Source organism: Thalassorhabdomicrobium marinisediminis (assembly GCF_003072065.1).
Classification (GTDB): domain Bacteria; phylum Pseudomonadota; class Alphaproteobacteria; order Rhodobacterales; family Rhodobacteraceae; genus Octadecabacter; species Octadecabacter marinisediminis.
This window is the reverse complement of record NZ_QCYG01000003.1, coordinates 337,748-395,418: the sequence shown is the minus strand read 5'-3', so window position 1 is coordinate 395,418 and position 57,671 is coordinate 337,748. Positions and strand designations below refer to the sequence as shown.

Genomic DNA, 57,671 nt, shown 5'->3' with positions numbered 1-57,671 from the left:
TTCGGTGTCAAGCGGCTTGTCGGTGAATGTGCCGGTAATGACGCCGTCGCGCATCGCGACGATCCGGTCGGCGATCCGTCGAATATCAGACATACGGTGCGAAATATAGAGGACCGCCACGCCCCGGTTGCGTACCCGGTCGATCAGGGCGAAAAGACGCTCTGCCTCGCGAGCAGAGAGGGAAGAGGTCGGCTCGTCGAGGATCAGCACCTTGGGATCGCGTGTCATAGCCCGAGCGATGGCGATGAGCTGTCGCTCGGCCAAGGTCAGGTCGCGCACCGGGCGCGAGACGTCAAGGTCGAGTTGCATGGTGTGAGCGATGCGGCGGGCATCAGCTCGCATCCGCCTCCCGCGCAGCCAAAGTGCCGCACCCGGCGCGGCCATGCGGTCGAGCATCAGGTTCGACGCAACGTCCAGATCCGGTATTACGCCGTCGTCGATGGACTGGTGAACTGTCGCGATCCCGGCGCGCATCGCTGCAGCGGGGCTATGCGGCGCAAAGGGCGCGCCGTCGAGCGTGACGGCTCCTCGGTCCGCCGCGTGAATGCCGCTGAGTATCTTGACGAGCGTTGACTTGCCCGCCCCGTTTGCGCCCATCAGAACCGTGACCTCGCCTGCGACAAGATCAAGGTCTACACCTCGCAGCACGCGGTTCGGCCCGAATTCTTTGGTCAGTTGTCGTATTTTGCAGACGACCATAGGTGTGTGGCTCCCCCTCTGCCAGAGACCCTGCAGCGCGGTATCGCCTGTTGTCAACTGTCTTGACTTATGACGAATGAGCCGCAACCCTTCGTTCAAAACAGCCGCGTTCGGGGAGGAACAAGCCAATGCATGACGACCGCTATGAGGCTCTGACGCCGGAATTGCTGCCCGAACGGCTGGGAGCGTTGGATGCCCTGACGTCGCGGGTGGGGTCGGCGGAGGGCTGGCAGGTTGAAGAGGTCGGCGATGGCAACCTCAACCTTGTCTTCATCGTGCGTGGCCAGGGCGCGGCGGTCGTCGTCAAGCAGGCGTTGCCCTACGTGCGACTTGTGGGCGACTCATGGCCGCTGCCGCTGACCCGGGCCTTTTTCGAGCACGAGGCTCTCGTGCGTCAGGCTGCGCGCGATCCGGGTCGGGTGCCCGAGGTGCTGCATTTCGACCGGACACAGGCATTGATCGTGATGGAGTTCCTGTCGCCCCATGTCATCTTGCGCGGCAAGCTGATCGCGGGCGAACGTGTTGAAGGGGTTGCAGAAGCGTTGGGCCGGTTCTGCGCGCGCACCGCCTTCTACGGCTCCGACCTGTCGATGAATGCGGAGAACAAGAAGGCCGACGCGACGCTGTTCCTTGACAACGTCGCCCTGTGTGACATCACCGAGCAGCTTGTTTTCACTGATCCCTATTGCAAAGCCGAGCGTAACCACCACACGCCCGAGCTTGCCCCCATTGTCGCCAGCCTGCGCGCTGACGAGGCTGTGAGAGATGCCGCGCAGTTCATGCTGATACGCTTTACCGCCGGTCCCGAGACGCTGTGCCACGGGGACCTGCACACCGGGTCAATCATGTGCACCGACACCGAGACCCGCGTAATCGACCCTGAGTTCGGGTTCTACGGGCCGATGGGGTTCGATTTGGGCATGCTACTTGCCAACTTTTTGATGGCTTATTTCAGCCAGCCTGCCCATCGCGACTCGCCGGATGAGATGCAGGACTGGCTTCTTTCGGTTGTGATGGAGACCTGCGCGACCTTCGAGAATGAGTTCGCGCGGCTTTGGACCGAAGAGCGAACAGGCATCCTATTCCCCGCACGGCTGGGCCACGGTGAGGCGGCGCTGCGCAGGCTGATGGCGCATATCTGGAACGACGCGATGGGTTTTTGTGGCTGCGAGATGCATCGCCGCTGCTTGTCTCTTGCTCATAACGCAGACTTTGAAACGATCTCCGACACGGGTCTGCGCGCCCGGCTGGAGGCACGCAACCTTGAGATGGGACGGCAACTACTCGTCGCGCGGGGACAGGTGCCTGACGCGTCAGCGCTGGTGGCGCTCGCCCATGAATATAACGGAAAGGAACTCCTGTGAGGGTTAATGGAACCGACTATCGCTCAATTTGGGATCAGGATGGACAAGTAAAAATCATCGACCAGCGCTGGCTACCACATGAATTCCGAACCGTGGGCATCGACAGCCGGGACGAGTTCGCGACTGCGATCCGTGACATGTGGGTGCGTGGCGCGCCGCTGATCGGCGTGACAGCCGCCTATGGCATTGCCCGCGAAATGGGGCGCGATTCCTCCGACGCGGCATTGCAGGCAGCCTACGAGACGTTCGACGCGACCCGGCCCACGGCGATCAACCTGCGGTGGGCGCTTGATCGGGCGCGGGCAGAATTGATGCCTCTCGCCCCCGTCGACCGGGCCGAAGCGGCACTTGCACTTGCGCGGCGGATGGCCGACGAGGATGTCGAGTGCAACCGTATGATCGGCGTGCACGGACTGGAACTGATACGCGAGATCGCAGCGAAGAAGCCCGAAGGAGAGCCTGTGCGCCTGCTGACCCACTGCAACGCGGGCTGGCTGGCCACCGTCGACTGGGGCACGGCGACGAGTCCAATGTTCCACGCTAAAAACGCCGGCATCGCGGTCCACGTCTGGGTCGATGAGACGCGCCCGCGCAATCAAGGTGGCCTGACAGCGTGGGAACTGGGCGCCCATGGCGTGCCGCACACTTATATCACCGACAATGCGGGCGGGCACCTGATGCAAGAAGGGATGGTCGATCTTGTGATCACCGGCACCGACCGCACGACCGCCCAAGGCGACGTCTGCAACAAAATTGGCACCTATCTCAAGGCGCTGGCCGCCAAAGACAACGGCGTGCCTTTTTATGTTGGTCTGCCATCGTCGACCATCGACTGGACGGTGCGCGACGGACTGAAAGAGATCCCGATTGAAGATCGCAGCGGGCGCGAGGTCACACATATCCAAGGTACGCTTGAAGACGGATCCATCGGCTGTGTGCGGGTAACGCCCGAGGGGACCGAGGGCGGCAACCCGGCCTTCGATGTGACGCCCGCGCGGCTGATAACCGGCCTCATTACCGAACATGGCGTCTGCGACGCAAGCACGGAAGGGCTGGCGTCTCTGTTCCCGGAGCGGTCCGCATGAACGTGCGGCGAGGCATGATCGCGAACCGCTGGTCCGACGCCGAATGCGCGGCCTGGGTGGCCAAGGCGGGGGACGATCCCGCCGATCGCGCACTGGCTGAGCGGGTCTATTCCAGCCGCATCATAGGTGCTGATCCTGATCTGGTCATGCACGGGGGCGGCAACACCTCGATCAAGGTGACGCGACGCGACCTTTTCGGCGACGAGTTTCGCGTGCTGCACGTCAAGGGGTCGGGCTGGGATCTTGATGCGCTGCGTGCGCCGGGTCTGCCAGGCGTCCGGCTGACGCCGCTCGATCGACTGCGCGACCTTGATGCGCTGTCCGACGAAGCGATGGTGAATGTGCAGCGCAGCAACTTGCTCGACAGCACGGCCCCCAACCCCTCGGTCGAGACGCTTCTGCACGCGTGGCTGCCGCAGACATTTGTCGATCACACCCATGCCACGCCTTTTCTTGTCCTGGCCAATCTGCCCGACGCAGAGAAGATCGCACGCGAAATCTTCGGTGACCGTTTGGCCGTCGTGCCCTACATCATGCCCGGCTTCGCGCTGGCCAAAGCTGCGGCAGAAGCTTACGCCGCCAATCCTCATGTTGAGGGGCTACTGTTGCTGAACCACGGCCATTTTACATGGGGCGAGACCGCACGAGAGAGCTACGACAAGGTGGTGCAACATACCAACGAGGTCGCGCGGCACCTAAGCCTGTATGAACCTACGTCACTGGGCGAACAGCGTCCAACTGATGCTGTACTCCTCGCCGACCTGCGAGGCGCGCTGGGGAAGGCAGCGGGTGATGACGCCCCGATGCCAGTGCTTGCGTTGCGCAATGGGCCCGAAGTCATGGCCTTCCTCGACCGGCCGGATGTAACTGACCTTGCCACCCGCGGCGTTGCCTCGCCTGATCATGTTATCCGCATCAAGGGATGGCCGCTGGTGCTGTCGCAGGAAGACCTTGCCGCCGGACGTGTAGGCATCGACGCCGCAATCGCGCGCTATCGCGACGCTTATGTCGCCTATTTCGACAGGCAGTCGCGACGCATTGCGGGCAAAACCATGTTGGCCCCGTTGCCGCAGCTCGCATGGGTCCTTGGAGTCGGCCTTGTCGGCATCGGCGCAACGGCGGCCGCTGCCTCCGTCGCCGCCGATCTGGGCGAACAGAACATGCGCGTGCGCGCGGTGGGCGAGGATGCAGGAGGCTTCTGTCCAATCGGAGAGGATGACCTCTTCGACATGGAATACTGGTCGCTAGAGCAGGCGAAGTTGGGCAGGGACAAAGCGCCGGAACTCGCCGGGCACATCGTCGCGGTCACCGGGGCCGCTGGCGCCATCGGCGCGGCCACCGCGCGTGCCTTTGCTGCAAAAGGCGCGAGCGTCCTGCTGCTTGATCGGGACTTGGATGGGCTCGAGCGGCTGCATGCCGAACTGGGCGGGCGCCACGCCAGCGTCCTACTTGATGTAACAAACGAAAACGCGGGCAAGACACTAGTGGCCGAGGCACTCGCGGCTTTCGGCGGGCTCGACATCCTCGTCTCCAACGCCGGCGCCGCGACTTCCGGGGCTTTGCTGGACCTGGAGGATGAGACGCTTCGCGATGCATTCGAGCTGAACTTCTTTGCTCATCACCGCCTTGCGGTTGAGGCTGCACGCTTAATGATACGTCAGGGGCAAGGCGGGCAGATCCTGTTCAACTTGTCGAAGCAGGCTATTAATCCGGGCCGCGATTTCGGTGCTTACGGGCTGCCCAAGGCCACGACGATGTTCTTGATGCGCCAGCTCGCGTTGGAACTGGGCGGCGAAGGCATCCGCGTGAACGGAATCAACGCCGATCGCATCCGCTCGGGCTTACTGACTGACGACTTCATTGCCAGCCGCGCAAAGTCGCGCGGGTTGGATGAAATTAGCTACATGGCGGGCAACCTACTCCAACGCGAAGTTGAGGCGCGCCACGTGGCGGAAGGCTTCGTCGCCTTGGCTTTGTCGAAGCGAACGACGGCCCATGTCCTGACTGTGGACGGTGGCAATATAGAGGCAGCGCTGCGTTGACGGGCCAGCAGCATCCTTCTGGCGTCCTAAGCCATACGCCCCAACGCAAAGTGTGATTGCGCGCCACGTAGGTCTCTCAGCGTAAACGAACCTGTCAACACTGCGCGCGCGATGTCCGGGATCGCCTGGGCGCTGTCGCAGAGCAGCAGCGCGCTGTCTCCGTCGGCGATTGCTTGACTGACCTCTGTCTCAAAGCTCCGCTTCTGCTCGGCGGCAGATCTGGCGCGACCTCTGGGCGGAGAGGAACTGATCACCCGCAGGTCGTCGATGCCCGCCTCGGCGAGCGCGGGGAGGGCGTGCAGCGCCTCGGTCAGATCGATGAACGTCTCCGAGATCCGCTCCAACCGCTGCGGCTCCGGGATGATCAGTGCATGGACTGCCCCGGGTGCGGCCAGTGCCGCGATCGCCTCCGGTGATGGGAAGGCCTGCATCACCTCGATCGCTGTCAGCAATGAGGGGAGGGGCAGCTCGGCAGGATCAGGACCAAAGGGTGTCCGACCCTGCCGGTCGAGGCTGCTCAGATCCGTGCCCTTGGACGCCCCAGTGGTGGCGGCAGGCATGCCACCCATCCCAGTGGCGGGCGCAGGCATTCCTGCCGTTGGAGAGGTGCCCGTGTCGGATGGTGGGTGGGGCTGTGGTTCCAACTCCTTCGGTGCCGGGCAGACCCCGCCCGGGATGGCCCGGGCGATCACGCGCCGCAGGACGTCTGCGAGGAAAGGATCGGACCCGGTGGACGAGGCCGGTTGGTTTGAAGACGTCATGAGCATTCCATTCAGAGCAAGGGATCGGTGTGGGGCACGGGGGCCGATGCGATCATTCTGGCTCGGGGTCCGGTTCTTCAGGGTCCGGTTCAACAGGATCGGACGCCGATGCCTTATCATCTCTCGCTTCAGCTTCGATCTCGTCCATGAGAGACAGAAGGAACTCCAAGGCCCCGATCTCGTAGATTTCCGACTTGGTGTTGATCTGACCCGCGAACTCCTCGCGCGGCACGACCCACTCCGGGTGCTCTGTGCGCATCGTGCGGTGCGCGCGCTTCTCCGCAACCAAGGCGGCATGCCCGGTTTCCATATCGATGGCCCGCAGGACCTCGCCGGTGTCGCGCGCGGCGGGCCCCAACTGCTGGAACAGCCGCCGCTCGGGATCGGAGCTGTGGCCGAGCTTGAGCACGGGCCGATCCACCAGTTCGATCCGGAAGAGATAGATCTGTGAGGGTTTCGAAACCCAGCTTTCGCCGCACCCGGCACAATCGAGCTGGTTCTTGTCGACGTTGACGATGGCCACATCCTGCTGGTGGCCGCAGGAATGCGCGTAGCGGCGGTAGCCCCCCGTCTTGTCCGTCGCAAGTCCGACCAGGGTCCAGCCGATGGCCCTGGCTTGCGCGCGGTAGGTCTCTTCGCGGCACTCCTCACAGCCAAGGCGGTGACCGCCGCGCGCGGCCGTCGTCAGCCGGCTGTATTGGCGGCAGGTGAAATGACCACAAGGCAGCTGCAGGTGCACAAGTTTGTGGTTGTCCGGGTCCGGCGCCAGAATGGTTGCATCGGTCGCCATGGCGTCTGCGAAGCGACGCTGCCAGAGACAATGTTTGCATTCGGGGGCATTGTTGACGAGGACCGAACTGCGGACCTGGAAGGTCTGCGTACACCGAGGGCAGTGCAGGGCCACGTCCGATTTGCGTGCGCCTCGACCCAGCAGCTTGTAACCCTTCTGCTTTGCAAGAGCGGTCCACGTCGCTGGCATCTTCGACCGGGGCGATTGCTGGAGGCGCCGATCCGCGGCACGACGACTGCGGCGTTTAAGGCAGCGGGCGGTCCTGCGGCGTGGGTTGCGCAAAGGCGAGGGGCGGGCAGGACTCTTGGGCCCGCGGCTGCGAGGGGATGAAGACATGATATGTTCCTTTGGAAGATTGGAAAGAAAGAGGTGACCGACGCTGCCGGTCACAAGGTCAGTTCAGTGAAGCGGTTTGGCGGGCGGCACCCCGAAGCGATGGGCCTGGATCTCGAGCAAAGTGTCGAGCAGGGTGAGGGCCTCCATCATCTGGCTGCGGCACAGCGTGCCGTCGGGCACAGCGTAAGCCGTGCGGCAGGCGGCGCCAAACACCTCAAGCATGGTGTCGACCGTGCAAGTGTCCCAATCGAGCACCGTGAAGATCAGGTGCGCCATCTGGGCGCGGGGATCTGTAAACTCATCTGCAGACTGCCCGACGTGAGATTGGGCAAAACGGGACGCCTGCTGCTCCGCGAGCATCCAGATGAGCAGGCTTTCGTCCGACAAGACGGGCGGCGCATCAGGCGGTGTCAGGTAGAACAAAGGCGCTTGCGCCTGAAGGGCAAAATCCAGCGCGGTGAGGACGTGGGCAAAGGCGGTGGCGCGCGCAGGCGCGGGGGCATGGGTCATGAAGACCTCCAAAGACAATGGGATGCGTCAGACGTCACGGGGCGGCGAGATAAAGCAACCCCGCGACAGAGAACCAGAAGAGCAGGCTTGATCGCGCGGTCAGTGCGCCCGTGCGTCTGCCACGTTCGAGCATCCGTCGGGGCTGAACCGCGCGGTATCGCCGAGGAGCAGATACATCAGCTCAGACGTCCGGCCGAACTGCTCGGCGCGTGTCTCCCATTCCAAAAACTCTGGAAACCGAGGCTCGCTCCAACTCGCCATGTCCAGAATGGTGTCTGCGACGGACTGATGATGGTCCCGTCGCGCGTCACCCGTCTTGAGCAATTGAAGCAGGGCATAAGCCAGCTCACCGGAAAAGTGATCCTGCGCCGAGGCGGTCTGGTGGAATTCGTCAAGCGTTTCCCGAAGCTGAGACCAGGCACAAAACGAAGGATCGGCGATGGCGGCTTCGATCGTGCGCAGAATGGCGTTGAGCTGGCCGGGGAGGGATTTGGCGTATCGGGCCGAACGCGTTTGAGCCGTCGGCAACACCGTGATATTGGAACCGGTAGTCATAGGGATCTCCTTTGCAGATCGCTGTGGTTAGGGCAGGGCGAGGGGTGCAACCCTTGCTCTGTCCGTTCTATAATGATTATATGATATCAAGTAGTCAAGGGGCGATCGTGAAAAAGATTGGCAGACCCAAAGTGGACTCTGAGGCCGTAATGGTGCGCATGCCCCGTGAGATGATCGATATGTTGGATGACGCCCGCCGCAATGAAGCAGATTTGCCCACACGGCCTGAGATGATCCGCAGAATACTGGCCGCCTGGGCTGACCAGACAAAATCGTCGTGATCCGGAAGGCAGAGGCGGGGTTCTGAGGGGCAGGGCGACCAAGCCAGTCATCCAAGATTTTACAGGCTGTTGCGCCTTCTACATCATTGATATTAAATAAGAAAAAAATTCATATTTGCCTTTAGGGTCGAACTTGACGTGTTCTGACGGGGGGCGAAGTTATGATGGTTTGAACTTCGCATTGCGGCGATCGCCTTGCCCAGCACGGCCGAAATAGTCCGCCGCTTGCCGGTCCCCGAAACCGACGCCCTGACCCCGGCCGAGATTGAGGCAAAGGTAGCAACCAATTTTGGCCTGTCGGAGGTCTGCGAAGGGCGCTTCACGCTTGATCCGGCGTGTCGCACATCGGACACCCCCGCCGTGCTCATCTGGGGTGACAGTTTCGCCATGCATCTCGTTCCCGCACTGATGCACGAGGTCGACGGCGGATTGATCCAGATGACAAAATCGGTCTGCATCCCTGCAATCGGTGTCTCGGTCGTAACGTCGGAGTATCCGGCCACCTGGGCAGAGCGCTGCGTTGCGTTCAATGATCAGGTTCTGGACTGGTTGGCAACCCAGCCGTCGATCCAGACTGTCGTGGTCTCATCGCCTTTGGGATTGATCTTCAATGACGTCTATCTGCGGGACGGAACAGTGGCGCAAGCACCGCGCCCCGACCTCGTGGCCGACGCCATGCGCAATACGGCCGAAAGGGTGCGTGCCATGGGCAAGCAGTTCGTCGTGGTCTCGCCCCCGCCGGTCACCGGAGAGGATATTGGCCAATGTCTGGTTCAGGCGGCATTGCGTGACCAGTCCCCCGGGGCATGCGATTTCCCGGTGACCGAGATTCATCGGCTCAGCCGCATGGTTCTTGACTTTCTTGAGGACCTGAGCGCTGAGGTGCCTGTCGTCTCTTTGGAGCCTTTGATTTGCAACGACACGGTATGCGACACCCGCATCGGTGAGACCTTTCTCTTTCGAGATACAGGGCATTTGTCCGTCGAAGGTGCGCGCCTGCTGGGACGGCATCATAATCTTTATGGACTGATCCGCCACGCCGCGCGTCAATAGGTCCGGCGTCGATTGTCGGCTGAGCTCAGGTTTGCCACGCAGCAATTTCCGCGGTTGCCATGGCAGAAGGGTGTCAATGGCTCTGTCTCTGATACAACCGATCAACTTCGCAATGAAACAAACCTGTTCCGGCGGCTCTATCGACATCATAGGAGCAATTCCTCATTGCCCAAACCCGAAGCTCGGCACTCAGTAGGCGTCGGCCCATCGGTAGTCCCGTCACTCAATTTTGTGTTTACAATGCCATTCGGAAATAATTGGCTTCGAAATTGTTTTCCATACCAGACCCGCAGAAGGCCATGTTCATTCTGGACGTGCCATCGATCGTTCCACGAGCAATCATGGAAGCGCCCTGAATTCCGTTTGCATTCGCAGCAAAGTTTATATCGCCGAGTGCAATGAGCTGCCCGCCGTACATGTTTAAATTGGCAGGGAAATCCATACCGCCATAGGTAATCACTTGTGCGCCACCGCCTACGGCGCAATTGTCGTTGCGCCCGACCTGCAGCCCGGATGACGACGTAATGGATTTGGCGTCAGTGGAGGTGGTAAGTATCGTGACATCTTCGAGAATAACACCGGACCCGAAAGAGACTTTGCACGTCGCCACGATAACAATCTCGCGGTAAGTTCCTGATTGAAGAGTGATCTTGTTATTGCAACCAAGGTAGTTGATCGTGCCCGGAGCAAAGTCTGATGGCGAGAACTTCTTTCCGCTTGGTCGATAAATTCGGCTGTCATCGATATATGCCGGCATATGTCTTGATCCATAGGTGAGAAGTCCGTCGTAGATTTCGTCAACCTGGTTCAGAACCCGAATGTGCATCCGGCCTTCACGCAGCGCTGTTTCCAAGCCTTCGTTCTTCTCAAATCCGTTGTTTGGCATATCCAGATCATCGAGGTCTGGCATCGAGACCACGGTCCCAGCTTCGAACGTGTTATTGTTGTTCAGGGACACGTGGGTGTTTGAATGGATGCAGAATCCGTTCGAAAACCCGTTGTTGGACTGCATGTCGACGACACCCTCGGCCACGAAGCCTTCACGGAGGCACGCAGGGCGGAAGGTGGTAAATACAGCCTGAGCGGTGACGTCCCAAGTGTCAATTCCAATAAACTGGAGCAGGAAGCTCGGAATCGAATTACCGTTGACAGCATGGCGTTTCAGGGTCACCAAAACGCCACTGCGGCTGGAATTGTCCACTTTGAACATTTCCGTGTCGCGGTCATAGAAACCGAAGAGAATATCAGCATCGGCAAGCACGTCGCCGTATTCCGAAGCAGGCATGCTGTTGGCGACGACTTGCAGGGCTGCATCCCTTGCGGCGCCCTCGCTTTCGGAATCCCGAACATAGAGCGCGGCGTGGGCAGCCAGATCAGCAGTGACCTGCAATTTGGTGCGTTGGGAAATCAGGTGTGTGACATCGACGGCCAAACCGCCCAAAATCGCTGAAACCATGAAAATGAACAAACCGAGCACAGTCATGGCGCCATCTTCTTGCTGGCGAAAACCCAGGACCCGGGCGGCGATTCCGGTGCGACGTTCATGCGACATATCCGGACCCTTCAATACTCAATGAATTGTTGACTGCCGACATTGATGTTGTAGTTGGCCAGAAAATCAAACATTCCGACCGCAACAAGGTCATGAACGGGCACTTGAACCTGGGTGGTCACAACCCCGCTTGATATGACACTGTCAATCGCGGTGTTGTCGCTCAGGTAGGAAATACGCTCTCGCACGAAGTCTTTAAGCTCATCCACCGAGGCGAGGCGGCCGACAGAGAGGGCGCGGTTGCCATCCTGAAGGACAGTCAAGATATGGGTCTGCCGGTGGAAAACGAACGAGACGTCTGCAATCAGCACGAAAAACATCACAAAAAGCGGAAGCCAGAGCACCGACTCAATTGTCGCACTGCCTGCATCGTCTTTCCTGAAGGCGCGCCAGGCTCGTGTCACCTTGTAAATCCCCCCATTCCGTCGCATAGTTTCTCTCTCGTGCCGAGCCAAGTCCATCGCACCTACGCTTATCATCTTTCATTGTGGTGGTATTTTGTGTCGACTGGGGCCATTTTGAGGCAACTTGTTTCGCTTTGTAAAAGATCCATTATTCCAGATTGAGAAGCCCTGATTTGCCCCCGTGCTGTTCAGATCGTCGAGCCTCGTGAGCCCGTCAAACATGTCCTGCGCCGTACCTTGCAGCGCGATGGATTAGCCGTGGTTCACATCCGCTATTTCTCGAACGCCCTGAAGCCGTGGATAGTCTCGCGCGACGCCCGAACAGGGGAGGGGTTTTTGATCCTGCGTCGCGATCCACGCGATCTCTCGCGCCTTTACGTTCTCGACCCTTTCGATGGCTCTTGGCTCAGAGTGCCGTATCGCACGCTCTCGCGACCGTCGACGACGCTCCGGGAACATTGGGCGGCGCGGAAGCGGGCGCAGGAATGCAATGCAGTGCGTGATGATGAGGGCGCCAATTTCGTCTCCGAGGAAATGCAGAAAATCGAGCACACCGCCGCTCAGCGATCGCAAAGCGCCCACCGCGGGCGTTCGCGACCGGCGCCGAATCGACAGACTTCACCGGCGGCCAAATCGCCGGGGACGGACCCGGCCGCCCTCGCGCGAGTCAACTCCAAGGGTCCGCCGCGACCATTCGCGGACATCGAAGAGTGGTAGCGACCATGGGGCATCTTCGACCCGAAGCCCAACGTATCGCGGAAACGTCAGTTGCCAAGCGGCTCAAATACCTCGTGACCGACCGCTGGATCGGCTATTCTCTGGCACAGGATGCTCTCAAACGCGCGACATAGCCCGGCCGTGCTCAGCAGCAGAACATTCTGATCGTCGGGTCGAGCAACAATAGTAGATCGACTTTCGCCGAGAGATTCCAGCGCCAGCACCCCCGGCGTTGTTCGGAAGAAATGGACCGGTACATTCTCCCGGTCCTCTCGGTCCAGATGATGCCGGAAGTGACAGCGATCCGATTCTACGCACAGTTGCTCGACGCATTGGGATCGTCTCTGGAGAATATCCAGAAGACCGATCAGCGGAACGCCGTGACATTCAACATCATAGGGACATGCGGTGTGCGGCTGTTGACCCTCAACGAGTTGCACAACCTGCTCCGCGGCCCGCCAGCACGGCAGCGCGAGAGTCTGGGGCTTACCCGGCATTTGGGCAATGGGCTGCGTATCCCGATCCTCGGGGCCGACATGAATGCGCTGGAAAATTGTATCTATGACGTGCTGACCATCGCCGCTGTCGCCGACGATCCCGAATTGGTGTCGCTGGCGATGGAACTCGGCAATCGGCCTGACCTGATCACCAGCGTCTATGACGGCACAGCACTGATCGCCGCCGCGCATCTGGGCCACCACGAGGTCGTTCGCCGCCTGATCGCCGGAGGCGCACCGCTCGATCATGTCAACAATCTGGGCTGGACTGCCCTGATGGAAGCCGTGGTCCTCGGCAATGGCGAGACGGATTATCAAGCTACCGTGAGTGCTCTGGCCGACGCCGGAGCCGACTTAACAATCCCCGACCGCGATGGCGTCACGCCCCTGCAACACGCCAAGGCGCGGGGCTATAGCGAGATCGTGAGGATCATTCGGGCGGCAGAGGGGTGATCGAATTGAACAGCCTCCCGTGCAATGCCGATAGCGCTGGCCAGCTCTAAAAAACGAATCCGGTTTTTCATTTTTACCAAAGAGTTGAACAATATGAGTCCATTGCCGATAATGTGACTTGGCATCATTCAGTACTGGCTGATTTCCGACCGGACTTCAGCCCAGCACCAGTACGGAGTCTTCATTGGATCAAGTCGCACGACGACGCCTCAACAAGAGGGCGGGGATGGCCTCGGTCGGTGTGGCAGGTATTCTTGTTCTTGCCAAACTGTGGGCTTTCGCAGCAACCGGATCACTCGCCATCGCCGCTTCTGCTGCAGACAGTGCACTGGATCTTCTCGTTTCCGCCACGGCATTCATGGCCATTCTTTACGCTGCACGCCCCCCTGATGCCGATCATGCATTTGGGCATAGCTCGGCCGAGGACCTCGCAGCATTGGCACAGGCCGTGGCGATCGCAGTGGCAGGCGCGGGCATCGGATTTGCCGCTGTCGATCGGATTGCGGGTAGCGCTCCTCCAACGCTTCATGCAGAAGGCGCGGGGCTTGTCGTCATGGGTCTTTCCATTGTCTTGACACTCGGTCTTGTGCTCTTCCAGCGGCGGGTCGCTCGGCTCACAGACAATCGGATCGTGGCCGCCGACAGTCTTCACTATCTTGGCGACCTGATTCCAAATCTCGGCGCCATCGTCTCCCTTGTTGCAGCGCAGCAATTCGGCTTGGTCAGCGTCGACACGCTTGTCGCGTTTCTTGCGGCAGGGTTCATGATCGTAGGTGCCTCGGATCTTATCACGGATACGAAAAATATCGCTTTGCGTTTGGGCGTCAGTGCCGCCCATAAGGCAGCTTTTTCTTTTCTGGACCGTGAGAAGCCGGTTGGGATGGGGGAATTCCTATCGGATCGAAAAGTTCGAAACCTTCAGAATAGGTGGGCACGGCATCCCGAGGGTATCCGTGTTTTAGCAAGGGGGGCCCTATCACGGCTCTCTCTGCCCGCCGGAACAATTGAGAAAATTCTCTTACACCGGAACAATCACGGTCTTCCACACGACGTGGGCGAAATTATCGAGAACCCTTATATCCTGTCAGAAGCCTTCATTGGCGATGATCCAGCGGATCGCATCCCTTGGTCCGCAGTGGACCGTGCTATGCTGCCATCTCCTGACCTTGGACCTCGGGGTGCAGAAGAGCTCGAGATTGATGACGAACGGCGGCTGCGTGCCCTTATGGTGGATTGCCTGCTTCGTGAAGGTGTTCATAGCTTTCTTCCGGTAAGCGAATTGGTTAAGCGAGCAAATTTTCGGCTTGCTCGACTTCCGGACTGGAAACGACATCAGTTGAACGAGCATTTTTTTGATGTGGGGGCGGATTACCTCGATGAGGCACTTACCCTCCGTGCTGACGAGAATGAGACCGTCGTCTACCTGAGCAGTGTTTATCAAGATGAGCGTGCGGTCGAAAAAGCTCTCGCTGGCCTTGCCGACCGTGAAGAGATGACGCTTCGACGAGCGATCTCTTCGGACACTTGGCGCCGCTGGCTCTACCGTGAGGACAGTTCACTCGCCCGCAAGGCAACAGAAAAATATGGGTCTGCTGTAAAAGAGCAGGAAGAGATTGCTGCACGTCTACTAAGGCAGCCCCTTTCTGTACTCGCGGGAACAGCGGGAACAGGTAAAACAAGCGTAATCCAGGCAATTGTGCGAGCGGTCAAATCTACGGACGGCGACGGCACCTCTATCCGAATTCTGACACCAACAGGAAAGGCAGGTGACCGGGTGCGGGAACTTCTACGGGAAGCAAAGGTTCCTGCGCAGGTCGATACCATTCATTCAGCTTTAGCTTCCAATGGGTGGCTTGCAGACAATCTGACCTTCCATCGGCGAGGCGGAAAGAAGCTTGATGTTGGAACGCTTATTGTTGACGAGACATCAATGCTTGACTTGGAGCTTGCTGCGGCTTTCGCGCGAATGGTTGACTGGGATACCGTGCAACGGCTCGTGCTCGTCGGTGACGAGGGCCAACTCCCACCTGTCGGCAGGGGTCGAGTTTTCGCAGATGTCATTCGTTGGCTCGAAGGCGAGCGCCCCGAGGCAATTGGTCGTTTGCAACAAAATCTTCGCCAGTTACTTAATCAGATTGAAGGGCGTGGAACGGCAGTGCTTGAGGTTGCTGGTATGTTCCGCGCAAATCCTGCCTGGCACAAAATGTCGACTGAACAGAATGGTCCAGACGACACCGGGGCGACCACATTGGCGCAGAAGGATATGCTTGAGCGATTACATGCAGGGGGCGAAATCGATACAGACCTCGCAGTAGAGTTTTGGTCCAAGCCTGAAGAGCTTCCCGCGCTTTTGATCAACCGGCTGGAGCAACGGATGGCCTTGAAGACCGGATTGAAAGTTGACGAAGAGAAGCCATATCTTTTGTGGAAGGATGCATTTTCGAAGGGGCCAGCCGCGTTTCAAATTCTGACGCCGCATCGAGGCGGCTCACATGGTGTCGAGAACCTCAACCAAGCGTGCCAGCGTCGAAGAAACGCATCCACGATTGAACGGCTAGGTGTCGTCGATGGACTGACTTTAGGTGATAAAGTTATTCAGGTCCGAAACCGAACGAGGTCGAATCCTTTGTCGGCTTACGATTGGAACCTGCGTAAGGTGCAAGATGTCGAAGTGTTCAATGGTGAAATCGGAATGGTGAAGCCATCCGGGATGGATGCTAAGGGTCTAGCTGCTCGTATGAGGAGCGGTCGGGGTAAACGACTAAGTCGATTTGCTGTAGAATTTGCGCGCAAGCCAGGGTTGGATGTTGGATACGGCAAAGACATCCAACGATCTGACGGCCGGTGGGGCACGGTAAGTGCCAGCGAGAACCTCGAGTTGGGTTACGCGATTACAGTTCACAAAGCTCAGGGCAGCGAGTTTGACGAGACGATCATAGTTCTGCCGCAGGCAGAAAGCCCGCTTGCCATGGAGTTGGTCTATACTGCCCTAACCCGTGCTACTGGACACTGCACTCTGCTCCTAAAAGACGATATCTCATCGCTACTAAAAGCTCGCCGCAGAGAGAATGCCCAAGTGCCGAGCATCTCATCTTGGCTATTTCAGCGAAACAAGGCTGACCCACTCTTGCGGGACCGATCATGGTATGAAGAGGGGCGCATTCACAAGGCCCTGAGCGGTGATATGGTGCGATCGAAGTCAGAAGTGATCATCGCTAATCTTCTACATGAGAAGGATGTTCGCTTTGCATATGAAAGTCCTTTGGTTGCAAAAGACGGTTCAATGCACCTGCCAGACTTCACGATTACGTCGGGCGGGAAGACAACTTTCTGGGAACACCTTGGAATGCTTGATAAGGCCAATTACGTCGAACGATGGGAACGCAAGCGGCTCTGGTATGACCAATGGTTTCCGGGCCAGCTTGTGACGACGAAGGAAGGCCCGGATCTGAGCGAAGATAGCGCCAAGCTTATCTCGAACCTCGTAGAGCGGAAAATTAGTGCGCAATCTAGGCTTTGATAATTTGCGCTTGCAAAATCAGATGGATAACCTCTGCATTAGACCCAGAATAAAGCCTGTGTTTGTTGACAACGATTGTCGTGAACGCCGCACGATTTCCGATTGAAGTTTTGCCTTGAGTGAAGTTTTCAATGATCAGTGAAACTATCAGACCACGCATATGAGCACGGGTAGGTTGGTAATCCCCCCATTTTTAATGGGGTCCAGCCGTAGAATTCAGGCGGCTGTTTTCAGCTTCATGGCGGGTGTCATGCCGCCGATGCCCATGTTGGGTCGCTCGTTGTTGTAAGTCCAGAGCCATTCAATTGCTTGGTCTTGTGCCTCCTCGATGGTTTCGAAGATGTATTGCCCAAGCCATTCGCCGCGAACGGTGCGGTTGTAGCGTTCGATGTAGGCATTCTGTTGTGGCTTGCCCGGCTGGATGTATTCCAGTCGAACATTGCGTTTCTCGGCCCATTCCATCAGCTTTCCACTAATATATTCTGGGCCATGAGGTTCCCCGCTTTCCAATATTTGCTACACTTCGGAAATGACTGACACTTCGGCGCACATGAATCTCGTCTCAAAATCCTTCCTGGGGTTCTTGGTTGACCCTCTTGGCCGACATCCAAGGTCCCTGACCCTGCAAGACAGGGGCATTGCCGCGCGTGGGGCGGGTTCGCCCTGGATAGGGTTTGACTCAATCGCGACGCGCCCTTCAATGAGGAAGGGCCTCCTCTCTTCGTCTCTGTCGCTCGATCTCGGGGGCGGCCGGAATCTGACCTTGCCGGCGGTGGACGCGTCTGCAGCAAGAAACTTTGCAGATGCCGCTGCCGCCGCCTGGACGGATTTTAACCGGGCGGAGTTGGAAAAGGAGGAGGCCGCGGTTCTGCGGATCCTGCACGCGCTCGATGCACTCAAGGTGCCGGACGCTTATCCCGCAGCATGCCACGTCGCGCCGCTGGAGCGCGATGCTGCCGATCTGACCCGCCGGGTGCTTTCTAAGCTGAATGCGGAGGCCGTTGGCGACGAAGTCATGTCCCGAATTGCCCCGATCGTTGCGTTCGCATCCGATCCGAATGCCGTCCGTGACTCATCTATCGAGATGTTTGTGGAGGGTCAGCTCCTCCGCTGGAAGGATTTTTTCGACACGGTCGAGACTATGCCACTGACGCCGGAGCAGCGCCTGTCGGTGGTCGTCGACGAAGATGCGACGCTGGTTCTGGCCGGGGCGGGCTCCGGCAAGACAAGCGTGGTCACCGCCAAGGCCGCATACCTCGTGAAGGCGGAGATACGGAAGCCAAGCGAGCTCCTGCTGCTGGCCTTTGCGAAAGACGCAGCGACCGAGATGTCGGAGCGGATCGAGGCGCGGTGTGGCGTCCCCGTGGCGGCCCGCACCTTCCATGCATTGGCCTACGAGATCATCGGTGAGGTAGAAGGCGAAAAGCCACCCCTGGCGCCGACCGCGACAGACGACAAGGCCTTCTTGTCCCTGATGAAGGAGATCCTGCGGCACATCGTGGCGACCGCCAGCGAGATCGCGCAGACCGTGATCGGTTGGTTCGCCGGTTTCTTTGACGACTTCCCGACAGAATGGGACTTCAAGACGAAGCACGAATGGTATGCGCAGATCGAGAGCCGCAACCTGCGGACGCTGCAAGGCGAAACGGTGAACAGCTTCGAAGAGCTTCTGATCGCCAACTGGCTCTTCCGGAACGGCATCGCCTACGAATACGAGCCGAGCTACGAGCATAAGCTCCAGAAAACGGGTCGCCGCGTCTACACGCCCGATTTCCGGCTGACAGAGAGCGGCGTCTACATCGAGCATTTCGGCGTGCGCAAGAAACGCGGCCGGGACGGCGTGGAGGAACTGACCACGGCGCCTTACGTCGATCGCGATGAATACCTCGAAAGCATGGACTGGAAGCGGCAGGTCCATGCCGAGCACGAGACGGTTCTGGTCGAGACCTACAGCTGGGAGCGTGAAGAGGGCCGGCTGCTCGACGCGCTTGCCGAAAAGCTGGAGCCCTACGTCACGCTGCGGCCGATCCCGGATATCGAGATCTATGATCGTGTGGCCGAGGTCGGTGTGGTAGACAGCTTCACCTCGCTGATGGGCACCTTCCTGCGTCATTTCAAGAACGGCGGCTATCGGGTCGAGGACTGCTCCGACAAGGCGCAGACGCTGAAGATGGGCAAACGGGCCGAGGCCTTCCTCAAGATCTTCGGGGCCGTGTTCCGAGAGTATCAGTCCCGCCTGGGTGATCGGATCGACTTCGAAGACATGGTGGACCGCGCCACTGCCTTCGTCGAAAGCGGGCGCTACCAGAGCCCGTTTCGGCACATCCTCGTCGACGAGTTCCAGGACATTTCGACCGGGCGGGCGAAGTTGATCCAGGCTCTCAAGCGCCAGCATTCCGATGCCAAGGTGTTTGCCGTTGGTGATGACTGGCAATCGATCTACCGCTTCGCCGGGTCGGACATCCACATCATGCGTAACTTTGGCGCGGAGTTCGGGGGCACCTATGCAGGGGCCGGCGGTGTCCATCGGACCGTCGACCTCGGCCGGACCTTCCGATCCGTCGACAAGATTGCGCTGGCCGCCCGTCGCTTCGTTCTGCGCAACCCCGCTCAGATCACGAAGACGGTGATACCGGCAGGGGAGACGGACGAGCCTTCAATCCGTATCGCCTGGACGCGCCGCGACACCGGGGAGACGGCCTTGAACGACGCGGTGGCTGCACTTGCGGCCACGGAAGGCAAGGGGGGCGAGAAACCGTCCATCCTGATCCTGGGAAGATACCGTTTCCTGAGGCCCGATGTCGGGCGGCTTCAGCGCCAGAACCCTGGGGCGACGATCACTTTCAAGACCATCCATGCCTCGAAGGGCCTGGAGACCGATCACGTGATCATCCTCGGTGCCGACAACGCGAAGATGGGCTTCCCGTCGATGATCGTCGACGACCCTCTGCTCAGCCTGGTCTCGCCCGAGTCCGAGCCATTTCCGAATGCCGAAGAGCGGCGCGTCATGTATGTCGCCGTGACCCGGGCCCGTCGGACCGTGACCATCCTTGCATCCGAGGCGCGCCCCTCCGTCTTCGTCGAGGAGCTAATGAAGGAACCGGAATTCGGCGTAGTCGTGCCCTTGGAGGCCCAGAAGCACACCCACACCTGTCCGGGTTGCGGTGGACGTCTGCTTCACATGCCCGGCAAGGACGGTCGCGACTGGTATCGCTGCGAGCACGTGAAGCTGTGCGGCAGTCGCATGCCCGCCTGTCCGGCCTGTGGTGTCGGCCTCCCGGTCCGTTCTCGGGTCAGTGGAGACCTGGTTTGTGGTGATTGCGGCGAGACACAGCCGACTTGTCCGAGTTGCGACGCAGGATGGCTTGTAGAACGGCGCGGCCGCTATGGAGCATTTCTTAGCTGTGTCCGCTTCCCAGACTGCGACGGCAAAGCCAAGCTGCAGAAAAGTGCATGACATGCTGTAAGGGGGCTATCCAGCCGCTATTGGCGCGGCCTTCGACGAAGGTTCGCGGGCAGCGCCCTGGGGACGTTCATGGTCGCCGCAGAGAAAGCCCGCTTTGCCCTCAGTGTCGGGCGACCCAACCGGCTCAAAGGAGACACTCGTGACAGACAAAATCTTACCAACTTGCGTCCCTAGACCGGACATTCATGCATTTGCAGAAATCTCGAGCCTTAGGCGAGTGACAACGGTTGATGATGCGCGTAGAACTTAGCATCCTTGTCCGAAATCAGGAGAGCCAATTTGGACGAACGCGTGATGATTGACCTTGACGCTTATGAAATCCGCGCCAACGCGCTTGGCTTTGAGGCTCTATCAAGCCTCCATAGCGAACTATCACAGTTACAGAACTCCAAAGTTGGCATCGACTGTAAGAGGTTAGGTTGGATTGACGCACAATTAGGTGCAAGCTTACTGACGATCGTGAATCTAGCCCGGGGGCAGGAAACGAAGTTCTATTCTACAACATAATTCCCCGGATACAGACAATCCTAAAGAAAAATAAGACGCTTTCCGGCGGTGCAGCCGACGTACATGGGACAACTATCCCAGTGACTAGCTTTGACGCTAATAGTGCCGTCGAGTTCTCAATATTTAGCAAAGAACGGTTAATGAGGCGGGAAATGCCTCGCATGAGTGACGGCCTAGTTACTAAGTTTTTTGAAGGCATTGATGAGTTGTTCGCAAACAGTGCGCTCTGGGCCAACTCTCCAATTTCAGTCTTTGCGGGAGGCCAGTTTTTTCCACGTTTGGACAGGTTAGCTTTCGTTATATCTGATGGTGGCAGAGGCATTCCCGGGTCCCTATCAGCGGCCGGGAAAAATTTTGCGACGCCGCAGGACGCGATAGACTGGGCTATGGAGATGAACAACAGCGCTCGGCAGGGAGATATCCCGGGCGGGTTGGGCTTAGGAATCTTAAAAGAGTTTATAGGCATGAACGGTGGATGCCTGCTTGTTTGCTCACATCACGGCTATTGGGAATATCGAAACAGAAAAATGAAAAAGCAACGCATCGCAAACCCTTACCCTGGTACGGTAGTGTCATTGGAAATTAACACGTCGGATGCTAACTCTTACCACATGAAGTCAGCTACCAATCCGCACGAAATATGGTGATCAAATGAAAACCACTAAAGTTATAATATCCACAATTGTCGACGGAGGCATCTGCGTCGCAGCGTCAGACGGGCAGAAGGTGTACCGTGTAATCTATGATATTATCACAAAGGGAAACCGTGCGGAGATCTCTTTCTTTGGCGTTACAAGGATGACAACGGCATTCCTCAACACAGCCGTCGGTCAGCTTTATGGTGAGTTAGAAGAAGGCGTAATCAGAAAGCACCTCGCACCACCAGTTGACTATCAAGATTGGCATTTGGCGCGCCTGAAGATGGTGGTGGAACGAGCCAAGGTATTTTTTGCAGACCCACCTGCCATAGAAAAACTGTTTGAAGATGGTAGAGGCGACGCCGATGAGTGAGGTTATCAATGCGCATGAAGAATGCAGCTTCGAGAACGAATTCGTCTTGTTCGACACAAACATTTGGATTGCAATTTATGGCAATGATCCACGGCCTGCAAAACAAGTTTATAGTGACTTCTATTCAAGTTTACTCAAAGCTGGCAACACGGTAGTCGTAAATGAACAGGTAATTTCCGAGTTTTTCAATCGCGTTTGCAAAATAGAATACGAGTCTCTATTTGGAAAGAAAGAGTGGCAAAGCTATAAGACGCGTCGGAAAAATGACGAGAGCTTCAAGGCGCGAGTAGCAGCGGTCAGAGATATTTGCTTAGATATTTTGACTGATTGCACATATCAACAATCTAACTTGCAACAAGATTGCTTAGAGGGGAACCTGGGCTTAGTTGTCGGCGGAGAGTTGGATTTAACGGATGCGGCTCTCGTTAGCGAGTGCATGTCCGGCGGGTATATTCTGGTATCTGATGATGGCGATTTTGAATCGTCTGATATCAAGTTTGTCACAGGAAATCAAAGGGTTCTGCGCAAGGTGCCTGCGAAATAACAAACTCCTGGTAACACTTAAAAGGGCTCTACCCACTATTTCAATCTTTTCTCTCAAATACCCCCATCTTATTTTAGCGCTTTCCGGTGTTCTGAAATGCATTTCGTATTAGTTCGAGCTTAACAGTTGTGGGTGTCCGCTTTCTTCAAGTTGCCCAATTTAGTTTGCTGGCGCAGCCAAAGTCCGCAAACCGCCCTTCATCTTAAAGAACTTCGCATCCGCAGCGCAAACTAAGCGCCCGCGGCGAATGGCAGGAATGTCCCGCACTGCCGACCTTCAGTCTCCGAAAATGCTGCAAGTGGCACGAATGGCCGCTTAGACGGGCCGCAACGCAGCGTACCGAATGACTGACGAACGGCAGCTAAGGGCCGTCTGTGGAGACGGCCCAGCGGTTTAGATTTCGATAGCTTCGGCGATCACCAGCGCATCTTCAAGCTCGACGCCGAGGTACCTGACAGTGCTGTCCATCTTGGTGTGACCCAACAGCAGTTGGACCGCCCTTAGGTTGCCTGTTTTCTTGTAAATCTGCGTGACTTTCGTTCGCCGCATCGAGTGCGTGCCATAGGCGCTTGCCTCCAGACCAATGGATGTCACCCAGTCACGCACAATGCGCGCGTACTGGCGGGTAGAGATGTGAAGCCGTTCGTTAAAACGCCCAGGCCAGAGGTATTCGGATCCGACCATCAGCGGCTCCCGCATCCATCTTGCCAGCGATGCACGGGTGCCTTCGGAGATTTCGAAGCGCACAGGTTTCTGGGTCTTGCTCTGAAGAACCGACGCGCGTTCCTTGATTTGGCCGGATGCCATAACATCGACCACCCTCATTTTCACCAGATCGCAGCCGCGCAGCTTGCTGTCGATGGCAAGATTGAAGAGGGCCAGATCACGGTGGTTCTCGGCCAATTCCAGCCGCACCCTGATCGCCCAGACGTGTTTGGGCTTGAGCGGCCTTTTCTGGCCGACGATCCGGCCTTTGTTCCAGGCTGGGCGTAAGGCGCGGATGGCCGGTAAGTTTGATGTTTCCATGATGGATCCTCCGATCCACCACGCCCTCCCACATCGACAACCCGACGTTGACAAGACATCATACCATATGATGCTGCGCCGCATCCGAGGTCGGCTTTGAGCCTTAAACTGACTACGCTGGACGTAATATGCTTTGCAGCCGCAGCATGGGCGTGCCTCTCGCTCCCCGGCCCTAAGCCGACCTTCACGCCTTGCGTAGCAAAGGTCAGCTTCGAGCCCACTTGGGCTGTCACTGCCTAGTGCGCCAAAGACCCATAAGCCCCTGCCGGCCAGCACATTGTGCTGGATCATGGCTAATCACCATTTCAAATAGATCCAGTAGCAGAACATTGCCACAAGCACCAAAATGACCTGCAATACCATTGCACGGATTAGGAATTTAGAACGCTTTAGGTCGGTATCGACATCGATCTTTTTCATGGGGAATCCTCTTATGAAGACCTGTCGCTTATTTTGCATTGCACAGGCGGCAACAACAGAAATAGCGGGTAACACCTATCACAAAACACTGAAGATGGCACTTCCGATTTCGACGATTGGCAACAACGTCCGCCAAGCCGACGTTGGCCTGCAAACCTCAGCGCCGTTTGGGTGGGCGACCGCAGCGAATGGCAGGAACGAGCCCTTAGTGACCGTGCCGAGCTCGAAGCTATTCCCAGTGGCAGCATATACTCACTCTTAGCATCTGAGGCTTGCGCCTATTCCTACAGGGTGTGCTAAGCTTAGCCGTGTCTACGAACTGAAGGAGTTCCTATGCCCATCCCGAAATCATTGCTGTTCACATTCGCAATCACCAGCGCTGGTTTAGCCGCCTGCACAGTACCTTCGATGCCCGAAGCACCTGATGGCGCGAGGTTTTTTGCGAAGAACTGTGTTTCCTGCCATGGAATGTCGGGCCGTGGCGACGGTCCTTCCTCGGCAGGGCTCGATCCAAAACCGACGGATCTCACGTTGTTGGCCCGTGAAAACGGAGGCTCTTTTCCCCGCGCCCGTGCATTGAGCTATATTTATGGTGACCCTGAACAAGGGCATCTCGCCCGGGTGATGCCTCAATTCGGAGGTGCTATGGCAAATGATACTGTGCCAATTGCGGTGGATGGTGTGATGACCCCGACGCCAAGAGTCTTGGCAGGACTTCTGGCGTATCTGGAAAGCGTACAGCGCTGATAAAAGAACCACTTTCAGCAAGGTTTTCTCGACCTGCGCGAAAAGCTTGCTGGCGAAATCTGACCTAACCCTGAAGCGACGCATGACCGGCGACATCGGCGGACCTCTCGGGATCCTTAGCAACGCCTGCAGCTGGCGCTGCAAGGCTCGTCACCTTTTATTCCGATCACCCCAGTCCGCCCTTTTTGGCAAACAATACCCTGCGCAATTGAGTTCTCTTTCGGTATGAGGATCGAGGTAGGAAGTACGGCTGCTGACTCCTATTTTAGAGCCATGCCGTTCCGAACAGGAGCAAACTGGTTAGCACGCCCAGGACGGGAATAATGATAGGCACATTGAAATGCTGCGGTACAGTGCCACCCCGCATCTTCAGCCTTATCAATGCAGAATTCACGAGAACGAAGACCAAGAGAACGATCTGCGACGTGCGTTCGGCCAGTGCTTCGATCGGCAATGCTAAGGTCAATAGCATGATGATGCACATCACCACGACCGTTGCAGAAACCGGAGTTTGGGTTCTTGGCCAGACCGTGGCCAAGGCAGCAATCAGGTGCCCGCGATCCGCCAGACCGTAGAGCACCCGCGACGCCATGATCATTTGGATTAAGACACCGTTGACGGTGGCAACAATTGCAACAATGGCAAAGCTCTGCTGGACACCTTTTGGGGCGGCCTCAAAAACGAGAGCAAGCGGGGCGGAAGATGACGCCAACCTGCTGAGCGGCACGGCTGTAAGTACCGCGGTTGTTGTCGCGAGATATAGCAAGGTTGCGATAGTCAGGGTCAGAACAATAGCCTTAGGCATGGTCGAAACGGGGTCTTTAACCTCTTCCGCAACGTTCGCCATATCCTCAAAGCCCACAAAAGCGAAAAACGCCAGTAGAGAGGCTGCGCCGATTCCTATCCAATGTGGTCCAACAAGGGGCGGCAGCATATCAACAAGATCGACCCCGAGAGGTTCAGAGATTCCGAAACCCCAAACAGCCACAAAAATTAGGCCGCCGATTTCGATCAGAGTGATAATCGCAGCGACAGTGACCGACTGAGTAATGCCCCACAACGCAATAAGCCCCATCAACACTACGACCACTACCGTCAGCACCCACTGTGGCGCTGCAAACAACCCCTGAAGGTATGACGCAGCCCCAATGGCGACAGCTGCTGCAGAAACCATCCCTGACAACGCAACTGCCAGACCCACCAAAGTCGCCATCGCCCCCGAGCGGAAGCCAGCTTCGACGTAAGCCGCTTCACCTGCACTAACGGGGTATCGGGTTGAGAGCTCTGCGTACGAAAAAGCGGTAAAAGCGACAACTACAGCAGCGATCAAGAAAGAAACTGTGGCGTAGGCACCGGCTTCCGCTGCTGTTGTTCCCACGAGTACATAGATGCCTGCCCCGACTGTGACGCCGAGCCCATAAAGGGTGAGCAAGGGGGTGGTCAGTGCCCGGCGCAACTTTTCTGTTTGGTTCCCGCTGTCGGAAAAGACGTCATGCGTTGTCACCGTAAAGAAATCCTCTCAAAGTTCGTTAAACTGGTCGTAGAATTGCCCACCTGCCCCGGATTAGATCCGGTCATTCGCCGCGCCGTCAACGAACTGGGAAAGTGCGGACGAAGCGGTCATAGGCGCATGAGACGCCCTCTACGCATGGAACAACGTTCCTACAAAAAACGCAATTGCGGCGGCCATCCCCCCAATCACCACAGTCTCGCCCGCAGATTGCCACCAGGGGCTGAGAGACCAGACGCTTTTCAGCGCGCCGATCGCGAAAAAGGTCATCATGGTCAGCGCGGCCGAGACAGAAAATGCGTTGCCCAGTCCGAGAATGAACGGGAATAACGGCACGATTCCGGCCGCCAGGAAGGCCAGAAAGGTGGTTACGGCGGATTTCACAGGATGTGGATCGACACCGCTTAGCCCGTATTCCCCTTCCATCATCAAGTCGATCCAGCTCTCGCGATCTTTCGTGATCGCATCGGTAGCCTGGTTCAGAACATCGCCCCTCAGGCCCTTTTGGGCCAAGATTTCTCGAACCTCAAGACGTTCGCCTTCGGGGTAGTTTTGTATTTGAAGCTCCTCGATTTTGCGGATGCGACGCATGTTGTCGAGTTCGGCTTTGGTGCCTGAATAATTGGCCGCCGCCATGGAAAACCCGTCGGCCAGGACGTTCGCTATTCCCAGCGCAATGATAATGAAAGGCGAGAGCCCGGCTCCAGCAACACCCGCGACGATGGCAAACGTCGTCACCGCTCCGTCAATTGCGCCGTAAACAGCGTCGCGCAGCACACCCCTACCCGGGGGGGCTCCGATTCGCTTTGCGATTTCTTGCTGGCTATGGCCGTGCTCAGACAATTCGAACCTCCTGAGAGATCAGTATAGGACCAAGGGGTCGCCCAGCTTTGATTCAAATCATAAGCCATGTCCGTTTCGGGATCTGGAGACGTCATACAAAGGGGCAGCGATTGTCCCCAAACATGGTTCGCGCGCCAGTCATTCCCAAAGCTGCCTTTCGGGGTCTATCTATTGTAGCGGCACTGCACTCGCCAAAGCTGACCTTGGGCCCAGTGCCATTGCTGCTAAACGACGGCGATGTTCGCAATATTTTCCGCGCCTATCAATCGGCATTTTTTTGCTTGGGAGGCTGTGTCTTGCCGGTAAATTAGCGCAAGTATCGTCTCACGAGCCCTCGGATCGCCGAAAGCGTGAGTATCTTTGCTTAGTTACCGGCTTTCTGTGGCTTCTGAGTTGGTTCGGCGGCGTTCTCACTTTCGGTTTCGGTATCAGAACCAGCAGATTCGCCTTCGGTGTTCTGGTTTTCCGCCTCCGCCGACGATGACGTGTCAGACGCGTTGCCCTCGATCAAGGACGTATCACCCGATGCGCCATCGGTCGCTGTGTCAGTCTTCTGATCGCTGCTCGATGTCGGGCTCTGCATCTCATCTTTCGATGATGTGCCGGAGGATCCGGCATTCTGACTACCCGCTTCTGACAGGTCTTCGGGCGGGAGGCCGCCAGATTCCTGCAACGAATCCACCAAGTCGGCGCTGTCGTTAATGTCGCTGTCGATCTCGGTTACGCCCTCATCTTCGGCGTCGGACGACATGTCGCCTCGTTCATTCTCTTCGGCGGGCTGCCCGGAGGAGTTTGAATTTGAAGTTTCCGCTTGGGAAGCGACCGGATCATCGCCGTTGCCAGTATTTTCCTGCGTGCCTTGCATCTCGCGCGTGGCGGTTGATTCGGCCTCCGAATGACTGTCTTCCGACCCGTTGCTGTTGTTGCCGCCCGCAGAAGACCCCTGACCGTTTTCCGCGGCTGAGATCCGCTCCTCAATCTCCAACAGCTTGTTGGAGCGTTCTTCTACATTGCTGGTAAGGTCCGTTACAATTTTCTGGATTTCGTTTCGCTGCTCTTGGGCGTCAGCGACATCGGTTTCCAGGGCGGTCTTCCGCTCGGTCATGCTGGCGAAACTATGCTCAAGCTCCGCTTGCCGGGCCTGCATGTCGTTCAGGCTGCTTTCCAGGGTTGCGACCTCGTCTCTCAAATTCGTTTCCTGCGCCCTCAGAGACTGGAGCTCGCTTTCGCCGGTGGAGACTTCTTCGGCGAGCCGCGCGTTGTCCTCACTAAGTGTTGCGAGGCTTTCCTGAACTTCGGCCTCACGCGCCCGAGCTTCTTCGACCCGGGTATTTATGTCGGTCAACTCCTGCGTCTGGGAGACAATTTGACTTTGGATGTCTGCCTTGCGGGTTTCAAAGCTGGTCATTTCTTCACGCATCGACGAGATCTGCTGCTCCAGCTCATTGTTTTGCTGCTGCTTCTGCGCCACCGTTTCGTCAATGGAGGTCTGCTGTACGATCAATTCGTCAAGCTTCGGCTGCAAGGTGTCGATGTCCGACTGGATGCCGTCGCGCTGCTCCTGCAGGGACTGGGTCTCCGTTTCCAGCGATGCGAGCTCCGCCTGCAATTCCTCGACGCTTCCGGCTGCTTCCTGCTGCGTGCTGATAGCGCTTTGCAAGCGCGAGATAGTGCGGTCGGTCTGCTTCTGAAGTTCTGCAGTGTCGGTGAATGCATATAAGGCAGCCCCCCACCCAACGACTGCCGCCGCCGCGATCCCGATTGTCTTTACATCCCAAGTTGAGCTTTTGTTCTCCGCCATGAGAAACTCCCCCTCCGGCCGAGCCGATCTCTGAAAAACTGTATAGGGCTGGAACGCGTCAGGCGGGTGGAAGTTCCGAACCCCGGGGTGCGCCGGTCCCAGCCTCACGGGGGGGCATCGTCGGGGACTGGCATGAAACGCGTGCCCCCTGTCGATCACTCTGAAGCATTACGCGTGGCGGGAGGCTGCGCTCATTCGCAGAGTGAGTTCATGAATGTGCTGACGGGCTGCATGGTGGCTTTGTAGACCCAAGGCACAAGTTCGCTGCGCAGATCGTCACTGATGAGCATCGGCTCGAACCAGTCCTTCGCCGCGCCTGCACCCGAAAAATGTCGCGTCGCAACCCCGAGAGTCTGCTTTCTTCAGGTGGATCATTTTTGTTTGCGGCGCAGCGAAAGTCCGGTTTCCGCCCTTGATGTCGGTCGACGCGAACGGCCCATAACCGCCGTTTACCCGTCGCTCTGATGCTGCGGCGCAGCTTCACCAAACCAGCCATTCGTGTATCGCCAGTATTTCTATTTGCCGACAGTCGGCATGCGGTTTTAGACGGGCGCTAAAGAGCGCAGCGCGAGATTTTGCGCACTTCTCTCGATTGTCAGCTTATTGATTGAATATCTGTCGAGGCGAATTCATGACCATGGTGCCAGTTTGTCGAATAAATCAATCGATGTCCGCCGATTTTTTATCGAATTTGATATCACCTTTGTAAAGACGTCGTAATGTTGCGACCATATTTTCAAACGATTTATCCAGTGAGATATTCGTGATGTCTGTCGGAGAGATGTAGATGGATTTTCCTCTCGGTTCGCGCCTAAGAAATCCGTTCTCTACCAAATGCCCGATTTTTCGATGGAGTGTGCTGATGGGAAGTCCGAGAACTTCGGAAAGGGCGGAAATGTCATATAGTTTCCCCTGCAATTTTCCCTGAACTACAGTTCGTATAATCAGGCAATCAACCGGGTTGCCCCACATTCCGGTTTCCATTGCATAAAAACGATTGAGGCATTCAATGATCTGCGCCTGCACATCAGCCCTTGTAGTTGCGGCCTGTTGGTTGCCTTCATCCTCATGATTCATCATTTCATAGCGCTCCTCCTAAACGCCTGCCGCACGCTGAGTTTCCAGTTTGGAAAGGTTCGCGCTTGGCTGCAGGGGATCATCTAGTCACAGTTCTCCTCTGAGTTCAAACGTAACTGAAGGCGATACTACGTGCCTTTTGATTGAATTTCCGGACAAAGGAGGAGGGTTAACATGCAAAAACATATACTCGTCGTCGGCGGCGGCATTGGCGGTACAATGACGGCGAACAGCATCGTCAGTAAGATGTATCCAGAGATTTCGTCAGGAAAGGTCACGGTAACCTTACTGTCGGACAGCCCGTGGCACTACTATAAACCAGCTTTCATGTATGTTGCTTTCGACATGTTTTTTGAGGGCGAACTGCGCCGAAAACAACAGACTTTGCTGCGACCTGAGATCAACTTCCAAGTCGACAAGGTGATGTCCTTCGACTTTGCCGGTTCAAGTGTGAAAACCGCGAGCGGCAAGACCATTGGCTACGACTATATCGTGGTGTCTACCGGCTGTCTTCCTGCGCCAGAGCGGATCGAAGGGTTGAAAGAAGCGGGTGACTACTTTTACCAATATGATCCTGCGCGCCAACTTTCGGAGAAGTTACGCAAGCTGGAAAAAGGCCGTGTTTTCATCACCGTAAACTTCCCTGAAACGCCTAATGTTCCGCACCAATGTGGTATTGCGCCGATGGAAACCACGCTGATGCTTGACGAATATTTGCGCCGCAAGGGTGTGCGCGATCAGATCGAGATCGTCTACACTTATCCGACGGTTTCGCAACTTCTGCGCAACTGTCTGTTCCTTCAGGAAGAGGTCTGCAACGTTCTGCCCCCCATCTTTGAAGAACGCGGGATCAAATATGAACGTGGCTTTACTCTGGCCAAGGTGGATGCAGAGCGAAAGGTTGCCATATCCAAAGAAGGCGAGGAGCAGGACTTCGACATTCTCATGTCCACGCCGCCTATTCGCGCCGTTGACGCTGTCTTGGAAAGCGGGGTGTCTCAAGCACCCAACAACGAAGGGTGGTTGCCAACTGATCGTGAAACTCTGCAGCTGGAAGGATATCCCAACGCCTACATAATGGGGGATACGGTCGATCTTCCGATCTCAAAGGCGGGCGGGTCGTGCCATAATCAATCGCCGGTCATTGCGAATAACATTGCAGGAGACATCAGGCTGGGTCGAACCATTGCCGCCTATGACGGTAAGGTTCAGGCCATTGCCCAGATGGGCCTCGAGGCGGGCATGCCGCTTTGGTATGACTATGATGAAGACGTTCACCCGACCCCGCCAACAAAGGTCGGTGGTCTTATGCGCAAGGCCTTTAATCGCGGAATCTATTGGTCTGTAGCGCGCGGTATCGTCTAAAATCTCAAATTTTCAATAAGGAGGCTGTCATGGCAAATCCTACCAAAACCGGAGCGGATGCTCCGCTTCTCGAACGGCTCAACCAAGAGAGCGCATTTGCTGATGAAGCGACGGAAGCTGGGCTGATTGATCTTGCAAATAAAGTCGCGCCGCTAATTCAGGGGCGTCGGTTCCATAATGTCGTTGATCTACTCTCACTCGCGGCTGACGGTGTTGATATGGCCGATGACGCGATGATTCAAAAATTGATGTCTGGTTATGAGGATTTGGTTAGCAATGCCTGGATGCTCTCGAATGCCGCCCGTTATGCGACAAATAAGGCAGCTCGGAATCCAGTTCCTTCCCGCCTCGGGCTATTGCGCGCGGCCGGAGATGAAGATGTGCGCCGTGGCTTGCATTTCGCGATACAATTCCTCGCGGTGCTTGGACGCCAGATGGATCGCGGCGCAGAAGTAGACTGAGCATGCCACATGCTGACACGGCGCTGGCCAGACTTTATCAACCACGCATCCGGGAACATGCGGCCCGGGTGCGCAGGGACAAGCGGCTGGACAATCCGGATGTGACGGTAACTTGCCGTAGCCCAGTCTGCGGTAGCGCCATAACACTAGATTTGATTATACATGATGGCACCTTGACCAAAATAGGTTGGAAGGGCCGAGCTTGCACCCTTGGAATGGCTTCTCTGGGGATAGTTGTATGCGCTGCCATTGGACAATCAGAGGTGCAGATTGCAGAGGCCGGACGTAGGCTTGCAGAGCTATTGCGGGGCGAAGATGTTGATTTTCCTCAGGCTTGGATCGGACTAGCAGTGTTCTGTTCTGCGCGAGAATTTCCCACCCGATTTGGCTCCATAGAGCTTCCATTTGACGCCATCACACAAGGATTTTCTAAGGTTAGGTAGTTCGACTTGAACAACACCTAAGCTGTTGATAATGAATGATTAAGCCGTGATTTTGGTGGCCTTTGACTGCAGGGTTCTATAATATCCCATTGAAAACCCTGCAATTTGGTTTGGCCATGAAACACCGTGATCGCCCCCTTGAACAGGATGACTTGCTGCGTCCTCGTCTCGTTGATCTGATCGACATGCGTCATGAGCTGGTGAAGCTGGCCGCGCTGATCGATTGGGAGTTTTTCGAGCGAGAATGGGCCGGGTTCTTTCCCTCCGGGACGGGACGGCCGGCGACACCACCGCGTCTGGTGGCCGGGCTAATGTATCTTCAGCATCTGCATCGCCTGTCGGATGAAGCCGTTGTAGAGCGCTGGGTCGAGAACCCGTATTTCCAGCACTTTGCTGGCGAGGTCTTCTTTCAACATCAGCCGCCAATTCATCCCTCGTCGCTCAGCCGTTGGCGCGACCGGATCGGCGATGAAGGTGCCGAGTGGCTGCTGACGAAGACAATCGAGGCGGGGCGCTCAAGTGGCGTTGTGGACGATGACAGCCTGTCGCGCGTATCCATCGATACGACCGTCATGGAAAAGAACACCGCCTATCCTACCGATGCGCGGCTCTATGAGAAAGCCAGAGCCAAAATTGTGGCCCTGGCTCAGGAGGCCGGGGTCCAATTGCGCCAGACCTATGCGCGCAAGGCGCCGCTGCTGGCGGCGCAGGTCGGTCGCTATGCCCACGCGCGACAGTTCAAGCGCATGCGCAAGGCTTTGAGGACATTGAAGGGCTATACTGGACGGGTCATGCGCGACTTGCGGCGTCAGATTGATCTCATCCCGCCCGGCACCTTCCGAGAAACTGTCCTCGACACCCTGATTCTGGTCTCGCGCTTACTGCACCAGGCCCCCAGAGGCGGCGGTAAAATCTATGCCCTGCATGAACCCGCCGTCGATTGCATCTCCAAGGGCAAGGCCCGGGTCCGGTATGAATTTGGCACCAAGGTCAGCATCGCCACGACGATAAATGAAGGCTTTGTGGTCGGCATGCGCGCGTTGCCCGGGAACCCCTATGATGGCCACACGTTGGCAGAGGCCTTGGAGCAGGTAGAAATCTTGACCGAACAGCGTCCAACCATTGCCGTTGTCGACCGCGGCTATCGTGGCCACGGCGTGGAAACCACACGGGTTCTGATCTCCGGATCACGACGAGGGCTTACCCCGTCCCTGAAGGCGCTCCTCCGACGGCGCAGCGCCATCGAGCCCGAGATCGGACACATGAAAACAGACGGTCGCCTCGCAAGATGTCCCCTCAAAGGGACCCGCGGCGATGCGATCTTTGCCGTCCTCTGCGGCTGTGGCCACAATATCCGAAAGATCCTGAACCACCTCAGGTATCTTTTGGCCTATCTGCTCGCGGCAATCACCACCACACTTTCGGCAACTGTGATCATCAGGGGCGAAAACCAACGCTCACGCCCATCCGCCGCTGCCTGAAACGTCTTGTTCAACGTCGACTAGGTAGTTCGCACCTGATCGCAGCCAGAGGTTGTTTTCGCGGGCTAAGATAAACGGCAAGAACTTCTCGCGTCGCGTGTGCGTCATTTGAATATCGGTTTGTCGGCCTATCAACTTCGCTTGAACGCCCGCTCTTCATCACTCAGAAATATGGGGTGCGGTGGCAGCGAAAGTCTGCAATCCGCCCCTCCCTGCCTGGGTGATGTGAGCGGCCCAAAACCGACCGTGACCATGAGAGCGGACGCCGCATCGCAGCTTTCCCGAAGCTGCCATTGACGCAGACCGCAGCATTCTGGGCAGGCAGACGTCGCCTATGTGGGACTAAGAGGCTGTCCAGTTTGGTGATTGTTTGTCCGTTTCGGGCGACAAACGGAATTTTTAGATGAAAATGCGGGGAAATCTATCTGAAGCCTTCAGATGGAGCCGAGGTAGTATCCAATGGCTTCCGCCAATTCAGTTTCCTCGTAGCCAAAGTGAGAGCGTATGACCTCTTCCAACTTTCTGAATGTTATGGCGGCTTGAACGAAATTTTCGTCCTGCGGATCTTTCGCCAGAGCATCCGCAGCCCCACCGAGGCGGATGATCAGCTCGTGGACGACCTCGTGTTCTGCCTTCAGCTTGGCCACGACCTCGCGGAACTTGCCGCCGCCCGCTGCCTCGATCCGCGGGAACATGTCGGCACTTTCGATGTCGTGGTGAAACTTGAGAATTTGGCATTCGCGCCCGCAGAGAGATCCGAATGCGCGAAAGTTTTCGGCCATATCAAGCGATAGAACGATCCGCTTGAGGTTATCGGGAGGGCACTCCCCAGCTTCTATCCGGGACAGGACCGCACCGATCTGAGCGATTTCCATCAGGTAGTGACGGTGGATCGCAGCCAGTTGCCGCCCTTGACGGCGGTGTCCATCCGTTGCCTCCGGCACTGGCGGCGCTTTCGGTCGGGCGGCCTCGTCGAGGGTGAGGTCATCCAGTGATTGAGCGGAAAGGTCAGTCATGTTCGACAACAAAGCCCTTGCTCATGCTAAGTCAAGCACGGCTTCGGGCGTCAAGCAGCCCTGCGGCAACGCGGCGCGGCACGATGTAGCGTCGAGACAAGTTCGGCGCAGCGCTGGCATGTGTGGCGGAACGGCGTAAAACGCCATGTGCGCTGCCAATCTTCCAGCTATCCGTGCCTACCACCCGGCATGGAACAAGGGCGGGCCATTTCCAGCCGAGCGTCCCGCTCGCGAAACGCTTAACGCTATTCTTCGCCGTCGCCAGATAGGAACGCTTATTCCATACAGTGGTTGGCGTGATCCTCTACCACCAAGCGCTCGTCGGCCCGCAGCGGTTTGCACCAAGACATCAAAGCAATAGCGGTCTTCGTCCACCATGCGCGTTCCGCCCCGGAGCTGCCCTTCCAAACGCGCCAAATGTCTCACAATAGCTTCCTTGTTCTGCCTCGCTCCCGCGTCTCGCGCCTCCACGCAAAGGAACTATGCCAACAGTGACCAGTTATCATACCATAGGAGAGTATCGGCGCTGCCCGGGTCACATGCTGGTTCAACGACCGAATGGCATATTTTGGACACCGACGGTGCTACGAATTAAAATCCCTGAATACCACAGCGCGAAGGAGCCTCTCGCGCCAACCTTGTTATAGGAAACCATCCCATGTCCTACTGGCGTTTCGCTGCAATGATCGCGACCTCCACGATAGTAATGTTCGGCCTGATGTATCTGAATACCTATGCCTTTGAGCATGTATTCTTCAGCGAAACCCGAACCTATATGGCGCTCCTGATGGGGGCGGTCATGGCCGTAATCATGCTGAGCTTCATGCTTTCGATGTATGACAACAAGGCCATCAATATCGCGATCTACGTGGGGTCCATCGCCGTCTTCGCCGGGACGCTGTGGCTGGTGCGCAGCCAAGTTACCGTGGGCGACACGAGCTACATGCGCGCGATGATCCCGCACCATTCCATTGCCATCATGACCTCGGAACGCGCCGAACTGTCGGACCCGCGGGTGAAGAAGATGGCCGAGGGCATCATCGCGGCGCAGCGCAAAGAGATCGCCGAGATGCGCAGCCTGATCGCTGACATCGAAGAGAACGGGGATGCAACGGACCCGGAATTGGGCAACCCTGATGAACCAGCGAAAGTCGGGACGGTCGAAGAAGCGATGGCTTCCGCCGAGCTGGCCGGCATCGATCCCGCGGGGCTCAAGCCCGAAGATGTTGAGGGCCTTCTGGGAGGGCCCGCGGTCTGTGAGTTCCGCCGCACCAACGAGGGGGAACCGACCCTCATCATGGCCCAAGAAACGGGCGGCATTAAAATGTCTGGGACGTTGGTGAAACTGACAACTGAAGCACCGGTCGACGAAGCAGCCCTTGCCGACGGCGCACGCTATACGGCGGAGGGCATCGAGGTGTCGGTGGCCCCGATCGCGGGCGCGGACTGGAGCGATACCGAAAGTAACTTCCGCCGTTCGGAGGCGGAGATGAAGTTCCATCTCGATCGCGGTCTGACAGTCGCTTACCGCGGTTTCCTGGGTTGCCGCGCCGAAGGCTGAAGCACCGCTCACCTTTCAGGTATCAAAGGCGCGCGGGCATCCCGCGCGCCGCAATCATCTATATTCTTAGGCCGGGGTATAGCCCGCCTCTCGAACCGCTTCGCGCAGCGCCTCATCGCTTGCGGTCGTTTCAATGGTCACCCGGCGGGCGTCGATGTCGACCGTGACCTCTGCGTCTTGATCGAGCTCCTTGACTGCCGCGGTCACAAACGCCGCACTGCCGTCGTTCGACCGGAAGCTGCATCGCAGCGTCACCGAAGCGGCCACTTGCGCATCGCGCCGCATTTGGAATGATGGAGCTGTAAAAGCCCAAATGTGACGCTACTGCGTAGCGATACTGGAATTGTCCTATTGCCGCCCGGTAATGTCGATCTTGCCCTTAACTTTGGCGCCACTTTCCGTTGCCATCACCTTGGCCACAACATCAGCCTGAACCTGTGAGGTCGATGCAAGCTTTAGATCGTCGCACTTCAAACTACCGGTGTGGCTGCCTTCAACCGCGATCTTCGTTGCCGACATTGCCCCGTCAACCGAACCGCTCAGCTGAACGGCAATAATCTCAGCGCTGACATCCCCAACCACTCGACCGTTGATATCGACGCTTCCCTCACTTGATCTGATGTTGCCTTCAATCGTCAGATCTTCTTCAATAACTGAGCTCGGCACATTGAGACCCTTTGGCTGAGATATTGGCGACCATAGATTGAAAAGTGGGATTTGACCACCGTTGTCGAAGGTGGTCTCGAGTGAATCCAAGCGCAGGAAGTCACCGGGCACGTGTGTGGTGCAGCCTCGACCTATCACGGGGCTTGGTCGAGGACGGAGACGGCCCTTAGCGGACATTTGTCGGTATTTGATGCGCTACTCTGCAGCTTCCCCTAAGTGGACATTGGTCCGTACAATCTGTTACCTTTGCGTCGATGGGAAGAGAGCATGAAACGATAGTCCGCTGCCTAAAAGCTGGAGAAGTGCCAGGGGCGGTATTTAGTGTTCCAGTTCCGCGAGTTTCTCGAACGTTGCGGCTATCCGCGAAGCACATTGAAACGCCCATTTGAGTGACATGGGAAGCCAGCCGCAGAAACCCTTACCCCCCAATCCGAAGCGACAAGCAGCGCATGTGATAGGCGCGTTTCGGTTTCAGCTGTTGGAAACCGCCATCGCCTGGCTGAACCTCTCCGAAGCCGACAGCTTGCTGATCGAGATCTTCGAGGACTTTGACGTCGAAACAACCAGTGGCGGCACCGAGCTGACGCAGGTCAAGCACACCGCCAGCGATCGCACTCTTACGCTTGCGAGCAAAGACGCCCGTGACGCGCTTGAAAACTTCTGGGCCACAAGCCGAGAAGGCGAGGTCCCGGACGTGTCTTTGGTCATTCATACCAATATGGAGATTGGGAGGGAACACGGAGCAGACTTGCCGGGCGGGGTCACCGGGATCGCATATTGGCACGCGGTCAATTGCGGCGCAGACACTGCGCCCCTCAAAGCCCTTCTATTAAACACTCTGCCGGGCGGCAAACTCAAAGACTGGCTCGAGAGCAACCCAGATGAGGGAGCCTTGCGATCGAGACTTATTAACCGCGTGTCTTGGAGAACCAGCCAGCCCAGCGGAGCGGCGCAAAACGCAATGCTTGCAGAACTCATTGCCGGACGTCTCGCCGCTCTTGAACTCCCTGTTGGGATGGCACCAAGCACCGCGGCCGCGATCGTCGATCGTGTGTTCACTGTCGGCAGTGAAAACGACCCCGCACTTCGGCGGTTGACCGCAGCCGATCTGCACGGATTTTTGCACGAAGTCGCCCGCCCCGGCCAACCTGGCCATGAAACTGGCTGGGCACGCGCCAGTTGGACTGCCCCGGTAGAAGAGATCGATTTGCCCGATATTCTTGCCACGCGCACAGGTTTAGTTCAGGAATTTTTGGGGATTCTCGATGATACCCATGCCCTTTGGCTCCATGGTGCTAGCGGCACCGGCAAATCCACTCTGGCTTTGCAGATTGCGCAAGCTTCCGAGGTAAATTGGCTCGCGGTAGATTTTCGCGGCCCAACAAACCCTAGCGAAATGCTGCGGCGTTTGGATCGAGCGTATACGGATATCACACTTGGGGGCGACGTCCGCGGTATCATTCTTGACGATATGGACAGCGACACTGTTGCAAAACACACAGGCCGCTTGGGTCGTTTTGTAAATTGGATGCGCGAGCGCGGGGGATACGTTGTTGTCACTTCGACACGCGTGCTGAACCCCGCTTCTTTTCAAGCGGCCCGTTTTACCCCAAACGCGGCAAAGTGTGCCCCATACCTTTCTGTGGACGAGATTACCGAGTTTGTTGGGCAGACATACGCACCGTTGGATCAGGCCGAAGCCTGGGGTCTGACTATCCATATCGCCGCATCGGGCGGTCATCCGCAACTAACTGCGGCGAAAGTCGTGTCGCTTAACCATCGCCGCTGGCCAATAGACGCTTTGATCGAGGATATTTCAGGCACGCCTAGCGAAGCGATCGAGCTGAGCCGTGCCGAGGCGCGGCGCCGCTTGCTGGAGGATGCAACCGACCATGGCCGCGCCCTCTTGAAGCGACTCGGTTGCATAATGTTCAAGTTTGACCGTCCAACTGCGATCGCCATCGCGGCCCTCGCCCCCAGCATTGAAGAGCCATCTGCGAGCCTCGACTTGCTCACCGGTCCCTGGATCGAAAAAGTGCCCACGGCACCCGGCTATTTTCGTTTGTCTCCGCTGCTTTCCGGTTTGCAGGAGGATCTCGGACCGGAGACGATCAAAAGCGTCCAGACCGGATTTCTGATATCGACAATAAAACGCGGACCTATTCCATATGAGGCGCTCGATTCAGTATTCTGGACCGCCCTCGGGTCCAAACAAGGCTGGTTCATCACAAAGTTCTTTGAGAAATCGCTCTCTTTCGATAACGAAACTCACAAGGCAGTCGCAGCAAAGCTAAGCGGCTTAGTTTACCTGAGAACCGATCAGATGCTGCTGCCAGAGGATCCGAGCACGTCTCATTTCCTACGCATGCTGCAGATCGATGTCGCTGCCCTCAATGGTGAAAAGACCTTGTTCGAACCCATTGCACTTGCCGCCATGCGCGAGGCCATGGCGGTCGGAAATGAAGAGCTTAGGAACGCGCTGACAAGCATGGCGCTGCTCAAGATCCTGTTGGCTCAGGGCGCGCGCCTGGATTGGGGCCTGCGCTTGTCCTACATCGCCTATTTTGAAGCTCTGGCAAAGATGGAACCCGACCTAGTTCAAAGCAGTCAAAGTTCTGCGGTTCAACTTATGCAAGAGGAGTTCGGCGAGACCGCCGACGTCAGCGGTTTCATGCTTCAGATCGGAGCTTCCGCCAATGAAAATCCGGCCGAACTAAAGGCTTTCTTTCTTGCACTAGAGCGTTTGGAACCCGACGCGCGGACGAGGCGCCTTTCCCAGCTCAGAACCTTCTTCAAGGGATATAGCCTGCATATTCAATCGGCCTGGGCGAACGCCTGGTCGACCGGCAAGCTTGATGTGGCCTCCTCAATCGACGACTACGAGACAATAGCTAGCATGGCAGAGAACTGGGGGGAGACCGATCTCATCGCCGAATGCACTATCGCTCAATCTGTGCTCTGGGATGAGTTCCAGAACGATCGACCAAAGGCGCTGGAGATCGTCGAGACGGGCATTGAAGCTTTGCCCGATCATCCAGGACTGCTCCGGCAAAAGGCCAAAGTTCTGGGTCATGATCATCAATATGAAGAGGCACGCGCAATACTAGAGAGCATTCGCGCGCACACCGATCAAAGCTCTGATATTGAGCGCATGTACGCATTAAAAGAACAGGCTGTCGCCTCCGCTAATCTTGGTGACTTGGGGGCTGCGCGGACGGCCTTTCTGGAGGCTGCCTCCGCTGCCGAAGCGGTTCAGTCTGAGGTAACATCTGCGCGCGCCCACAAAGTGGCGCTCCGTGCGGAAGCGGCCATGTGTCTCTGGCGGAGCGGCGATGTTGAAACAGCATTGCGCGAACTCGCGCCGCTGATCAATATGCTGGACGATATCGATCCGGAGAGCGATGACGCGGCGCGAGCTCTTCACCTAAAGTTGCGCTGGCTGGTCGGCTGGCTACATGAGACGACCGGCGGCCCAACCGGTCTGGAACGCGAGCTTCACTACGGCGCGCTCGCCGCTCTCGATGCCGACTATCCGGAAGAAAAAGAGCGCCCGAGTGGGCGCCTTGAAGACATTAAATTGCTATTGATTATCGTGGGCCTCCGTCAAAACCTGCATGATCTGTTTCCAGATCTTAGCTGGTCCAAGACCACTTTGGCCTTTCACATCTTATTGGGCGCCGCCGAGTTTGATCTTGCCGTTAAAGAAGGCACACCCGACCAAATCGCGCATGCCTTGCTCCAGCTCGCTGCCGCGTTTGATGTTGCTCAAAAAGAGAGGGCGGGAACTCCAATCTCTCAAATCGAAAAGATCAAACAATTGCACTTCCGTGATCTCGAGGATCCCGGCGTTAAAGCAGTGTTCGTTCACTCATCGGCACTTGCCGCATACTTTGGCGCACGGGATCGGGCAGACAAAACTACCTTTTGTGAAGCCCTATTGGTAGAGCTTCAAAAGCGGCTTAAAGCGACCACACCTGAGCTAGACCTATGGAGAGAGATTCTGGTTGGCACGTCGACTGCAGACTCCGCGGACTATGCCACGCAGATTTTCAGCTACGCGCTAGCTCCAGATGACGAAGTGCTGCACCCTTCCAATATCATCAATCGGCAACTCTCCCTTCTTCAGTGCGCGGCGGCTTGCGGTTGCGGTGCGCGCATGATCAAACAACTCCATATCCTGTTCGCTGATGAATGGGCTTTTATCGTTGAGCATCAGCGCTTTTTGTTATCCCAACCAAGTTTACATGTGCCCGCGCTCGAAGCCGCTATCAACTGGGCAAGGAAGGAAGAAGTTGGTGCGCTTGCCAACCTACTTCAATCCGGAGCAAGGGCGCTTGGCAGCCGGCTGCCAAAAGACTGGCTTGATTTGGCCGAAAAGCTCGGAGGAAGGGCAAGGGACTAGGCCGAGAAAACTACGCTTCTAGGCATATTGCTTGCAGCTTTCATGTAGTTTTTTCTATCCTGGAGGTCTGCTTTTCGTTCGGCCGACTAAACCGCTCGCAGTTGCAGCGAACTTCCGCTTCCCGCCGGCTTTGACGGTAAAAGCTGTGGTCGCTGGCAATCACTAAGCATTGATTTGGTAAGCGTGATCTGGTTTTGGCGTATTATACAAAGGCAAGTATTTCTGAAATCGAGCTCCCGCAACCATCGTCACTTGCCGAACGCCCGTAGCCTTGCTGCGGGTGTTGGCGTTTGTAGCCATCCCATTCTCACAGAACGACAAAATCCCGGCCAGTTCTCCCTGGAGCGCGACCCGATGCCCGTTGGGCGCATCGGGGTCCGGTGTGAGGATGATCTTGTCGATCAAGCTGCGCAGCAGGTCCCCGGCTTCGGTCTTGAGCGCCGGATCGTTGAGGCTGGATACCAGATCCTCGACCTTCCTGCGAAACTGATCGGCAAGACCAGGGTGCAGCAGAACCGTGTCCTCTTCAGGGTGGGCTGCGATGGTGGCTTCCAGTTCAGCCTTGCGGGCTTCGAGCGCATCCATTTTCTCCTTCATGCTCGCCTGAAACATGCCCTGCGCAATCGCTTCAACGATATTGTCGATCTCACGCATAATCTGGGCGAGGTCCTGTTCGGCTTGGTCGCGGGCCGCTTGGGCGGCGCACCGTTGTTTCCGGCTTTAGGCCTGATAGGTCCCCACAAAGGTCGAGGTCATCTCGGGCGTCATCAGGCGCTCGCGTAGACCGCACAAGACTGGGGGGTGTTGCGGCTCTTAAAATCGGGCAAACGGCTGATTTACTTGGACGAGTCCTGCGAGGTCTCCTGGAAATTGTGATTTGCGTAGATGAGGTCTCTGATGGCTGTCCCTGCTTCAACCACCCGCACGTACATGGCCGCAGGGATCGCCTTCGGGCAAGCGATCCGCCTGGTCGCGCGCGCGGCTCAAAATGGCGACTCCCTCTGGGGCTCAACGCAGACGGAACGCTTTTCGGCTTGATACCTTCGATCCTCCGTCCTCTTGTTGCCTATTTGTCCGGCACTTCCCCGAGACCTGCTTAAATTTTAGACAAAAGACACGTTTCTGCCCCCTCGGGGCGAGGGCCCTGACTTTACGCCGCGCTGCAGAGATTTCTACGCTGCAAGTGCAACAAACAGGTGCGACAATCCGAAAGGCAGACATGTGACACATACGACAGAAGCGTTTGAATCAATTGGGCTTCGCGGGGCGCACAGCGCTCTGCGTAGGCCTTTAAACCGGACGGCCATCGGTGGGACCCTTGCCAGCGCAATGGTCGCCTTGCCCCAGACAGGGATGGCGCAGGGGGCCGATACGACACCGCTCACCGAGGATATCGGCTTCATCTTTACGACCTTCATGTTTCTTGTTTCCGGTTTTCTGGTCTTCTTCATGGCGGCCGGGTTTGCCATGCTGGAAGCAGGGCTGGTGCGCGGCAAGAACGTGGCGATGCAGCTTACCAAGAACGTGGCGCTCTTCTCGCTCGCGTCGCTGTTCTACTACGTTCTGGGCTACAACCTGATGTATCCCGGGGATGCCTGGACGGTCTCGAATTATCTTGGTGCCTTTGCGATCACCGGGTTGGAGCCGGTGGCCCTTGAGGGCGCGCAGCCCGACCTGAGCTATGCATCCCTCGGCTCGGACTTCTTCTTCCAACTGATGTTCTGCGCTGCCACGGCTTCTATCGTGTCTGGCGCGCTGGCCGAGCGGATCAGGTTGTGGCCTTTCTTGGTGTTCGTCGTGTTGCTGACCGCGGTGATCTACCCCATTCAGGCGAGCTGGAAATGGGGCGGCGGGTTTCTGGATGCCATGGGCTTTCAGGATTTCGCGGGCTCGACCGTCGTGCATTCCGTGGGCGGCTGGGCTGCGCTGACGGGGGCGATCATCCTTGGGCCTCGGCTGGGTAAATACAGAAATGGCAGGGTCACCCCGTTCCCGGGCTCCAATTTGGCGCTGGCCACGCTGGGGACGTTCATTCTCTGGCTGGGGTGGTTCGGCTTCAACGGCGGCTCGCAACTGTATATGGATACCGCAGGCAACGTGGCCGACATCAGCCGGATTTTCTCGAACACCAATATCGCCGCGGCAGCCGGAGTGGTGGTCACGCTCGGCCTCACACAGGTGCTATACGGGAAGCCCGATCTGACCATGATCCTGAACGGCGCGCTTGCGGGGCTGGTGTCCATCACCGCCGAGCCGTTGACCCCCACACTGGTTGAAGCGACGTTCATCGGCGGTCTTGGCGGTGCGATCGTGGTCTTTGCCGTGCCGCTCCTCGACCGGCTGAAGATCGACGACGTTGTCGGTGCCATTCCGGTGCACCTCTTGGCCGGTATCTGGGGAACGATGGCTGTGGCCATCACCAACGAGGCCGCGACTGTCACCACCCAATTCTACGGTATCATGATCGCGGGTGCCTTCGTGTGCAGCACATCGGCGCTGGGATGGATGGCGCTGAAGCGGACCGTCGGTTTGCGGGTCGATGAGGAGACAGAGATCACCGGCCTCGATATGGCTGAGTTGGGGATGGAAGCCTATCCGGAGTTCAATCCGGGGTAACGATCGGCACCCTCCGTGTAGCAGCAGCCTCCGGCGCCTGCCGTCGGGGGCGCCTTCTGTTATGGGCTGGCATGGAGCAGGATCGCGCCGCTTGGCATGTCGGTCGCCATGAAAAGTTGAAGGCCACCGGGTATGAACATGGGGGTGTCGCACGCAGTGGCCTTCGCCGTAAAAATTCATACGGATTCGCAACTATAGGTAATCGCTGCTCTCATGGAGCATAGCGAGCGATCGGTCCGATGTCCAACCGCCGCCGCCGACCTTGAAGCTGGCAGAAAAGGGGAGGCATGCGGGGGCGCAGGTGTCTTTACATCAAGATCGTGCAGGGTACGCCCGTGGTAAACTGCCGTATCTGATTGAAAATATTAATAGATATTAAAATTCATCGATCCTTTTTATAAGCTCTCGAATGTGTGCTGAAGCCCGTGTTCCGCCGAGCCCCTTTCCTCCGGTAGGCGGAAAGGCGCTGGTCGCAATTTGCAAAGCGAAGCCACGCGCTACACTCTTAAGTTGTCTGATGGTTTCGGACTGCAGTTCATGACCAAGGGAGTGGGCCATGCCATATATCACCGAGATACCAGCAAGTTTTCTGACCATTGATCCGGACCTGGGGGTCATCGACCTGACCGGCACGGGCGTTTTGAACGATCTGGAAAACTCGCAATACTTCGAGCGGTATGACATCGAGTCCCCCACCGGCGACACGGTGACGCGAGGGGACGATATTGCCGCCGTGGACGAGAACGGCGACCCGCTGGTGAGCGGCACCTATGCGGGCTCCGGCACGCTTTCGACCGCCGCGACCACGCTGAAGCTTCCTCTGGGGCTCGCGAAATTGAAGATTCAGGTCGATCCGGTGGACGGCCACTTCGTGCAAGGGGATGACGGTAAGGGCTATTTCATCTCGGACGAGCCATTTGACGGCAACAATCTGGGGGTCACGATCTCGGGGAAGATCCTCGGGGTGCCGCTGGATATCAACGTTCCCATCTCCGAGCTCGGCAATCTGCCAATTCTCGGGCCAGTTCTGGACCCTCTGTCTGCTGCTGTGAACAACATCCTCAACACGGTCGTGGTCAACGTGGATTATGATCCGGACGGCGAACTCGACCTCGACGATGATGAGGTTTTCCCCTGTTTCGTTGCCGGGACCATGATCCTTACGCCCGACGGAGAGCGTCCGGTCGATGATCTGGACCGCGGCGACCTCGTCTTCACCCGCGACAACGGCCCTCAGCCCATTCGCTGGATCGGCTCGCGCGGGCTCAGCGCCGAGACCTTGACCGCCAAACCCAATCTGCGCCCGATCCGGATTATGGCCGGGGCGCTGGGGGAGGGGGCGCCGGCAGTCGACCTGATGGTTTCTCCGCAGCATCGCGTTCTGGTGCGCTCGAAGATCGCCCAGCGGATGTTTGGCGCGCAGGAGGTGCTCGTCGCGGCGAAACACCTGCTGTGCGTCGACGGGGTTGAGGTCGCAGACGACCTGCCTTCGGTCGAATACTTCCATTTTCTGTTCGAACGTCATGAGGTGATTTATTCCAACGGGGCCGAGACGGAGTCGCTTTTCACAGGACCGCAGGCCCTGCTGACGATCGGCGCGGCGGCGCGCCAGGAGATATTCGAGCTGTTTCCCGAGCTTTTGGGCATCGACCACCGGCCAGAGCCGGCCCGGACTCTGGTTCCTGGGCGACGCGGCCGAAAGCTCGCCGATCGCCACGCGCAAAACCGCAAGGCGCTTGTGACGCAAGCTGGCGCACCTTCAGTCGAAGGTGACGCAGGTGCAGGCGCATATTGCTAAAATTTCCCATCAATGAAGGAGGAGAGTGACTATGAATATCCAGTCAATGACCATGAATGGTGCCCAACAGCTTTTGGGGCCTATCAGAATATGTGCAGTTTCCGCTGTGATGGTGGCCGGTTCCACGACGCTCGTCAGTGCGGACGGATTGGGAGATCTCGTCGAGAATGTGACGGGTGCTGTTGGCCTCGGGCGCACGGGTGCTGCCGTCGACGACGTAGTGGATCACGTGGCCGACGGTGTGGACAAGGTCGGCAACGGTGTTGGCCACGTAACCAATCACGTCACCGGTGGGACGCTGGGCGGACCGCTTGATAACACAGTCGACGGCGTCGCTTCGGTCCTTGGCGGGACTGGCAACGCCGGCAATGGTGGAAATGGCGGCGGGACCGGGGGTGGAGGAACCGGAACGGGCGAGAATGGATCCGGCGGTGGAGCGGGATCTCAAGCCCTTGCCAATGGAACCGGCGGCTGGGGCAGTGGCATGTTCGGTGCGGCAGCGAGCGGCCAGTCGACCTGCCCATCCTTCGGAAACAGCGCCGATTACAATGGCCTGCGCGCAGTCGACCAGAACAGCGTTGTCGTCGGTCAGGTCGTCGGGGCACAGGTTGACACCGGTCGCGGCATTGAAGCAGTGCGTATCGCAATGCCGGTGGGGACCAATGGCCAGATGCGGTGTGTCACAGTTCACGGAGGAACGATGACGGCAGCCAATGGTGTTATCCTTCTCCCCTTGGATCAGACCCAACTCAACTTGTAGATGACAATAAGACCTGCACTATGGGCCCACGGACGTAGTGCAGGTCTGCAATCAAAACAGAATTTAATTTCTCAGGCGCGTCCATCCTATGGTGCGCGCACGGGACAGCGCCAGATCGAAGCGACCCTCGCCGGTTTCAGCGAGGCATATCCGGCGGTTGGTCGGGCCGTCCCGCAATGTGAACAGATACCTTCCACCGCCAAGCGGACGCAGCGGCATGGCGCGCCGGGTTGGTCCTGCTCCGAAGATAAACGCACCGTCGCGAATTTCCGCATGAGCTTCAAACGCTGGCGCCTGCCAAGACCCGTCCAGATGGACCGGCGGTCCTGCGTCTTCCGTCGCCGGTTCGAACACTGCGGGCGCGTGTCCGAGGTGGCCCCGGATCGACCGGCCCTCCATCGTCAGTTGCATCCTCGAGGTGGGGGAGAGGCTATCGCTCACCCCGCCGCCCACGTCATAAAGCGCCACTTCATCGTCGAGCCGACGGGCTGACGCGGTGCCGATCTCGAGCCAGTCCGCGCCCGTGGGCGCCACGTAGAGCCCCGGCACAAGCTGCGTTCCGGGTTTTGCTTGCAGGTCAAGGTCGAACGCGGCAGCAAGGACCTGCTGAAGGATGTCGGCCGTGTTCAGATCGTCACGGTTTGCCACGATCGCGGCGCCGGCACGCTGTTCGGGATCGAGTAAGAGATACGTCTTGTAGCCGGGCTGCGATCCGCCGTGACCAACAACCGCGCGCCCCCCGAAATCGTGATGGCGCAGACCCAACCCATAGCCGGTCAGTGTGCCGTCCGTCAGACGTCCCGGGCGGGACAGGGCGCCCAACATGCCGTCAAAGGGGCCTTCGCCCGCAAGCAGGATTTGCCCCCAACGGGCGAGATCCCATGCTGACCCGGACATCGATCCGGCCGCCGACAAATGCATGCCCTGAAAGCCGACCTGCCAACCCTCCGCTGTTGAAATATAGCCCGGCGCTAATCCCGGCACGGGGTCTGTCCAATATTCGCTCGCGCGCATGGATAGGCCGAAGCCGTCGCGCAACCGCTCTTCCAGAAATCGTTCGAACGACAAACCTTTCGCGCGTAACGCCTCTTCGACCAAACGGTAGCCACCGTTCGAATAATGCACTTCGGTGCCCGGGGCGTAGTTGGGGCGGGTCATGGCCGCATGAAAGTCCAGCAGATCCGCGGGTTCGGTTCGGGTGAAGACCGAATGCCCGATCAGCGTCAAAGCCTCGCGCGTATCGGGCACGCCGCCAGACATCGCCAAGGCCTGCTCGACCGTGATCCGGGCGATCTCCGGTTGCAGCTGCGGAAGGTGCTGGCCGAGGGTGTCGCCAAGCCCGATCACCTCGGGATGAGACAGGACGAAGGCGCAGAAAATGTGTTTGGTGACTGAGGCATAGCGGCTGATGGTGTCGGCCGTGAAAGGCGTCGTCGTGGCAAGGTCGGCTTGGCCGAAGGCGTGCGTGATCTGCACGCTGTTCTGGTCAAAGCCGACGAGTGCGCCGCCGGGTCCATCTTCCGCACCGCTCATAAGTTGCTTTGCACATGCGGCCGCGCTCTGCCAATTCAATCCTGCCATGTCATCCTGTCCTCAAACGATGCGCACGTGTTTCATGCGGTGCTTGCCAGCGCTTGGCCGAGTTCGACCAACTCGCGCGTATGCGGGTGCGTGGCACGGCGCGCGCGCAAATCCGTGACGCTGAGCTGCTCGACCATCTCGCCGTGTTGCATGACGCCTAGCCGATCGCAAAGGTGCGCCACGACCGACATGTTGTGGCTGACCATGACATAGGTCAGGCCGTGGCTCTTGCGCAGGCGTCCAAGCAAATTGAGAACCTCAGCCTGCACCGACACATCCAGTGCCGAGGTCGGCTCATCGAGCAGCAGCACCTTCGGTTCGGCAATCAGCGCGCGCGCGATGGCCACCCGTTGACGTTGCCCCCCTGAAAGCTGGTGCGGGAACCGGAAGCGGACCGATTGCGGCAGCGCCACTGCATCCAACGCGCGGTTAACGCGCCCGTCCACGTCATCCAGACCGTTGACGGAGAGAAACTCAGACAGGATACGATCGATTGTCTGTCGGGGGTGCAAGCTGCCGAAGGGGTCCTGAAAGACCATCTGCACCTTGCGAAAGAAAGCGCGCGGGCGTTTGCTAGCCACGGGGGCACCCTCAAAGCGGATCTCTCCTGTCCAGTGCTGGTTGAGCCCGGCCAGTGCACGCAAGACCGTGGACTTGCCCGAGCCGGACTCTCCGACGATGCCGAAACTCTCGCCCGCCGGAACAGAAAGGGTGACACCCTTCACCACCTCTTTGGGGCCAAAAGCGATGCGCAGATCTTGGACGTCGATCATCGGGTTCGTCATTGTGCCTGCTCCTCAAGCCACTGGGGATCACGGGTGAGCACCGGCAGATCACCGCGCGGCTCGTCGAGAGAGGGCAGGCAGTTCAAGAGCCCTTTGGTGTAGGGGTGGGCGGCTTGCGCCAGATCCTTGGCAGCCAGTTCCTCCATGATCTGCCCCATATACATCACGCTGACCTTGTCGCAGAAGTTCGAAACCAGCGGCAGGTCGTGGCTGATCAGCAAAAGCCCCATGTCGCGGGTGTCGACAAGCTCGTCGATCAGGCGCAGGATTTCGGCCTGAACCGATGCATCCAGTGCCGATGTCGGCTCGTCCGCGATCAGCAGAGAGGGGTTGGGCGCAAGCATCATCGCGATCATCGCGCGCTGCCCCATGCCGCCGGAGATTTCGTGCGGATAGGCGTTCAGAACCAGTTGCGGGTCGCGGATCATCACCTGTTCAAGCAAGTTAAGCGCTGCGTCCCGCGCCTCTTTCTTGCTGCCCTTGTTGTGGGTCAGCCAGGCTTCCGCGATCTGGTTGCCGATGGTCTTGACGGGGTTGAGCGAATATTTCGGATCCTGAAGGATGAAGCCGGCCCGTCCCCCCCGCAGCTTGCGCATTTCGCGTTCGGACTGGGACAGGATGTCGATCCCGTCGAATAGCATCCGATCGGCTGTGACCTGCGCTTGGGCGGGCAAGAGGCGCATCAGCGCACGCGCGGTGATCGATTTTCCGGAACCGGATTCGCCCACGATCGCCAGTTTTTGACGTGCTTCCAGCTTGAAGGACACACCGCTCACGGCCTCGAACCGTTTGCCGTTGTTCTCGAACGTGATGCGCAGGTTTTCGATATCTACCAGCATATAATCTCTTAATCCTGTTTCGGGTCGAGCACGTCGCGCAGACCGTCGCCAAGGAAGTTAAACGCAAGCGATACGAGAAGAATGGCGATGCAGGGAGACAGGGCCACCCACCATTGATCAAGAATGAACCGTTTGGCCGTTGCGATCATGGCGCCCCATTCCGGGGATGGTGGCTGCGCCCCCATGCCAAGAAAGCCAAGGCTTGCGGCAGTGATGATGATGGATGCCATGTCGAGCGTGACCCGGACGACCAAAGATGGCACGCAAAGCGGTGCCACGTGGCGCAAGATGATCCTCCACGGGGATGCGCCGGTCATGGCCACGGCCTCGATGAACTCCGAATTGCGCACGGTCAGGGTCTCGGCGCGGGCAATGCGGGCATAGGGGGGCCAGGCGGTCAGGGCAATGGCAAGAATGGCCGATTGCACACCGGGGTTGAGCGCTGCGACGAAGGCCAAGGCAAGGATCAACCGGGGAAAGGCCAGGAACACATCTGTCAGGCGCATCAGGGTCTTGTCGACCCAGCCTCCGAAATAGCCGGCGATGGTCCCCACCGCGAGGCCCACAGGCGCCACCATGACGACGACGGCCACAACGATGCCGAGCGTGATGCGGCCCCCGTAAAGAAGGCGAGACAGAATATCCCGGCCCAACTCATCGGTCCCCAGAAGATGGTCCGCCGAGGGGCGCGCCAAGCGGTTCTCAAGGTCCTGGATGGCCGGATCGTAGGGTGCAAGAAGCGGGGCCAGAAAGGCCAGCAGGACGCACAGGACGATGATAAAGAGACCGATCATCGCCAGCGGGTTTGCCTTGAGCGCCAACCAAATGCGGTAGCGCCGGCCCCAGGCGGCCTGTCGTCGTGAAGTGGCCAAATCGTCGAGCGCCCAGGCTCGGAAGTCTGCAAGCATGGTGATGCCCTTATGCTACACGTGGGTCGAACACGCGGTAGAGGATGTCGGCCAGCAGGTTGAGCCCGACATAAACCGCACCGATGATAAGAGTGGTGCCGACGACGGGGTTCATGTCGCCGTTCATCAGTGCCGTCGTCAGATATTGGCCCAGTCCGGGCCAGGCGAAGACGGTTTCGGTGATCACCGCACCTTCCAGCAGACCCGCATAGGTCAGCGCCAGGACGGTGATCAGTTGCACGGCCACATTGGGAAAGGCGTGGCCCATCACGACAGACCAGCCAGACAGCCCCTTGGCGCGTGCCGAAATGATGAACTCTCCCTTAAGCGCGTCGAGCATGAAGGCCCGTGTCATGCGGGTGATATAGGCCATTGAAAAATAAGCGAGGATCAGCACCGGGAGCGTCAGATGATGCACCGCGTCCCAGAACGCGCCCATGTCCCCGGCCAAAAGGCTGTCCACCAACAAGAGGCCGGTGACCGACGGAACCATCCCGTCGTAAATCACGCCCTGTCGTCCCGGGCCGGGCACAAGGTCAAGCCCCACGTAGAAGATCAGCAAGCCCAGAAGGGCGAGGACGAACACCGGAACGGAATGGCCCGCGATACAGACAACGCGGATGATCTGATCCGTCAGTGAGCCCTGCTTCACGGCTGAAATGATCCCGGCCGGCACTCCCAGAAGCGTGGCGATGAGCAGGGCCAGCGTCGCCATCTCGAGCGTGGCGGGGAAATAATGGGCGATGTCACTGATGACCGGATTGCGGGTCAGAACCGAGCGGCCGAAATCGCCCTGTAGCACGTTGCTGATATAGGACCAGTATTGCACGATCAGTGGATCATCCAAGCCCATCTCTGCCCGAGCCGCGGCGACGACATCGGCCGGTGCGTTGTCGCCGACCGCAGCCAGAACAGGATCGACCGGCATGACCCGACCGATCATGAAGGTGATCACCGACAGCCCGAACAGCGTCACAAGGACGCTGCCGAGCGTGGCGGCGAAAGACTTTACTTTGCGATTCACGTCTTGGTGACTTCTTCGTAGGAGTTGTTGCTGGGCAAAGGTGCCAGAATAACACCGTCGATATTGTCGCGCATGGCGACCGTCGCCGTCTTCTGGAACATGATTGCGAAGGGCGAGGCGTGTACGAACTTCTTCTGTAGCTCAAGGTACTTCTCGATGCGCGCGGCTGGATCCTTCTCGTCCCGGGCGTCCTCGGCCATGGCGATCAGCTCATCATCCTGGAAGTGTGAGCGCCAGACAAACGGCTTGCTCGTGGCATCGTCACTGTTGTCCTTGTTGATGATATAGGGGTCCGCGTTGGCATTGGGGTCAAAATAGTCGGTTCCCCAGGCCGAGATGATCATCTGGTGCTGTCGGGCCCGCATCTTGGTCAGAACCTGACGGTTCTCGCCCGAGATCAACTTGGCCTTGATGCCGACCTCGGCAAGGTTCGCCTGCACGGCCTGCGCGATGTCGGGGTAGGGTTGCGCCGAATAATGATCCAGTTCGATTTCGAACCCGTCCGGGTATCCGGCTTCGGCCAGCAGCGATTTCGCCTTGTCGATGTCCTGTGTGAAGATCGTGTCATTCAGGGCACCGGGCAGGCCATTGGGCACGAAGGACTGGTGCACTTCATAGGTGTCGCCGAGGATGTTGTCCTTGATCCCTTGGTAATCAATCGCCCACTTGACAGCTTCCCAAACCTTGGGGTCCGACAGCTTATCGTGCGAGACGTTCATCGACAGCTGCATGATCGAGGCCTGCTGCTTGCGCAGGAGCTTAATCGAGTCGTCGGATTTGACACTTTCCAACTGTTCGGCCGTCAGGTTGCGCGCGATGTCGATGTCACCCTTCGTCAGCATCAGCATCTGCGATGCCGGATCGACGATGTGGCGCAGCATGACGCGCTCGATCGGGCCCTCGTAGCCAGCGTGCGGGTTGACAGTCAGCACGACCGCATCCGACGGGCGCCAGGTGTTCAGCATGAAGGTTGCCGAACCGGCGGAATTCTTGTCGAGCCATGCCGACCCCATGTCGCCGTCGACTTCGTTCGCCATCACGGTCTGCTTGTCGGCCACGCAGCCGATGTTCGCGGAGAGACAGTAAACAAGGAAGCCGATCGACGTCGGCTCGGCGGTCTTGATGACCAGCGTGCGGGGATCGGTTGCCTGGATCATCTCGTCCACGTTTTCGGGGGTGAAGCCGAACTGGCTGATGATGAAGGCCGGCGATTTGTTGAGCTTGACGGTCCGACGCAGGGACCATGCAGCGTCCTCAGCGGTCAACTCATTGCCCGAGGAGAACTTGATGCCGTCGCGGATCTTGAACGTGAACATCTTATCGTCGTCGGAAGCTTCCCAGCTTTCCGCCACATCCGCGTCGACCACGTCGGGGTTCTCGGGGTTCGGGCTGACCAGTTGCTGATACATGTTGCCGATGATTTCCGAACCGGTCGCTTCGAAGCTGACGTGCGGATCAAGCGTCGTCATGTTGTCGAGTTGTTGGGCCACCACGAGAAGGTTCTTGGGCGTGTCGGCAAAAGCCTGCTGGGCCATGGAAAGATAGCTTACAGCCGGAATGGCCGCTGCTGTAGAAGCGAGGAAATTGCGTCGTGTGATCATCTTGAACCTTCCCTGATGAATACCGGCCCTGAAGAGGCGCTCTTGCGATCCGTGGCCGCCACACGGGGTGGACCACTGCTTGCGACGCTTCGTTAACATGCGATTTTTCAGGGGAGCCAATGTAAAGTTCGGCATGCCTGTTGTGAAAAATTCATAGTCTTTGGAAACCAGATACTTACCGCGTGCGTGCCGCCCTGACGAACTTTCTGTCGCCCTTGCGTTAACTGTTTTCTAGTCGGTAGGACAGGGGGGCATCCGGCCCTACAGGAGAGTTCATGTCCAATGCTGCCGCCCCCCTTGTCTTTGACGGACACAACGACGCGCTTCTGCGCCTCTGGAAATCCGGCCAACGTGATGCGGTCGGGCGGTTTGTCTCGGGGGACGGGGACGGGCACATCGACCTTCCCCGCGCTCGCGAAGGCCGGCTTGGCGGTGGCCTCTGCGCCCTCTACGTGCCGTCTGAACGGGTTCTGGACGACAATGGTAATTTTCCCACGCCGACACGGGATGAGGCACTGGATGTCACCATGGCGCAAGCCGGCTTGCTGGCCCGGATTGAGCGAGAGGCCGAGGGCGCTTTCAGCATTTGTCGCACCGTCAAGGACATTCGGAACGCTTTCGCGGAAAGCAGTTTTGCCGGGGTGATGCACCTTGAAGGGGCCGAGGCGATTACGGCGGATCTGGATCTGCTCTATGCGCTCTACAACATGGGGCTGCGCACGCTCGGGCCCGTCTGGTCGCGGCCCAACGTCTTCGCGTTCGGCGTTCCGTTCCGGTATCCGTCCTCACCCGATATCGGCCCCGGCCTGTCGAGCTTTGGCAAAGCTCTCGTGCGCAGCTGCAACGAGTTGGGCATCATGATCGATCTGTCCCACCTGAATGAAGCGGGGTTCTGGGATGTGGCGAAGCTGTCCGATGCGCCGCTGGTGGTGTCGCATTCAAACGTCCATGCGATTTGCAGTCATAGTCGCAACGCCACGGACCGCCAGCTTGACGCAATCCGCGACAGCGGCGGTCTGATCGGGATCAATTTCGGTGTGTCCTTCCTCCACCCCGAAGGTGAACGCGACGTCGGGATGGAGCTTTCGATGCTGACGCGGCACGTCAACTACATCGTCGACCGCATCGGTATCGACCACGTGGCCTTCGGGTCCGACTTCGACGGCACGCGCATTCCCGACGCCATGCGCGACGTGCGTGACTTGCCCAAGCTGATCGCAGCGCTGAAGGCCGACGGGTATCACGACGGCGAAGTCGAGAAGATCGCCCACGGCAATTGGCTGCGGGTTTTGCAGCAGACCTGGGGCGGCTGACACTTCGGGCCTATGCGTGGGGCCCGGCGGGTTGCCCTACTTAGCGGGGGCGCGGGGTCAGTTTGCGGATCGCAGCCAGTCCGACAGAAGCGGACGGGTGGCGCCACCGCGCCCCTTGACGGCGGTTGCCATGCACAGGGCGTTCAGGATTGCTTCTTGCGTGGTCTCGGCTGCAGCGCGGAACAGGTCGTCGATCCGATGGTCGCCCAAACGCTGAAGCGGCGCGCTGTCCGCGTCCGGCGCATGGGCAATCCGGTTGGCCGTGGTGAAGCCCAAAACAATATCGCCCGACCCATTGCCCCAAAACGCACCAAGCCGTGCTATTCCCGCGCCTGCACGGCGACAGATGCGGTTCATTTGCCCACCATCCAAAGGCACATCCGTCGCAAGGACCACCATGATCGATCCCTTTTCCGGTTCGGATTGTGCCCCGGGGGCCGCGTTCCGCCCGTCGGGCAGGACAAGATCGCCCGCCCGTCCGAAGTTGGCAACCACCAGTGCCCCGAGGTGGCAGATTTTGCCGTCGATCTCGATCTTGCGCGAGGCCGTGCCGACGCCGCCTTTGAAGCCGAAACAACTCATACCCGTGCCCGCACCGACGGACCCCTCATCGACATGCAACGAAGCCTGCTCAATCGCTTGGAAGACGTGGGCTTCGGTCACGGCCATGGCCTGAATATCCGACAGCGCCCCATCGTTGCATTCGCCGACCACCGGGTTGACCGTCGAGGTCTCACGTCCGATTTCCGGGGTCTCGCCGATGGCACGGCGGATCAGTGCGGTGCTGCAGGGGCCAACGCTGAAGGTGTTGGTCAGAACGATCGGCGTCTCGAGCGTGCCAAGCTCGCCCAACTGCACCAACCCGACGCTTTTGCCAAAGCCGTTGATGACGCTTGCCCCGGCCACAAGTTTTGAGGTGAACAGGTTGCCCGAAGCGGGCACGATGGCTGTGACGCCGGTGTTTATCCCGTGCCCTGTCAGGGTGACCTGTCCGACCCGGACGCCCGGCACGTCGGTGATCATGTTGCGCGCACCGACAGGGAGGATGCCGGAGCGCAGACCAAACTCCCGCGCGCGACCTGTCATGCGCTGACCCTCGCTGCCGGCTTGTTGAAGTCGACAATCTCGCGGCTTTCGCGCGCGGCTTGTAGATACAGCGCCTGCAGGCTGCGGGTCACCGGGCCCGGCTGACCGTTACCGATCACCTGATCGGCGATGCGAATGACCGGGGTGACAAAACTGGACGCGCTGGTCAGAAAGGCTTCTGAGGCTGCGACGGCGTCCTGCGGTGTGAAAGCCCGTTCTTCAAACTGTACGTCAGGCTGCGCCGCTACCAGCCGCTCGACCGCCCGGCGGGTGCAGCCGGGCAGGGTGGCGTGACTGTTCGGCCGGGTGAGCAGCACGTTGTCCTTTGTCACGATGAAGGCGGTGTTCGACGCGCCTTCGGTGATAAGGCCGTCCTGATGCATCCAGACATCGTCAAACCCTGCGCTTTGCGCCTCCTGTTTCGCCAGTGCCTGACCCAAAAGTTGCACCGTCTTAATGTCCCGCCGCGCCCATCGCGGGTCTGCGATCAGATCAACCGAAACGCCGCGTTCTTGCGCCGCTGTTCCGTGGAGGACCTTGGATTGCGTGAAGGCGACGATATTTGGCTCCATGTCCGCGTTGAAGGTGAAGTTCCGCTCAGCAGTGCCGCGCGAGATCTGGATATAGATCGTGCCGTCGCGCATGTCATTGCGTCGGGCCAGTTCGTGCTGGATCTCGCGGAGTTCATCGCAACTGCAGGGCTGGGCGATGCCCATTTCCTTGAGGGATCGCTCAAGCCGGGCCAGATGCAGGTCATTGTCGATCAGCCGCCCGTCGATCATCGCGGTGACTTCATAGATCGCGTCACCAAACAGAAAACCGCGATCCATGACCGGGATTTGTGCCGATTTTTCCGGCAGATAGGCGCGATTTACATAGATGGTCCGCATAGTGCTCGCCTGTGCTTGAGGATTTCTATGTCAAAGCATAGAGAGCGCATGCACAAACGGCCAATGCTGGTTTTCGCGCGGATCAGTCAAAAATTGCATAACCCGATTTGGCCACGTGCGGCAGGTTCCCAGACAACGAAAGTCAGCTTTCATGGAATTGAAATGGTTGGAAGACTTTGTGATGTTGGCACATACCGCGAGCTTTTCTCGCGCCGCCGATGCACGCGGCGTAACGCAATCGGCCTTTTCGCGCCGGATCAAGCAGCTTGAAGCTTGGTTGAATACGACGCTTGTCAACCGCTCCAGCCTGCCATCCGAACTCACCGCGGAGGGGCGCACCTTCCTGCCGATGGCGCAAGAGATGATCCGTTCGGTCTACGGTGCGCGCCAGTTGCTGCACCCCGATGCCTCGGACGCGGATAGTTTCGTCCGAATTGCGGCCTTGCATACGTTGGCGCTGACTGCGCTTCCGGCCTGCCTTGACCAGATGCGTCTGATCCAGCGCGACATCAGAAGCGAAGTCATGCCCGATCAAGGGGGGATCGAAGCCAATCTGGCAACGCTGGCCGAAGGTGAGACCGACTTTTTCCTGACCTATGCGCATCCCTTCGTGCCGCTCTTGCTGGACCCCGAGCTGTTCAGTTGGCACGTGATGGGGCGCGACCGGGTGTTGCCTGTGGCCGCGCCAGAATTGAACCTGGAAGGGAAGGGCCGGTGCGCGGGGGAGGGGATTCTCGATCTCGCGGTCGCCTCGCGCATGCAGGTTCCCTATCTCGACTATGGCACAGCGTCGTTCTTCGGAACCGTGCTGCAGCGGATTTTCTACGACCACCCCGGGCTTGATCGCCAGATTGTGCATCGCAGCGCCATTTGTTCAGGTCTGCGTGAGCTTGCGCTGCTTGGGCGGGGTGTGTGCTGGTTGCCGGAACAACTGGTGCGTGCGGATCTGGACCGCGGAACGCTGGTGCTTGCCGGTGCGTCGGAATGGACGTTCGAGGTCGAGGTGCGCCTATACCGACTGCGCGCGGAACAGCGCCGCACGCTGGAACAGCTCTGGACAGGTATCCTGCACGCGCAATAGCTTTGGGCGTTAGCGGTTCCGCGAGGCGTGTAACTTAACGGCCGGTTCAGACGAGCAACATGGATTATGTGACATAGTTTAATATGTGATTTTGAGGTCCAGAGTCGTATCATGATCTGCGAGGCAAATGGGATTGAGTACCGACTGACCAAGGCGAACCACCCCTAGACGAATGGTCAGGTCGAACGGATGAACCGGACGATCAAGGAGGCGACCGTCAAACGCTTCCAACACGACAGCCACGACCAGCTGCGCACGCACCTCGCGGACACGCCAAAGGCGCCAGTGGCGGCAACATGCAGGAATCCTTCGCGTTTCTGCCGAATCACCTGGGCTGCGCGCTTAAGTTGTTTCAGGCCGACGAAACTCCGTTCCACCTCGCTGAAGAAATTGATCGCATCCGCGGTGGCGCTCAGCCCCGCG

The 57,671-nt window shown here is 58.2% G+C and carries 51 protein-coding genes and 4 pseudogenes (2 of these 55 running past the window's edge); 27 read left to right on the top strand and 28 right to left on the bottom strand.

The features are described 5' to 3' along the window. A protein-coding gene (locus DC363_RS06435; protein ID WP_108640293.1) for a sugar ABC transporter ATP-binding protein crosses the window boundary here: on the bottom strand, positions 1-699 show its 5' end (the start). Its footprint begins 822 nt before the window's first position; 699 of the gene's 1,521 nt are visible here — the first part of the coding sequence; the start codon lies at positions 697-699; its stop codon lies off the left edge, out of view. Between the two features lie 128 nt (positions 700-827). On the opposite strand from DC363_RS06435, the gene mtnK reads away from it, so the two are divergent. From mtnK to DC363_RS06420, 3 genes are read left to right on the top strand one after another with little or no spacing between them, the layout of a single operon-like run. Beyond that, complete coding sequence (gene mtnK, locus DC363_RS06430; protein WP_108640292.1) at positions 828-2,063, top strand: S-methyl-5-thioribose kinase; 1,236 nt, start codon at positions 828-830, stop codon at positions 2,061-2,063. Next, positions 2,060-3,148 carry an S-methyl-5-thioribose-1-phosphate isomerase gene (gene mtnA, locus DC363_RS06425; protein ID WP_108640291.1) on the top strand — a complete coding sequence of 363 codons (1,089 nt, stop codon included), beginning with the start codon at positions 2,060-2,062 and terminating at the stop codon, positions 3,146-3,148. Before mtnK ends, mtnA begins: the two co-directional genes overlap by 4 nt. Beyond that, on the top strand, positions 3,145-5,190 hold the full coding sequence (locus DC363_RS06420; protein ID WP_108640290.1) for a bifunctional aldolase/short-chain dehydrogenase: 2,046 nt from the start codon (positions 3,145-3,147) through the stop codon (positions 5,188-5,190). The genes mtnA and DC363_RS06420 overlap by 4 nt, the downstream gene beginning before the upstream one ends. Before the next feature lie 26 nt (positions 5,191-5,216). Here DC363_RS06420 and DC363_RS06415 read toward each other — a convergent pair whose 3' ends face one another. The 4 genes from DC363_RS06415 to DC363_RS06400 all read right to left on the bottom strand — a co-directional run bounded on the left by DC363_RS06415 (position 5,217) and on the right by DC363_RS06400 (position 8,142). Further along, positions 5,217-5,750 (bottom strand): hypothetical protein, encoded by a 534-nt coding sequence (locus DC363_RS06415; protein ID WP_146180754.1) that lies wholly within the window; start codon positions 5,748-5,750, stop codon positions 5,217-5,219. A 253-nt stretch (positions 5,751-6,003) separates the two neighbouring features. Then, positions 6,004-6,741, bottom strand: coding sequence for a hypothetical protein (locus DC363_RS06410; RefSeq protein WP_108640288.1), 738 nt, complete (start codon positions 6,739-6,741; stop codon positions 6,004-6,006). A gap of 399 nt (positions 6,742-7,140) precedes the next feature. Continuing rightward, positions 7,141-7,587: a hypothetical protein gene (locus DC363_RS06405; protein WP_146180753.1), complete on the bottom strand. Its 447-nt coding sequence runs from the start codon at positions 7,585-7,587 to the stop codon at positions 7,141-7,143. A gap of 99 nt (positions 7,588-7,686) precedes the next feature. After that, on the bottom strand, positions 7,687-8,142 hold the full coding sequence (locus DC363_RS06400; RefSeq protein WP_108640286.1) for a hypothetical protein: 456 nt from the start codon (positions 8,140-8,142) through the stop codon (positions 7,687-7,689). A gap of 107 nt (positions 8,143-8,249) precedes the next feature. Here DC363_RS06400 and DC363_RS16815 point away from each other — a divergent pair, with 107 nt between their 5' ends. Both DC363_RS16815 and DC363_RS06395 read left to right on the top strand, forming a co-directional pair. Then, positions 8,250-8,423 (top strand): hypothetical protein, encoded by a 174-nt coding sequence (locus DC363_RS16815; RefSeq protein ID WP_158270842.1) that lies wholly within the window; start codon positions 8,250-8,252, stop codon positions 8,421-8,423. Positions 8,424-8,618: 195 nt separating this feature from the next. Then, complete coding sequence (locus DC363_RS06395; RefSeq protein WP_146180752.1) at positions 8,619-9,476, top strand: SGNH hydrolase domain-containing protein; 858 nt, start codon at positions 8,619-8,621, stop codon at positions 9,474-9,476. 235 nt (positions 9,477-9,711) lie between these two features. On the opposite strand, the gene DC363_RS06390 is transcribed toward DC363_RS06395, so the two are convergent. Then, positions 9,712-11,028: a pilus assembly protein TadG-related protein gene (locus DC363_RS06390; RefSeq protein ID WP_241962939.1), complete on the bottom strand. Its 1,317-nt coding sequence runs from the start codon at positions 11,026-11,028 to the stop codon at positions 9,712-9,714. A gap of 11 nt (positions 11,029-11,039) precedes the next feature. Next, on the bottom strand, positions 11,040-11,432 hold the full coding sequence (locus DC363_RS06385) for a TadE/TadG family type IV pilus assembly protein (RefSeq protein ID WP_158270841.1): 393 nt from the start codon (positions 11,430-11,432) through the stop codon (positions 11,040-11,042). Between the two features lie 258 nt (positions 11,433-11,690). On the opposite strand from DC363_RS06385, the gene DC363_RS06380 reads away from it, so the two are divergent. The 5 genes and pseudogenes from DC363_RS06380 to DC363_RS06370 all read left to right on the top strand — a co-directional run bounded on the left by DC363_RS06380 (position 11,691) and on the right by DC363_RS06370 (position 16,619). Next, positions 11,691-12,149: a Mu transposase C-terminal domain-containing protein gene (locus DC363_RS06380; protein WP_241962938.1), complete on the top strand. Its 459-nt coding sequence runs from the start codon at positions 11,691-11,693 to the stop codon at positions 12,147-12,149. Between the two features lie 5 nt (positions 12,150-12,154). Continuing rightward, a complete protein-coding gene (locus tag DC363_RS17120) occupies positions 12,155-12,283 on the top strand; it encodes a TniB family NTP-binding protein (RefSeq protein ID WP_241962937.1) in 129 nt (42 codons plus the stop codon). A gap of 18 nt (positions 12,284-12,301) precedes the next feature. Further along, positions 12,302-12,676 (top strand): annotated as a pseudogene (locus DC363_RS17260) (TniB family NTP-binding protein); the annotation flags it as partial. 9 nt (positions 12,677-12,685) lie between these two features. Beyond that, positions 12,686-13,099 (top strand): ankyrin repeat domain-containing protein, encoded by a 414-nt coding sequence (locus DC363_RS17255; protein WP_277871170.1) that lies wholly within the window; start codon positions 12,686-12,688, stop codon positions 13,097-13,099. Between the two features lie 184 nt (positions 13,100-13,283). Continuing rightward, entirely contained in the window at positions 13,284-16,619 is a 3,336-nt protein-coding gene (locus tag DC363_RS06370; protein WP_277871168.1) for a cation diffusion facilitator family transporter, read from the top strand. A gap of 216 nt (positions 16,620-16,835) precedes the next feature. On the opposite strand, the pseudogene DC363_RS06365 reads toward DC363_RS06370, so the two are convergent. Next, positions 16,836-17,111 (bottom strand): annotated as a pseudogene (locus DC363_RS06365) (transposase); the annotation flags it as partial. 208 nt (positions 17,112-17,319) lie between these two features. On the opposite strand from DC363_RS06365, the gene DC363_RS06360 reads away from it, so the two are divergent. The 5 genes from DC363_RS06360 to DC363_RS06340 all read left to right on the top strand — a co-directional run bounded on the left by DC363_RS06360 (position 17,320) and on the right by DC363_RS06340 (position 22,147). Next, entirely contained in the window at positions 17,320-20,076 is a 2,757-nt protein-coding gene (locus DC363_RS06360) for a UvrD-helicase domain-containing protein (protein WP_108640282.1), read from the top strand. A gap of 288 nt (positions 20,077-20,364) precedes the next feature. Next, complete coding sequence (locus DC363_RS06355; protein ID WP_108640281.1) at positions 20,365-20,592, top strand: hypothetical protein; 228 nt, start codon at positions 20,365-20,367, stop codon at positions 20,590-20,592. Between the two features lie 161 nt (positions 20,593-20,753). Beyond that, positions 20,754-21,239 (top strand): ATP-binding protein, encoded by a 486-nt coding sequence (locus tag DC363_RS06350; protein WP_146180751.1) that lies wholly within the window; start codon positions 20,754-20,756, stop codon positions 21,237-21,239. Between the two features lie 4 nt (positions 21,240-21,243). Then, complete coding sequence (locus tag DC363_RS06345) at positions 21,244-21,603, top strand: STAS-like domain-containing protein (protein WP_108640279.1); 360 nt, start codon at positions 21,244-21,246, stop codon at positions 21,601-21,603. After that, on the top strand, positions 21,596-22,147 hold the full coding sequence (locus tag DC363_RS06340) for a PIN domain-containing protein (protein WP_158270840.1): 552 nt from the start codon (positions 21,596-21,598) through the stop codon (positions 22,145-22,147). Before DC363_RS06345 ends, DC363_RS06340 begins: the two co-directional genes overlap by 8 nt. A 393-nt stretch (positions 22,148-22,540) precedes the next feature. On the opposite strand, the gene DC363_RS06335 is transcribed toward DC363_RS06340, so the two are convergent. After that, the gene (locus tag DC363_RS06335; protein WP_108640277.1) at positions 22,541-23,173 is read right to left on the bottom strand and encodes a tyrosine-type recombinase/integrase; all 633 of its coding nucleotides are present in this window, start codon (positions 23,171-23,173) and stop codon (positions 22,541-22,543) included. A gap of 297 nt (positions 23,174-23,470) precedes the next feature. After that, entirely contained in the window at positions 23,471-23,593 is a 123-nt protein-coding gene (locus DC363_RS17250; RefSeq protein WP_277871167.1) for a hypothetical protein, read from the bottom strand. A gap of 333 nt (positions 23,594-23,926) precedes the next feature. Here DC363_RS17250 and DC363_RS06330 point away from each other — a divergent pair, with 333 nt between their 5' ends. Next, positions 23,927-24,340, top strand: a complete 414-nt coding sequence (locus tag DC363_RS06330; RefSeq protein ID WP_241962936.1) for a cytochrome c — start codon at positions 23,927-23,929, stop codon at positions 24,338-24,340. 265 nt (positions 24,341-24,605) lie between these two features. Here the strand turns inward: DC363_RS06330 and DC363_RS06325 are convergent, their stop codons facing one another. The 4 genes from DC363_RS06325 to DC363_RS06310 all read right to left on the bottom strand — a co-directional run bounded on the left by DC363_RS06325 (position 24,606) and on the right by DC363_RS06310 (position 29,574). Next, complete coding sequence (locus DC363_RS06325) at positions 24,606-25,844, bottom strand: APC family permease (RefSeq protein WP_108640276.1); 1,239 nt, start codon at positions 25,842-25,844, stop codon at positions 24,606-24,608. Between the two features lie 138 nt (positions 25,845-25,982). Further along, the gene (locus tag DC363_RS06320) at positions 25,983-26,693 is read right to left on the bottom strand and encodes a VIT1/CCC1 transporter family protein (protein ID WP_108640275.1); all 711 of its coding nucleotides are present in this window, start codon (positions 26,691-26,693) and stop codon (positions 25,983-25,985) included. Positions 26,694-27,057: 364 nt separating this feature from the next. Then, positions 27,058-28,494 carry a hypothetical protein gene (locus DC363_RS06315; RefSeq protein WP_108640274.1) on the bottom strand — a complete coding sequence of 479 codons (1,437 nt, stop codon included), beginning with the start codon at positions 28,492-28,494 and terminating at the stop codon, positions 27,058-27,060. Between the two features lie 660 nt (positions 28,495-29,154). Next, positions 29,155-29,574, bottom strand: a complete 420-nt coding sequence (locus DC363_RS06310; RefSeq protein WP_241962935.1) for a helix-turn-helix domain-containing protein — start codon at positions 29,572-29,574, stop codon at positions 29,155-29,157. Positions 29,575-29,745: 171 nt separating this feature from the next. On the opposite strand from DC363_RS06310, the gene DC363_RS06305 reads away from it, so the two are divergent. From DC363_RS06305 to DC363_RS06290, 3 genes are all read left to right on the top strand, one after another. Then, positions 29,746-30,936, top strand: a complete 1,191-nt coding sequence (locus DC363_RS06305; protein WP_108640273.1) for an NAD(P)/FAD-dependent oxidoreductase — start codon at positions 29,746-29,748, stop codon at positions 30,934-30,936. Positions 30,937-30,965: 29 nt separating this feature from the next. After that, complete coding sequence (locus DC363_RS06300) at positions 30,966-31,397, top strand: DUF1641 domain-containing protein (RefSeq protein ID WP_108640272.1); 432 nt, start codon at positions 30,966-30,968, stop codon at positions 31,395-31,397. 559 nt (positions 31,398-31,956) lie between these two features. Next, on the top strand, positions 31,957-33,321 hold the full coding sequence (locus DC363_RS06290; protein WP_108640329.1) for an IS5 family transposase: 1,365 nt from the start codon (positions 31,957-31,959) through the stop codon (positions 33,319-33,321). A gap of 434 nt (positions 33,322-33,755) precedes the next feature. Here the strand turns inward: DC363_RS06290 and DC363_RS06285 are convergent, their stop codons facing one another. Next, complete coding sequence (locus DC363_RS06285) at positions 33,756-34,337, bottom strand: hemerythrin domain-containing protein (protein WP_108693757.1); 582 nt, start codon at positions 34,335-34,337, stop codon at positions 33,756-33,758. Between the two features lie 177 nt (positions 34,338-34,514). Further along, positions 34,515-34,715, bottom strand: a complete 201-nt coding sequence (locus DC363_RS17325; RefSeq protein WP_422396402.1) for a metal-sensing transcriptional repressor — start codon at positions 34,713-34,715, stop codon at positions 34,515-34,517. A gap of 280 nt (positions 34,716-34,995) precedes the next feature. Between DC363_RS17325 and DC363_RS06275 the strand changes: the two genes are divergently transcribed. Then, a complete protein-coding gene (locus tag DC363_RS06275; protein WP_108640269.1) occupies positions 34,996-35,898 on the top strand; it encodes a DUF305 domain-containing protein in 903 nt (300 codons plus the stop codon). 66 nt (positions 35,899-35,964) lie between these two features. Here the strand turns inward: DC363_RS06275 and DC363_RS17245 are convergent, their stop codons facing one another. Both DC363_RS17245 and DC363_RS06265 read right to left on the bottom strand, forming a co-directional pair. After that, complete coding sequence (locus tag DC363_RS17245) at positions 35,965-36,183, bottom strand: heavy-metal-associated domain-containing protein (protein WP_108640268.1); 219 nt, start codon at positions 36,181-36,183, stop codon at positions 35,965-35,967. Positions 36,184-36,246: 63 nt separating this feature from the next. Beyond that, the gene (locus DC363_RS06265) at positions 36,247-36,675 is read right to left on the bottom strand and encodes a bactofilin family protein (RefSeq protein ID WP_241962934.1); all 429 of its coding nucleotides are present in this window, start codon (positions 36,673-36,675) and stop codon (positions 36,247-36,249) included. 367 nt (positions 36,676-37,042) lie between these two features. On the opposite strand from DC363_RS06265, the gene DC363_RS06260 reads away from it, so the two are divergent. After that, positions 37,043-40,966 (top strand): tetratricopeptide repeat protein, encoded by a 3,924-nt coding sequence (locus DC363_RS06260; protein WP_146180750.1) that lies wholly within the window; start codon positions 37,043-37,045, stop codon positions 40,964-40,966. A gap of 162 nt (positions 40,967-41,128) precedes the next feature. Here the strand turns inward: DC363_RS06260 and DC363_RS06255 are convergent, their stop codons facing one another. Beyond that, complete coding sequence (locus DC363_RS06255) at positions 41,129-41,620, bottom strand: DNA resolvase (protein ID WP_108640265.1); 492 nt, start codon at positions 41,618-41,620, stop codon at positions 41,129-41,131. Between the two features lie 675 nt (positions 41,621-42,295). On the opposite strand from DC363_RS06255, the gene DC363_RS06250 reads away from it, so the two are divergent. The 3 genes from DC363_RS06250 to DC363_RS16660 all read left to right on the top strand — a co-directional run bounded on the left by DC363_RS06250 (position 42,296) and on the right by DC363_RS16660 (position 46,140). Further along, entirely contained in the window at positions 42,296-43,582 is a 1,287-nt protein-coding gene (locus tag DC363_RS06250) for an ammonium transporter (RefSeq protein WP_108640264.1), read from the top strand. 556 nt (positions 43,583-44,138) lie between these two features. After that, positions 44,139-45,380, top strand: a complete 1,242-nt coding sequence (locus DC363_RS06245; protein ID WP_108640263.1) for a Hint domain-containing protein — start codon at positions 44,139-44,141, stop codon at positions 45,378-45,380. 31 nt (positions 45,381-45,411) lie between these two features. Then, a complete protein-coding gene (locus DC363_RS16660; protein ID WP_146180749.1) occupies positions 45,412-46,140 on the top strand; it encodes a hypothetical protein in 729 nt (242 codons plus the stop codon). A gap of 63 nt (positions 46,141-46,203) precedes the next feature. Here DC363_RS16660 and DC363_RS06235 read toward each other — a convergent pair whose 3' ends face one another. The 6 genes from DC363_RS06235 to DC363_RS06210 are packed head-to-tail and all read right to left on the bottom strand — an operon-like array spanning position 46,204 to position 52,878. After that, complete coding sequence (locus DC363_RS06235) at positions 46,204-47,721, bottom strand: serine hydrolase domain-containing protein (protein WP_108640261.1); 1,518 nt, start codon at positions 47,719-47,721, stop codon at positions 46,204-46,206. Positions 47,722-47,753: 32 nt separating this feature from the next. Beyond that, on the bottom strand, positions 47,754-48,506 hold the full coding sequence (locus DC363_RS06230) for an ABC transporter ATP-binding protein (protein ID WP_196778382.1): 753 nt from the start codon (positions 48,504-48,506) through the stop codon (positions 47,754-47,756). Then, entirely contained in the window at positions 48,503-49,345 is an 843-nt protein-coding gene (locus DC363_RS06225; protein WP_108640259.1) for an ABC transporter ATP-binding protein, read from the bottom strand. Before DC363_RS06225 ends, DC363_RS06230 begins: the two co-directional genes overlap by 4 nt. A gap of 8 nt (positions 49,346-49,353) precedes the next feature. Further along, complete coding sequence (locus DC363_RS06220; protein ID WP_108640258.1) at positions 49,354-50,253, bottom strand: ABC transporter permease; 900 nt, start codon at positions 50,251-50,253, stop codon at positions 49,354-49,356. A gap of 10 nt (positions 50,254-50,263) precedes the next feature. Then, the gene (locus tag DC363_RS06215; protein WP_241962933.1) at positions 50,264-51,277 is read right to left on the bottom strand and encodes an ABC transporter permease; all 1,014 of its coding nucleotides are present in this window, start codon (positions 51,275-51,277) and stop codon (positions 50,264-50,266) included. Further along, on the bottom strand, positions 51,274-52,878 hold the full coding sequence (locus DC363_RS06210; RefSeq protein ID WP_108640257.1) for an ABC transporter substrate-binding protein: 1,605 nt from the start codon (positions 52,876-52,878) through the stop codon (positions 51,274-51,276). Before DC363_RS06210 ends, DC363_RS06215 begins: the two co-directional genes overlap by 4 nt. Before the next feature lie 275 nt (positions 52,879-53,153). On the opposite strand from DC363_RS06210, the gene DC363_RS06205 reads away from it, so the two are divergent. Further along, positions 53,154-54,191, top strand: coding sequence for a dipeptidase (locus DC363_RS06205; RefSeq protein WP_108640256.1), 1,038 nt, complete (start codon positions 53,154-53,156; stop codon positions 54,189-54,191). Between the two features lie 57 nt (positions 54,192-54,248). On the opposite strand, the gene DC363_RS06200 is transcribed toward DC363_RS06205, so the two are convergent. Both DC363_RS06200 and DC363_RS06195 read right to left on the bottom strand, forming a co-directional pair. Continuing rightward, positions 54,249-55,277 (bottom strand): DmpA family aminopeptidase, encoded by a 1,029-nt coding sequence (locus DC363_RS06200; RefSeq protein WP_108640255.1) that lies wholly within the window; start codon positions 55,275-55,277, stop codon positions 54,249-54,251. Next, a complete protein-coding gene (locus tag DC363_RS06195; RefSeq protein ID WP_108640254.1) occupies positions 55,274-56,167 on the bottom strand; it encodes a D-amino-acid transaminase in 894 nt (297 codons plus the stop codon). The genes DC363_RS06200 and DC363_RS06195 overlap by 4 nt, the downstream gene beginning before the upstream one ends. Positions 56,168-56,318: 151 nt before the next feature. On the opposite strand from DC363_RS06195, the gene DC363_RS06190 reads away from it, so the two are divergent. Continuing rightward, positions 56,319-57,248: a LysR family transcriptional regulator gene (locus DC363_RS06190; RefSeq protein WP_108640253.1), complete on the top strand. Its 930-nt coding sequence runs from the start codon at positions 56,319-56,321 to the stop codon at positions 57,246-57,248. 132 nt (positions 57,249-57,380) lie between these two features. Then, positions 57,381-57,518 (top strand): annotated as a pseudogene (locus tag DC363_RS06185) (integrase core domain-containing protein); the annotation flags it as partial. A gap of 140 nt (positions 57,519-57,658) precedes the next feature. Here DC363_RS06185 and DC363_RS17240 read toward each other — a convergent pair. Next, positions 57,659-57,671 (bottom strand): annotated as a pseudogene (locus DC363_RS17240) (helix-turn-helix domain-containing protein) (its annotated part continues 104 nt past the right edge of the window); the annotation flags it as partial.

What these genes read in the sequence shown, in the direction of transcription:
- mtnK (WP_108640292.1), top strand. Translation starts at nt 828, where the DNA reads ATGCATGACGACCGCTATGAGGCTCTGACGCCGGAATTGCTGCCCGAA.
- DC363_RS06420 (WP_108640290.1), top strand. Translation starts at nt 3,145, where the DNA reads ATGAACGTGCGGCGAGGCATGATCGCGAACCGCTGGTCCGACGCCGAA.
- DC363_RS06415 (WP_146180754.1), bottom strand. Translation starts at nt 5,750, where the DNA reads ATGCCTGCCGCCACCACTGGGGCGTCCAAGGGCACGGATCTGAGCAGC.
- DC363_RS06410 (WP_108640288.1), bottom strand. Translation starts at nt 6,741, where the DNA reads ATGGCGACCGATGCAACCATTCTGGCGCCGGACCCGGACAACCACAAA.
- DC363_RS06405 (WP_146180753.1), bottom strand. Translation starts at nt 7,587, where the DNA reads ATGACCCATGCCCCCGCGCCTGCGCGCGCCACCGCCTTTGCCCACGTC.
- DC363_RS06400 (WP_108640286.1), bottom strand. Translation starts at nt 8,142, where the DNA reads ATGACTACCGGTTCCAATATCACGGTGTTGCCGACGGCTCAAACGCGT.
- DC363_RS06390 (WP_241962939.1), bottom strand. Translation starts at nt 11,028, where the DNA reads ATGTCGCATGAACGTCGCACCGGAATCGCCGCCCGGGTCCTGGGTTTT.
- DC363_RS17120 (WP_241962937.1), top strand. Translation starts at nt 12,155, where the DNA reads ATGGGGCATCTTCGACCCGAAGCCCAACGTATCGCGGAAACGTCAGTT.
- DC363_RS17255 (WP_277871170.1), top strand. Translation starts at nt 12,686, where the DNA reads ATGAATGCGCTGGAAAATTGTATCTATGACGTGCTGACCATCGCCGCT.
- DC363_RS06360 (WP_108640282.1), top strand. Translation starts at nt 17,320, where the DNA reads ATGAGGAAGGGCCTCCTCTCTTCGTCTCTGTCGCTCGATCTCGGGGGC.
- DC363_RS06350 (WP_146180751.1), top strand. Translation starts at nt 20,754, where the DNA reads ATGAGTGACGGCCTAGTTACTAAGTTTTTTGAAGGCATTGATGAGTTG.
- DC363_RS06345 (WP_108640279.1), top strand. Translation starts at nt 21,244, where the DNA reads ATGAAAACCACTAAAGTTATAATATCCACAATTGTCGACGGAGGCATC.
- DC363_RS06340 (WP_158270840.1), top strand. Translation starts at nt 21,596, where the DNA reads ATGAGTGAGGTTATCAATGCGCATGAAGAATGCAGCTTCGAGAACGAA.
- DC363_RS06335 (WP_108640277.1), bottom strand. Translation starts at nt 23,173, where the DNA reads ATGGAAACATCAAACTTACCGGCCATCCGCGCCTTACGCCCAGCCTGG.
- DC363_RS17250 (WP_277871167.1), bottom strand. Translation starts at nt 23,593, where the DNA reads ATGAAAAAGATCGATGTCGATACCGACCTAAAGCGTTCTAAATTCCTA.
- DC363_RS06330 (WP_241962936.1), top strand. Translation starts at nt 23,927, where the DNA reads ATGCCCATCCCGAAATCATTGCTGTTCACATTCGCAATCACCAGCGCT.
- DC363_RS06315 (WP_108640274.1), bottom strand. Translation starts at nt 28,494, where the DNA reads ATGGCGGAGAACAAAAGCTCAACTTGGGATGTAAAGACAATCGGGATC.
- DC363_RS06310 (WP_241962935.1), bottom strand. Translation starts at nt 29,574, where the DNA reads ATGATGAATCATGAGGATGAAGGCAACCAACAGGCCGCAACTACAAGG.
- DC363_RS06305 (WP_108640273.1), top strand. Translation starts at nt 29,746, where the DNA reads ATGCAAAAACATATACTCGTCGTCGGCGGCGGCATTGGCGGTACAATG.
- DC363_RS06300 (WP_108640272.1), top strand. Translation starts at nt 30,966, where the DNA reads ATGGCAAATCCTACCAAAACCGGAGCGGATGCTCCGCTTCTCGAACGG.
- DC363_RS06290 (WP_108640329.1), top strand. Translation starts at nt 31,957, where the DNA reads ATGAAACACCGTGATCGCCCCCTTGAACAGGATGACTTGCTGCGTCCT.
- DC363_RS06285 (WP_108693757.1), bottom strand. Translation starts at nt 34,337, where the DNA reads ATGACTGACCTTTCCGCTCAATCACTGGATGACCTCACCCTCGACGAG.
- DC363_RS17325 (WP_422396402.1), bottom strand. Translation starts at nt 34,715, where the DNA reads ATGGTGGACGAAGACCGCTATTGCTTTGATGTCTTGGTGCAAACCGCT.
- DC363_RS06275 (WP_108640269.1), top strand. Translation starts at nt 34,996, where the DNA reads ATGTCCTACTGGCGTTTCGCTGCAATGATCGCGACCTCCACGATAGTA.
- DC363_RS17245 (WP_108640268.1), bottom strand. Translation starts at nt 36,183, where the DNA reads ATGCGGCGCGATGCGCAAGTGGCCGCTTCGGTGACGCTGCGATGCAGC.
- DC363_RS06255 (WP_108640265.1), bottom strand. Translation starts at nt 41,620, where the DNA reads ATGCGTGAGATCGACAATATCGTTGAAGCGATTGCGCAGGGCATGTTT.
- DC363_RS06250 (WP_108640264.1), top strand. Translation starts at nt 42,296, where the DNA reads ATGGTCGCCTTGCCCCAGACAGGGATGGCGCAGGGGGCCGATACGACA.
- DC363_RS06245 (WP_108640263.1), top strand. Translation starts at nt 44,139, where the DNA reads ATGCCATATATCACCGAGATACCAGCAAGTTTTCTGACCATTGATCCG.
- DC363_RS16660 (WP_146180749.1), top strand. Translation starts at nt 45,412, where the DNA reads ATGAATATCCAGTCAATGACCATGAATGGTGCCCAACAGCTTTTGGGG.
- DC363_RS06235 (WP_108640261.1), bottom strand. Translation starts at nt 47,721, where the DNA reads ATGGCAGGATTGAATTGGCAGAGCGCGGCCGCATGTGCAAAGCAACTT.
- DC363_RS06230 (WP_196778382.1), bottom strand. Translation starts at nt 48,506, where the DNA reads ATGACGAACCCGATGATCGACGTCCAAGATCTGCGCATCGCTTTTGGC.
- DC363_RS06225 (WP_108640259.1), bottom strand. Translation starts at nt 49,345, where the DNA reads ATGCTGGTAGATATCGAAAACCTGCGCATCACGTTCGAGAACAACGGC.
- DC363_RS06220 (WP_108640258.1), bottom strand. Translation starts at nt 50,253, where the DNA reads ATGCTTGCAGACTTCCGAGCCTGGGCGCTCGACGATTTGGCCACTTCA.
- DC363_RS06210 (WP_108640257.1), bottom strand. Translation starts at nt 52,878, where the DNA reads ATGATCACACGACGCAATTTCCTCGCTTCTACAGCAGCGGCCATTCCG.
- DC363_RS06205 (WP_108640256.1), top strand. Translation starts at nt 53,154, where the DNA reads ATGTCCAATGCTGCCGCCCCCCTTGTCTTTGACGGACACAACGACGCG.
- DC363_RS06200 (WP_108640255.1), bottom strand. Translation starts at nt 55,277, where the DNA reads ATGACAGGTCGCGCGCGGGAGTTTGGTCTGCGCTCCGGCATCCTCCCT.
- DC363_RS06195 (WP_108640254.1), bottom strand. Translation starts at nt 56,167, where the DNA reads ATGCGGACCATCTATGTAAATCGCGCCTATCTGCCGGAAAAATCGGCA.
- DC363_RS06190 (WP_108640253.1), top strand. Translation starts at nt 56,319, where the DNA reads ATGGAATTGAAATGGTTGGAAGACTTTGTGATGTTGGCACATACCGCG.